The organism is Streptomyces sp. ICBB 8177 (assembly GCF_003144095.1).
Lineage (GTDB): Bacteria > Actinomycetota > Actinomycetes > Streptomycetales > Streptomycetaceae > Streptantibioticus_D.
In genome coordinates, this window is the sequence record NZ_NSKH01000018.1 from 1 (window position 1) to 42,738 (window position 42,738).

General features: G+C 73.5%; 27 protein-coding genes, 5 tRNA genes, 1 pseudogene and 1 riboswitch. Of the genes and pseudogenes, 14 read left to right on the forward strand and 19 right to left on the reverse strand.

What is annotated here, in order from left to right:
* Nucleotides 1-343: 343 nt before the first annotated feature.
* Entirely contained in the window at nt 344-874 is a 531-nt protein-coding gene (locus CK485_RS08360; protein WP_109448655.1) for a MarR family transcriptional regulator, read from the reverse strand.
* Nucleotides 875-1,044: 170 nt separating this feature from the next.
* Here CK485_RS08360 and CK485_RS08365 point away from each other — a divergent pair, with 170 nt between their 5' ends.
* Nucleotides 1,045-2,331, forward strand: a complete 1,287-nt coding sequence (locus tag CK485_RS08365; RefSeq protein WP_109448657.1) for an MFS transporter — start codon at nt 1,045-1,047, stop codon at nt 2,329-2,331.
* A gap of 101 nt (nt 2,332-2,432) precedes the next feature.
* On the opposite strand, the gene CK485_RS08370 is transcribed toward CK485_RS08365, so the two are convergent.
* Together CK485_RS08370 and CK485_RS08375 are read right to left on the reverse strand one after the other, a co-directional pair.
* Nucleotides 2,433-4,190, reverse strand: a complete 1,758-nt coding sequence (locus CK485_RS08370; RefSeq protein WP_109448659.1) for a SpoIIE family protein phosphatase — start codon at nt 4,188-4,190, stop codon at nt 2,433-2,435.
* Nucleotides 4,191-4,449: 259 nt separating this feature from the next.
* Nucleotides 4,450-5,790, reverse strand: coding sequence for an FAD-dependent oxidoreductase (locus CK485_RS08375; RefSeq protein ID WP_275124593.1), 1,341 nt, complete (start codon nt 5,788-5,790; stop codon nt 4,450-4,452).
* A gap of 388 nt (nt 5,791-6,178) precedes the next feature.
* Between CK485_RS08375 and CK485_RS08380 the strand changes: the two genes are divergently transcribed.
* Both CK485_RS08380 and CK485_RS08385 read left to right on the forward strand, forming a co-directional pair.
* A complete protein-coding gene (locus tag CK485_RS08380; RefSeq protein ID WP_241968421.1) occupies nt 6,179-6,919 on the forward strand; it encodes a helix-turn-helix domain-containing protein in 741 nt (246 codons plus the stop codon).
* Nucleotides 6,920-7,134: 215 nt separating this feature from the next.
* On the forward strand, nt 7,135-9,096 hold the full coding sequence (locus CK485_RS08385) for a sigma-70 family RNA polymerase sigma factor (RefSeq protein ID WP_109448665.1): 1,962 nt from the start codon (nt 7,135-7,137) through the stop codon (nt 9,094-9,096).
* A 24-nt stretch (nt 9,097-9,120) separates the two neighbouring features.
* Here the strand turns inward: CK485_RS08385 and CK485_RS08390 are convergent, their stop codons facing one another.
* Together CK485_RS08390 and CK485_RS08395 are read right to left on the reverse strand one after the other, a co-directional pair.
* Nucleotides 9,121-12,339 (reverse strand): BTAD domain-containing putative transcriptional regulator, encoded by a 3,219-nt coding sequence (locus tag CK485_RS08390; protein ID WP_241968225.1) that lies wholly within the window; start codon nt 12,337-12,339, stop codon nt 9,121-9,123.
* Between the two features lie 155 nt (nt 12,340-12,494).
* Complete coding sequence (locus CK485_RS08395; RefSeq protein WP_109448667.1) at nt 12,495-14,645, reverse strand: asparagine synthase-related protein; 2,151 nt, start codon at nt 14,643-14,645, stop codon at nt 12,495-12,497.
* 1,105 nt (nt 14,646-15,750) lie between these two features.
* Between CK485_RS08395 and CK485_RS08400 the strand changes: the two genes are divergently transcribed.
* The 3 genes from CK485_RS08400 to trmB all read left to right on the forward strand — a co-directional run bounded on the left by CK485_RS08400 (nt 15,751) and on the right by trmB (nt 19,720).
* Complete coding sequence (locus CK485_RS08400; RefSeq protein ID WP_109448669.1) at nt 15,751-17,151, forward strand: MFS transporter; 1,401 nt, start codon at nt 15,751-15,753, stop codon at nt 17,149-17,151.
* A 188-nt stretch (nt 17,152-17,339) separates the two neighbouring features.
* Nucleotides 17,340-18,683 (forward strand): L-2-hydroxyglutarate oxidase, encoded by a 1,344-nt coding sequence (lhgO, locus tag CK485_RS08405; RefSeq protein WP_109452632.1) that lies wholly within the window; start codon nt 17,340-17,342, stop codon nt 18,681-18,683.
* Between the two features lie 212 nt (nt 18,684-18,895).
* A complete protein-coding gene (trmB, locus tag CK485_RS08410) occupies nt 18,896-19,720 on the forward strand; it encodes a tRNA (guanosine(46)-N7)-methyltransferase TrmB (protein ID WP_109448671.1) in 825 nt (274 codons plus the stop codon).
* Nucleotides 19,721-19,888: 168 nt separating this feature from the next.
* Here trmB and CK485_RS08415 read toward each other — a convergent pair whose 3' ends face one another.
* Nucleotides 19,889-20,821, reverse strand: a complete 933-nt coding sequence (locus CK485_RS08415) for a trypsin-like serine protease (protein WP_241968226.1) — start codon at nt 20,819-20,821, stop codon at nt 19,889-19,891.
* A 460-nt stretch (nt 20,822-21,281) separates the two neighbouring features.
* Here CK485_RS08415 and CK485_RS08420 point away from each other — a divergent pair, with 460 nt between their 5' ends.
* The gene (locus CK485_RS08420) at nt 21,282-22,733 is read left to right on the forward strand and encodes a PrsW family intramembrane metalloprotease (protein WP_109452636.1); all 1,452 of its coding nucleotides are present in this window, start codon (nt 21,282-21,284) and stop codon (nt 22,731-22,733) included.
* Nucleotides 22,734-22,909: 176 nt separating this feature from the next.
* Complete coding sequence (locus CK485_RS08425; protein WP_109448673.1) at nt 22,910-23,212, forward strand: hypothetical protein; 303 nt, start codon at nt 22,910-22,912, stop codon at nt 23,210-23,212.
* Between the two features lie 257 nt (nt 23,213-23,469).
* Here CK485_RS08425 and CK485_RS08430 read toward each other — a convergent pair whose 3' ends face one another.
* The 3 genes from CK485_RS08430 to CK485_RS08440 form a co-directional block, all read right to left on the reverse strand.
* Complete coding sequence (locus CK485_RS08430; protein WP_241968227.1) at nt 23,470-24,432, reverse strand: M23 family metallopeptidase; 963 nt, start codon at nt 24,430-24,432, stop codon at nt 23,470-23,472.
* 15 nt (nt 24,433-24,447) lie between these two features.
* Nucleotides 24,448-24,598: riboswitch (cyclic di-AMP (ydaO/yuaA leader) on the reverse strand.
* Between the two features lie 210 nt (nt 24,599-24,808).
* Nucleotides 24,809-25,375: a hypothetical protein gene (locus CK485_RS08435; protein WP_109448675.1), complete on the reverse strand. Its 567-nt coding sequence runs from the start codon at nt 25,373-25,375 to the stop codon at nt 24,809-24,811.
* Between the two features lie 133 nt (nt 25,376-25,508).
* Complete coding sequence (locus CK485_RS08440) at nt 25,509-27,041, reverse strand: M6 family metalloprotease domain-containing protein (RefSeq protein WP_109448677.1); 1,533 nt, start codon at nt 27,039-27,041, stop codon at nt 25,509-25,511.
* A 300-nt stretch (nt 27,042-27,341) separates the two neighbouring features.
* On the opposite strand from CK485_RS08440, the gene CK485_RS08445 reads away from it, so the two are divergent.
* Nucleotides 27,342-28,574 carry an alpha/beta hydrolase-fold protein gene (locus CK485_RS08445; protein WP_109448679.1) on the forward strand — a complete coding sequence of 411 codons (1,233 nt, stop codon included), beginning with the start codon at nt 27,342-27,344 and terminating at the stop codon, nt 28,572-28,574.
* A gap of 265 nt (nt 28,575-28,839) precedes the next feature.
* Here CK485_RS08445 and CK485_RS29005 read toward each other — a convergent pair whose 3' ends face one another.
* The 6 genes from CK485_RS29005 to CK485_RS08475 form a co-directional block, all read right to left on the reverse strand.
* On the reverse strand, nt 28,840-29,520 hold the full coding sequence (locus CK485_RS29005; protein ID WP_199239286.1) for a hypothetical protein: 681 nt from the start codon (nt 29,518-29,520) through the stop codon (nt 28,840-28,842).
* A 496-nt stretch (nt 29,521-30,016) separates the two neighbouring features.
* Nucleotides 30,017-30,089: transfer RNA gene (locus CK485_RS08455), tRNA-Lys, on the reverse strand.
* Nucleotides 30,090-30,130: 41 nt separating this feature from the next.
* Complete coding sequence (locus tag CK485_RS08460) at nt 30,131-31,642, reverse strand: amino acid permease (RefSeq protein ID WP_109448681.1); 1,512 nt, start codon at nt 31,640-31,642, stop codon at nt 30,131-30,133.
* 280 nt (nt 31,643-31,922) lie between these two features.
* On the reverse strand, nt 31,923-34,253 hold the full coding sequence (locus tag CK485_RS08465) for a DEAD/DEAH box helicase (protein WP_109448683.1): 2,331 nt from the start codon (nt 34,251-34,253) through the stop codon (nt 31,923-31,925).
* Between the two features lie 224 nt (nt 34,254-34,477).
* Nucleotides 34,478-35,005, reverse strand: a complete 528-nt coding sequence (locus CK485_RS28730) for a hypothetical protein (RefSeq protein WP_158288192.1) — start codon at nt 35,003-35,005, stop codon at nt 34,478-34,480.
* A 155-nt stretch (nt 35,006-35,160) separates the two neighbouring features.
* Complete coding sequence (locus CK485_RS08475; RefSeq protein WP_199239288.1) at nt 35,161-35,511, reverse strand: metallopeptidase family protein; 351 nt, start codon at nt 35,509-35,511, stop codon at nt 35,161-35,163.
* A gap of 140 nt (nt 35,512-35,651) precedes the next feature.
* On the opposite strand from CK485_RS08475, the gene CK485_RS08480 reads away from it, so the two are divergent.
* Nucleotides 35,652-35,727, forward strand: a tRNA-Glu gene (locus CK485_RS08480).
* Between the two features lie 123 nt (nt 35,728-35,850).
* On the opposite strand, the gene CK485_RS08485 is transcribed toward CK485_RS08480, so the two are convergent.
* The 4 genes and pseudogenes from CK485_RS08485 to CK485_RS29495 form a co-directional block, all read right to left on the reverse strand.
* Nucleotides 35,851-36,384, reverse strand: a complete 534-nt coding sequence (locus CK485_RS08485; protein ID WP_109448687.1) for a GNAT family N-acetyltransferase — start codon at nt 36,382-36,384, stop codon at nt 35,851-35,853.
* A 61-nt stretch (nt 36,385-36,445) separates the two neighbouring features.
* Nucleotides 36,446-36,637 carry a hypothetical protein gene (locus tag CK485_RS08490; protein ID WP_109448688.1) on the reverse strand — a complete coding sequence of 64 codons (192 nt, stop codon included), beginning with the start codon at nt 36,635-36,637 and terminating at the stop codon, nt 36,446-36,448.
* A 12-nt stretch (nt 36,638-36,649) separates the two neighbouring features.
* On the reverse strand, nt 36,650-36,895 hold the full coding sequence (locus CK485_RS29490; RefSeq protein WP_241968228.1) for a Scr1 family TA system antitoxin-like transcriptional regulator: 246 nt from the start codon (nt 36,893-36,895) through the stop codon (nt 36,650-36,652).
* A gap of 82 nt (nt 36,896-36,977) precedes the next feature.
* Nucleotides 36,978-37,304: pseudogene (locus CK485_RS29495) on the reverse strand (Scr1 family TA system antitoxin-like transcriptional regulator); the annotation flags it as partial.
* Between the two features lie 510 nt (nt 37,305-37,814).
* Here CK485_RS29495 and CK485_RS08505 point away from each other — a divergent pair.
* The 4 genes from CK485_RS08505 to CK485_RS08520 all read left to right on the forward strand — a co-directional run bounded on the left by CK485_RS08505 (nt 37,815) and on the right by CK485_RS08520 (nt 42,560).
* Nucleotides 37,815-37,889: transfer RNA gene (locus CK485_RS08505), tRNA-Asp, on the forward strand.
* 4 nt (nt 37,890-37,893) lie between these two features.
* A tRNA-Phe gene (locus CK485_RS08510) sits at nt 37,894-37,967 on the forward strand.
* Nucleotides 37,968-38,460: 493 nt separating this feature from the next.
* On the forward strand, nt 38,461-42,387 hold the full coding sequence (hrpA, locus tag CK485_RS08515; protein WP_109448690.1) for an ATP-dependent RNA helicase HrpA: 3,927 nt from the start codon (nt 38,461-38,463) through the stop codon (nt 42,385-42,387).
* Between the two features lie 98 nt (nt 42,388-42,485).
* Nucleotides 42,486-42,560 (forward strand) — tRNA-Asp (locus CK485_RS08520).
* Nucleotides 42,561-42,738 lie beyond the last annotated feature (178 nt).

Sequence of the window (42,738 nt, forward strand, 5' to 3'; positions counted from 1 at the left end):
GCACGCTGTTGAGTTCTCAAGGAACGGAAGCTACCTTCAAGACCCTTTCACAGGCCCCTCCGGGCTTTCCCTTCGGTTTCTCCAGCTTATCAGATCTTCTCGGACCCGATTCCCGCCGGCGGGATTCTGTCTTTCCGGCCTGGCGGCCGTTCCGACGAGTGAGACTTTAGCGGATCCTTGGCCGCTCGGTCTAATCGAGCGAATTCGGCTCCTCATTTCGAATGCGCGCACGACAAAGCCTCGACGGCTGTCGTGTGTACTTCGGAATGGCTGCCCGCGGACCGACTCGGTCGGCGCTCACGCCGGGCAACTCGGAGAACATTACGGATCGCCCCCGACCGTGTCAAGCCGCGTCCGGGTCCACCCTCACCAGCACCCGGGACAGCATGCCGCCCAGCGTGGCCAGCTCCTCCTTGGACAGGTCCTGGAGGAGGTCCGCCTCGAAGCCAGCCGCCATGCGCATCGCGTCCAGCCACTTGCCGCGGCCCTCGTCGGTCAGCTCGACGATGACGCGCACCCGGTTGCTCTCGTCGCGTTCACGGGTGACCAGGCCCTCGGCGACCATGCGGTCGATCCGGTGGGTCATCGCGGCGGGCGTGAGGCCCAGCCGCTTGGCGAGTTCGCCGGGGCCGAGCCGGTAGGGCTTGCCGACCAGGACGAGCGCCTTGAGCACCTCCCACTCGGCGTTGCTTATGCCGAGGTCGGCGACCTGGCGCCCGTACGCCACGTTCATGCGGCGGTTGAGCCGCTGGAGCGCGGAGACGACCTTCTCGATCTGGGGGTCCACCTCGGGGAACTCGCGCTGGTAGATGGCGATCTGTTCGTCGAGGTCAAGCTCCGCGGGGGGTGGCGGCGGCTCGTCGGCTGCGGTCATGTGTCGAGTATCGCACGCAAGCCGTTCGCGTCTAACTCTTCCAGTGTGTATATTTTAGTTTCGAAGTTTAGTTCTGAAGTCTTGAGACTCCAACCACTGGCCGCCGTCCGGCGGTCCTCCCCTGTCCTGGGGGCCCTGGGGCTCGGACTCCCTGACCAAGTGAGGTGAGTGTGACCACGGCGATGGGCGCAGCGCTGCGCCGGATCCAGCTGGGCAACGTGCTGAGCGCGTTCGGCAACGGCTTCACGGTCCCGTTCCTGTTCGTCTACGTGGCGCAGGTACGGGATCTGGGTGCGAGTACCGCGGGCGTGGTGCTGTCGGCGTTCGCCGTCGCCGCGCTCGCCGTGCTGCCGTTCACCGGACGCTGCATCGACCGGCGCGGCCCGCTTCCCGTCGTGGTCGTCGCGTCCGTGGTAGCCGCGATCGGCTCGATCGGGTTCGGGCTGGCGGACACCGCTCCGCTGGCGATCGTCTTCTCCGCGGTGCTCGGCGCCGGGGTGGCGGTCATCCAGCCCGCGCTGGCCACGCTGATCGTGTGGTGCTCGACCCCGGCCACCCGGTCGCGGGCGTTCGCCACCCAGTTCTTCATGCAGAACCTGGGCCTGGGCATCGGCGGTCTGATCGGCGGCCTGCTGGTGGACACCGCGCACCCGTCGTCGTTCACCCGGCTGTTCGCCATCGAGGCGGCGATGTTCCTGGTGCTGGCCGGGATCGTGGCGACCGTGCGGCTGCCGCGTACCGTGCGGATCGAGGACGCGCCGGAGGACGAGCGGGCCCCGGGCGGCTGGCGGGCGCTGCTGGCGCACCGGCAGATGGTGCAGTTGTGCGTGCTGGGCGCGGTCATGTTCTTCGCCTGCTACGGGCAGTTCGAGTCCGGACTCGCCGCCTTCGCCACCGAGGTCACCCACGTCGAGCCCGCCACCTTGGGCATCGCGCTCGCGGCGAACACCGCGGTGATCGTCGTCGCGCAGTTCCTCGTCCTCAAGCCGGTCGAGAAGCGCAGGCGAAGCAGGGTCATCGCCGCGGTGGGCCTGATCTGGACCGTCGCCTGGGTGGTGGCGGGCGTCTCCGGGCTGATCCACGGCCGCCAGGCGTGGGCGACCGGCGCGATCATCTCCACGTACGCGCTGTTCGGCCTCGGGGAGGCGCTGCTGTCGCCGACCGTCGCGCCGCTGGTCGCGGACCTGGCCCCGGAGCGCATGGTCGGGCAGTACAACTCGGCGTTCGCGCTGGTCAAGCAGCTCGCGCTGGCGATCGGCCCGGCGGCGGGCGGCGCGATGGCGGGCGCGGGACTGTACGGCCCGTACATCGTGATGCTCATCGGCTTCTCCGTCGGCATCACGCTGCTGGCGCTGCGGCTCGGGCGCGGGCTGAGCACCGCGCAGGACGACCCGGCGCGGGCGGCCGCCGCGCGGCGCGGGCACCCGGCGGCGCGGGAGCTGTCCACGGCGGCGTAGCCCCTCGGGCACGACGGCTCGCCATGAGCATGAGCACGAGGGCGTACGGATCGCGGCGACGCGGTGCGTGCGCCCTCACGCGTATCCGTACGCGCCCACGCTCACTTCTTCGGCAGGGCGAACTCGCACCAGACCGTCTTGCCGCCGCCGGGCGTCCTGCGTGATCCCCAGATGGAGGCGATCGTGGCGATGATCGAGATGCCGCGGCCCGCCTCGTCGCCGGGTTCGGCCCTGCGGCGCCTGGGCAGGCGGTCGTCGCCGTCGGTCACCTCGACGATCAGGCGGCGGTCGGTGCGCCGCAGTCGCAGGCGCATCGGCGGGGTGCCGTGCTGGAGGGAGTTGGCGACCAGTTCGCTGACCGCCAGCACGCCGAGGTCGCGCAGTTCGACGGGGAAGCGCCAGGAGGCGAGCACGCCGGTGGCGAAGGCGCGGGCGCGGGGCGCCGCCTCGACGCCGCCGAGCAGGTCGAGCGAGGCGTCGCGGAACAGTTCGGCCTGGGCGCCGGTGCGCTTGGGGTGTTGCAGGACGAGGACGGCGACGTCGTCGTCGTGGTCGGAGGTGACGCCGAGCGCGCGCAGCAGCCGGTCGCAGATGACCTGCGGGGTGCCGGTGGCGCCGGCGAGCGCGCGTTCCAGCGCGGCGACGCCCTCGTCGATGTCCTCGGTGCGGCGTTCCACCAGGCCGTCGGTGTAGAGGACGGCGGTCGCGCCGGGCTCCAGCGGCAGAGTGCCCGAGGCGTGCGGGTAGCTTCCGGTGCCCAGCGGCGGCCCGGTCGGGCCCTCGGCGCGGCGCACGGTCCCGTCGGCGCCGCGCACGACGATGGGCAGGTGGCCCGCGGAGGCGTAGGTGAGCACGCCCTCGCCCGCGTCGTGGACGGCGTAGACGCAGGTGGCGATCTGGGTGGCGTCGATCTCGGCCGCCAGGCCGTCCAGCAGCTGGATGACCTCGTGCGGCGGCAGGTCGAGGCGGGCGTAGGCGCGCACCGCGGTGCGCAGCTGGCCCATGACGGCGGCGGCGCGCAGGCCCCGGCCCATCACGTCCCCGATGACCAGGGCGGTGCGGCCGGCGCCGAGGGTGATGACGTCGTACCAGTCGCCGCCGACCGCGGCCTCGGTGCCGCCGGGCTGGTAGGTGGCGGCGACCCGCAGGTCGTCGGGCTGTTCGAGTTCCTGCGGGAGCAGGCTGCGTTGCAGGGTGACGGCGGCCTCGCGCTGGAGGCGTTCGCTGGCCCGCAGGCGTTCGGCGGAGCGGACCTGGTCGGTGACGTCCGCGCCGAAGACGAGCACGCCGCCGACGGCGGAGTCGGCCAGCGGGGTGCAGGTGAAGGTGAAGTAGCCGTCGCGCGGCTCGCCCTCGCCGTCCTGGCGGGCCCAGGTGACCTTGCGGGCCTTGACGGTGCGCGGTTTGCCGCTGCGCAGCACCTGGTCCATCAGCGGCAGCAGGCCGAGTTCCGCCAGCTCCGGCAGCGTCTCGCGGGCCGGGGCGCCGGTGCGGCGCGGGCCGAACACCTCGGTGTACGCGTCGTTGACGTGCCCGGTGCGGTGGTCGGGGCCGTAGGTGACGGCGATCAGGGCCGGGACCTGGCCGAGCAGTTCGCGTACCGACAGCGCTTCCAGCGGGTGCCGCGCGGGGTCCGTCGCCGGGGGCACCGACGGCGACGTCCCGGGCGACACCCCGGATGGTGTCGCGGGCGACGCCTTCGCCGTGTCGGGGGCGGACGGGTCCGGGTCGCCGGGGAGGCCGGCCCGGGCCGGGGGTACCGAGCCGCCGCCGGGACCCGCGGTCGTGGCGGAGCGCGGCTTGGCGGCGGCGCGTCGCTGTGTTCCGGGGAGCCGGGCGCTCCAGCGCGTCAGATTCACAGAATGGTTGCCTCGTGCAGTCGTACCGGGACGGCCGGTACGTGTCGTACCGGATGGCCCGGTGCCCGTCGTACGGGTGCGGGGCGGGCGGATCGCCGCCCCGTGCCCGGCGGTCCGGTGGATCGTCGGTCGATCGATCGACTCTAAGCCGGTCGACCGGTCTTCGGATAAACCTTCAGTCAGGCGTGTTGTGCCACGCGCCCCGCGCTGGAGCGTAGTTGGCGCGGGCCGCGCCCACCGCCCGCCGCCCGCGCGGGCGTCACACGTCGGGGCGTCTGTCGGATCCGGCGGCGAGTTCGAATTCGGCGCGCGGGGTCTCCAGCGAGCCGAGGGCGACGACCTCGCGTTTGACCAGCGCGGCGAGCAGCCAGTCGGCGACCACTCGGGACTTGCGGTTGAGGGTCGGTACCTGGCTGAGGTGGAAGGCGCGGTGCATGAGCCAGGCAGGGTAGCCGGTGAGTCTGCGCCCGTACAGGGAGGCGACGCCCTTGTGCAGCCCGAGCGGGGCGACGGAGCCGACGTGGGCGTGCCGGTACTCGGTGAGCGGCTCGCCTCGCAGCGTCGCGACGACGTTGTCGGCGAGCACGCGGGCCTGGCGCACGGCGTGCTGGGCGCTGGGCGCGCACAACGTGCCGGGCTCGGCGGCCGTCAGGTCGGGCACGGCGGCGGCGTCCCCGGCCGCCCAGGCGTGCGCGGTGCCCTCCAGGCGCAGGGTGGCCTCGCAGCGCAGCGCGCCGTCGCCGGTGCGCGGCAGGTCGCAGGCGGCGACCAGCGGGTGCGGTTTGACGCCCGCCGTCCACACCACGGTGCGGGTGGGCAGGCGGGAGCCGTCGCTGAGCCGGGCGATGCTGTGCTCGCAGGACTCCAGCCGGGTCGACAGCCGGACGTCGACGTTGCGGCGGCGCAGTTCGCGCAACGTGCGGTCGGCCACCTCGGCGCCGACCTCGGGCAGAATGCGGTCGGCCGCCTCGACCAGGACCCAGCGCAGGTCGGCGGCGGTGACGTTGTGGAAGTGGCGGGTGGCGTAGCGGGACATGTCCTCCAGCTCGCCGAGCGCGCCGACGCCCGCGAAGCCGCCGCCGACCACGACGAAGGTGAGCGCGGCGTCGCGGATCTCCACGTCGCGGGTGGAGGAGGCGATGTCGAGCTGGGTGAGCACGTGGTTGCGCAGGCCGATGGCCTCCTCGACGGTCTTGAACCCTATGCCGGTCTCGGCCAGCCCCGGGACCGGCAGCGTGCGGGAGACCGAGCCGCAGGCGATGACCAGTTCGTCGTACGGCAGCTCGATCTCGCCGGTGCCGCCCTCCTGCCGGCTGGCGGGGGTGGCGGCGATCGCGGTGCGGCGGGCGTGCTCGATCCGCAGGACGTCGCCGACGATCACCGTGCAGCCGGCCAGGACGCGGCGCAGCGGAACGACGACGTGGGCGGGCGCGATCGACCCGGCGGCCGTCTCCGCGAGAAAGGGCTGATAGGTCATGTACGGGTCGCAGGACACGACGGTGACCCGCGCGTCGTCGCCCAGCCGGCGGCGCAGGCGCAGGGCCGCGTTCATGCCGACGTAGCCGCCGCCGACCACGAGAATCCGAGCGGGCTCCTTCACCCTTCCATGACGCACCGTCGGACGGAGGTTTGTCCACAGGGCCGCACCGGTCGCGGGCGGACGGCGTCGCGCGTACCCCGATCGGGGTGGTCTGGGTGGAACCACCCCCTTCATTCTTGACCGGGGCTCAACTATGTTCTTACCGCTATGCGTCGCCGGAGCGCACCCGAAGCGGTCCGGTCGTCATGTGGGGCGGGGAGTCTCCGGGGGGAGACGTCACATCCGGGGGATACATATGCACATGCACAACCCTCAGTGGGCGATGGCGATCGGTACGGCCGACGGCGGTGGGTCTGGGTCCAGACCCGCGCAGGGGCAGGTGCCAGGGCAGGCCCAGGTCCCGGGGCAGGGGAAGCCGGCCGGGCAGGCGCACGGCGCCGCGCTCGGGATGTCCGCGACGGGGCGGTCCGCGCCGCTGCGGGTGGACGCCCAGCGCAACCTGGAGCACGTGCTGCGCGCGGCCCGCGAGGTCTTCGGCGAGCTGGGCTACGGCGCGCCGATGGAGGACGTGGCCCGGCGCGCCCGGGTGGGCGTGGGCACCGTCTACCGGCGTTTCCCCAGCAAGGACGTGCTGGTGCGGCGGATCGCCGAGGAGGAGACGGCCCGGCTGACCGAGCAGGCGCGCACGGCCCTCGGGCAGGAGGAGGAGCCGTGGGCGGCGCTCTCGCGCTTCCTGCGCACCTCGGTGGCGTCCGGCGCGGGGCGGCTGCTGCCGCCGCAGGTGCTGCGGGTGCGCCAGACCCAGGCCTCCGCCAACGCCGCGGGCGGCAGCGGCACTTACGGCGACGGTGTCGCGGCGGCCGAGGCGCGGGTGCCGCAGCAGCGGGAGTCGGCGCCCGAGGAGCAGCGCGGCGGTGAGCCGCGGGGCGGCGGGCAGCGTCCGGCGACGCCGCCGGGACCCGACGACGCGGGCGTGGCCGCGCTGCTGGGCGTGGTGGGCCAGTTGGTGGAACGGGCCCGTGCGGCCGGTGAGTTGCGGCAGGACGTCTCGGTCGCCGACGTGCTGCTGGTGATCGCCACGGCGGCGCCCGCGCTGCCGGACCCGGCCCAGCAGGCGGCGGCGTCGGCGCGGTTGCTGGAGATCCTGCTCGAAGGCCTGCGCTCGCGGCCCGCGTTCCGCTCGGCCTGAGTCCGGCGTCGTGTGCGGCCTCCCGTGCGGCGTGCGGCGCCGTGAGCGGCGCGTTCCGTCCCGCGTGACGATCTCCCTTACTACGTAAGGGTGTTGGCGCGGACGTGAATCGCCCCGGACGGGTGGTTCCCGCGGCTGCGGAGGGCGGCGGGCGGGCCGGTTGTGCCACGCTTGGCCGGTGGCTGGCTGCATCGGTGTGTACGGGGGCTTCCGCGATGGGCGTTGACGGCGTGGACGGGACCGCCGGACCGGAACCGCTGGGCGCGGGCGACGCGGGGTCGGGCGAGACGCCGACGGCCGACGCGCCCGGCGCCGTGCCCCCGCAGGCCGCCCAGGGCCGGGTCCCCGAACAGGGCGTGATCGACCGGGGCGGCCCCGGTCCCGCGCCGGCGCCCACCGCCCCGCCGTCACCGGCGCGACCGCAGCACGGGCCGCACGAGCACGTTCCGCAGCAGCGCGAGCACCCGGACGGCGGCGAGGTGGCGTCCGACGCCGAACTGGTGGCCCGGGTGCGGTCGGGGGACGACAGCGCGTACGAGGAGCTGTACCGCAGGCACGCCGACTCGGTACGGCGCTACGCGCGCACCTGCTGCCGGGACGCGCACACCGCCGAGGACCTGACCGGCGAGGTCTTCGCCCGCACCCTCCAGGCGGTACGCGGCGGCAGCGGCCCCGAGGTCGCGGTGCGCGCGTACCTGCTGACGACGGTGCGACGGGTCGCCGCGTCCTGGGGCAACACCGCCAAGCGGGAGCAACTCGTCGAGGACTTCGCGACGTTCGCGGTCACCTCGGCCGGGAGCGGCGCCAACGACGACACCCTCGACCTGGGCGCCGACGTCCGCGCGATGCACGAGGCCGACCAGTCGCTCGCGGTACGGGCGTTCAAGACTCTGCCCGAGCGGTGGCAGGCGGTGCTGTGGCACACGGCCGTCGAGGAGGAGTCGCCCAGCGAGGTCGCGCCGCTGCTGGGTCTGACCGCCAACGCGACGGCGGTGCTGGCGCACCGGGCGCGCGAGGGCCTGCGGCAGGCGTACCTCCAGGCCCACGTCAACTCGGCGCTGACGTCAGAGGGCGAGTGCGCGCGGTACGCCGACCGGCTCGGGGCGCACGCCCGGGGCGCGTTGCGGCTGCGCGCGGACCGGGAGTTGCGCAAGCACCTGGACGAGTGCGGCAGGTGCCGGGCCGCCGCGGCGGACCTCGCCGACGTCAACGCGTGCCTGAAGGGTCTGCTGCCGGTTGCCACGATCGGGTGGTTCGCCGCGGCCTACGTCGCCAAGGCGGCGGGGGTCGCCGCGGTGGGCGCCGCCGGTGCGGCCGGGGCGGGTGCGGCCGCGGGCGCGGCGGCGGCCGGGTCCGGTTCCGGCGGTGCCGCGGGAGGCGCGGGCGGGGCGGCGGTCTCCGAGGGCCTGGGCGCCCCGGCGAAGGTCGCGATCGCCACCGGTGTGGTGGTCGCAGCCGCCGGGGTGGCGCTGGCCGCCGCGCTGATGGGCAACGGCCATCCGGCGCCGAAGCCGGTCGCCAGGCCGCCCGCCCGGCCCGCTCCCGTCGTTCCCGCGCCCACGCCGACGCCGACCCCCACGCCGCCGCCCGCGCCGGTCCCGGTGGCCGCGCCGAAACCGACCCCGACGCCCACGCCGACTCCCCGGCCCGCGCCGCCCAGGCCCGCGCCCGCGCCGAGACCGAAGCCGAAGCCCACGCCTCCGGCGCCCACGCCGACCCCGACGCCCGCGCCTCCTCCTCCCCCGGCCGTCTTCCAGTTGGACTCCCTCGCCTGGAGCGGGCTGGGCGACGACGACGAACCGACGGTGCGGCCCTCGGCGTTCAGCTGGCTGTGGCCCCGCCACGGACTGTCCGTGGACGGCACGACGTACCAGGACGGGGTGACGGTGCGCTCCCCGTCGGCCGTGACGGTGGACCTCAACCGCGAGTGCGTCTCGTACGACGCTGTCGCCGGGATCGACGACATGACGCTGGGCACCGGCGCGGCCCGCTTCCTGGTCTACGGCGACGACACGCTGCTGTTCAGCTCCGGCGTGGTGCGGCCGTCGAGCGGGCCCGTCGCGGTGCACGTGGGGCTGGCCGGGCACAGGACGGTGCGCCTGGTGGTGCGTCCGGCCGAGGGGCCGGGGTTCCTGACGGTCGCGGACTGGGCGGATTCGCGCTTCAGTTGCGAGTGACAGGGACTGAGGGCGGTCGGCTCGTCAGGCGCGGGTGACGCGGGCGGCCAGTTCGTCCAGCAGCTTCAGGGCGTCGCCGCAGGTCAGTCGGCGCCCCTCGGCGTGCGCGGCGTCGGCCGCCGCGTCCCCGAGCGCCGCGCGTACCGCGGTGCAGGCCTGCCGGGCGGTCTCCTCCTCGGGTACGGAACGCGGCAGCCGGTCACCGCCGCGCAGGGTGTCGGCGGCGCCCAACAGCAGTGCGGCGGTGCGGTGCCGGGCCAGGTCGCCGGTGAGCAGCAGGGCGGTCCGTTCCAGGAAGGCGGCGATGATCTGCTCCGCGCACTCGCTCGCGACGCCCGCGCGCAGCGCCTCGCGGGCGGCGTCCAGGGCGCCGTGCGTGTCGCCCTCCGCCGCGCGCACCGCCGCCTCCAGGTCGGCCAGGAAGGCCGCGAACATCGGTGGTGGCGTGCCGAGTTCGGCCTCGGAGCGGGCGGTGTCGCACAACTCGCGGGCGTATGCGGGGTCCCCGGCGCGCAGCGCGATCGTCACCTGGAGGCAGCGTACGTAGGTGCGCGCGTCCCAGATGCCGTAGTGGTCGGCCTCCTCCTCGGCGCGCACCAGCAGCTTGGCGGCCTGCTCGTCGTCGCCCTGGCGGATGGCGAGTTCGGCGATCCGGGCCAGCAGGAACGGCACCTCGCCGCGCGCGCCCAGTTCCTCGCACAGCCGGACGGCCGCCTGCCACTCGGCGCGCGCCTCGTCGTAACGGCCGCGCGCCATCGCCATCTCCGCGCTGGCGCCGCGCACCTGTGCCGTCACCCAGCGGTCGCCGACGCGTTCGGCCAGCCGGGACAGTTCGGGCCAGTCCGCCAGCGCGACGTCCAGGCCGCCGGGCGAGTCGATGGCGACGTGGGTGCGGAACATCAGGGCGCAGGCGAGCGCCCAGTCGTCGCCGTGGGCGCGGCAGGTGCCGACCATGGTCGCGATGAGCGAGCGCATCCGCGAGGGGCCCTCCGCCACCTGGCCGGCGAACGGCCACAGCAGTCCGGGGAAGCGGGCGGCGTGCGGGCCGGGGCGGCCGTAGAAGCCGAGCATCCGGCGGGCCAGCGCCTTGGCCTGCTCACCGTGCAGATCGCTCGCGGCGACCTGGTCGGAGAGGGTGAAGAACATCATCAGCCGCAGGTCCATCCGGGGCCCGAACCGGGGATCGTCCTCGTCGTCGGGCAGCCCGCCGAGCGCGATGGTGCGGCGGATCCAGCCCAGGCCCTCGTCGCGGTAGTTGCGCAGCCACCAGAACCAGCCGAGGCCCAGCACCATGGCGAGCGCCACGTCCTCGTCGCGGGCGTCCAGGGCGCGGCCGAGCGCCACCCTGATGTTGTCCATCTCCCGCTCCAGCCGGCCCAACCACGGCAGTTGGGCCGCCGTGCGCAGGACGGGGGCGGCGGCCTCGATCAGTGCGCGGAAGTACGCGGTGTGGCGCAGGCCGGTGTCGCGCGACTCGCCCGGGTGGTCGGTGGCGTGCTCGGCCGCGTATTCCTGGATGGTCTCCAGCAGGCGGTAGCGCACGCCGTCCGGGTCGGCGTGGCGGTCGGCGACCACCAGCGACTTGTCGACGAGTGAGCCGAGGACGCCCAGCACCTCGTCCTGCCGGATGTCGCGGCCGTCGGCGCAGACCGCCTCGGCGGCAAGCAGGTCGCAGCCGCCGGAGAAGACCGACAGCCTGCGCAGCACGGCCCGTTCGGGCTCGGTCAGCAGTTCCCAGCTCCAGTCGACCACCGCGCGCAGCGTCTGCTGGCGGGGCATGACGGTGCGGCTGCCGCTGGTCAGCAGGCGGAAGCGGTCGTCGAGGCGGTCGGCGATCTGACGCGGGGTGAGCAACCGCAGCCGGGCGGCGGCCAGTTCGATGCCGAGCGGCAGACCGTCCAGGCGGCGGCAGATCTCCGCGATCGCTCCCGCGTCACCTTCGGTGTCCAGGCCGGGCCGGACGGCGGCGGCGCGTTCGGCGAACAGCCGCCGGGCGGTGGACGGCGGCAGCGGCCCGACCGGGCGCACCACCTCGCCGGGCACCCCCAGCGGTTCCCGGCTGGTGGCCAGCACGGTCACGCCCGGGCAGTACGACAGCAGCGCCTCGGCCAGTTCGGCGGCGGCGCCCACCACGTGTTCGCAGTTGTCCAGGACGAGCAGCATGCGGCGGTGCGCGCAGTGCTCGACGAGGCGCTCGGTCGGGTCGCTGGAGGCGGGGATCGAGCCGAAGACGGTGGTGTCGCTGCGGCCGACCGCGTTCAGCACGGCGCGCGGCACACCCGATGCGTGGTCGACGGGGGCGAGTTCGGCGGCCCAGACGCCGTCCGGGTACTGCCCGGCCAGCTCGCCGCCCGCGCGCTCGGCCAGCCGGGTCTTGCCCGCGCCGCCGGGACCGGCCAGGGTGACCAGGCGGTGGCGGGCGACGTCGGCGCGAATCGCCCGCAACTCGTCCTCACGGCCGACGAAACTGGTCAGGCGGGGACGCAGGTTGCCCCGGGGAGCGCCGGACCGGCGCGGCGCGGCGGGCGGCGTGGCCTCGCCGCCGTCGAGCAACCGGGCGTGCAGCGCGCGCAGTTCGGGTCCTGGGTCGGCGCCGAGCCGGTCGGCGAGCAGTCCGCGGCCCTCCTCGTACGCGGCGAGGGCGTCGGCGGAGCGCCCCAGGTCGTGCAGCGCGCGGATCAACTGGGCGCGGAACGGCTCGTTGAGCGGGTGCGCGGCCACCAGCTCCCCGGCCTGCGGCAGCGCCTGGTCGGCCCGGCCGAGCGCGAGGCAGGCGTCGATCCGGCGACGCAACGCGGTCAGCCGCAGCGCCTCGGGGCGCGCGGCGGCGGCGGTGCGGTTGGCCAGGTCGGCGAGCGCGGGGCCGCGCCACAGCGCCAGCGCCTCGTCGAGCGCGGTCAGCGCGGCAGCGGCGTCCCCGGCGTCCAGCGAGGTCCCGGCCTCCTCGACGAGCCGGGCGAAGACGTGCAGGTCGACGTCGTCCGGGCGGGCGCGCAGGGTGTATCCGGCGGGGCCCGAGCCGATGGCGTCGCGGCCGATCGCCCGGCGCAGGCGGGAGACCAGCGCCTGGAGCGCGCCGGGCGCGTCGGCGGGCGGGTCGGAGGCCCACACGCCGTCGATGAGCGTCTCCACCGGCACCGCACGCCCCGGCGTCAGCGCGAGCGCCGCCAGCAGCGACCGCAGCCGGGCGCCGGGCAGGGGCGTGTCCCGGACGGCGGTGGTGCCGAGGATCAAGTAACGCACCCGCCCATTGTCGCCGCCCGACGGCCCCGGGGGGATGGGGCCAGGCCCCGTATGACGGGGGCGCGGCCCCGGGGGGCCGGACGAGGACCGAGGGGGGCGCGGCCCCGGGGGCGCCGGACGGGGACGCGGCCGGCGGCCTTCGTGGGTGACGCGCGCTACCCCCGCAGCGGCAGCCGGGGCGGCACGCCCGTCGCCACCGCCCGCTGGCGGGGGGCCTCCGTGCCCGTCCAGCACGAGCCCCGCCGCGCCAGGAGGCGGCGCAACCACACCTCCGTGCCGACCAGTTCCGCCAGGCCGTCCAGCGGGAGCGGCTCGCCCTGGGCCGCCGCGCGCAGGGCGCCGCGCACCACGCCCGCGTCGACCAGGCCCGCGTCGGCCAGCAGTGGCGCGCTGAACAGGCCGAGCAACTCGTCCGCGAAGGACCGCAGGCCCGCGCGCTGGGCGAGCACCGTCGCGTTCTGCGTCGTCGCGCCCCATCCCGGCGGCAGCTCGCGGACCCCGGAGGCGGCCAGCACCCCGCGCAGCACGGCGGCCCGGGCGCCCGGGCGCACCCGCAGCGTCTCGGGCAGCGCCTGGCAGGCGCGCACGACCTGGTTGTCGAGGAACGGCGCGTGCAACCGCTGGCTGCGGACCTCCACCGCCTGCTCGAAGACCCGCGCGTCCGCCGCCGCCCTCGCCAGAGCCGCCCGCGCACGCCGCTCCCCGGGGCGGCCGGCCGAACCGGGCCGGGCCGCCGCGTCCTGGAGGCGAATCGATACTTCGGCCAACGCCTCACCCGTCAGCCAGCCCGCCGCGGGACCCGGTCTGCACCAGGTCAGCGCGGCGAGCGAGGCTTCAAGGCCGGTCGCCCTGAAGTCGTCGAAACGCCGTTCAAGCAACTGCCCCGCCGTCTGCTCGACGCCCTGCTGGTACGGGGTGCGGGCCAGCCGGCGCGCCGCCCGGTAGACGGTGAGCGGCACGAACGCGGACCGGTACGCGGGCCCCTCCGCCTTCGCCAACGCGGCGGCCGGACGCAGCAGATGACGCCGGTTGCGGTCCAGCAGCAGGTCGGCCAGGCGCGCGGGGTGCGCGTCCAGCACGTGGCGGGCGCCGAGCCCCACCAGGTGGTCCGCGCCGCCCGCCGCCAGCCTTCTCCTGTGCCGCTCCGCGCTGACCAGCGCGGGGCCCGGCTCGTCGGTGAGCGGGCCGCTGTCCAGCAGGTCCGCGTACGGCAGCGCCTCGGGGCCGCCGGGGACCACCACGTGGTGCAGCCGGGGGTCGGCGGCCATCGCGCGGGCCCGGTCGAGTTCGGCGTCGCGGCCCGACTCGCCGGCGGTGGCCAGGTCGTTGAAGGTGACCGCGCGCAGCCGCTGGCCCGCCCGCTCGCCGAGCCCCGGCGGGGTGCCGGGCATGCCGGGCAGGCCCGCCGCCAGGAGGGTCAGCGTGGACGAGGCGCTGCCGCCGGACAGGTCGGCGCCGACGCCGGGCGCGGGCGCCTCGTCGGCGTCGGGCACGTATCGCGGCTGGGTCAGCCGGGCCCGTACCGCCTCCACCAGCGCCTCCCGCACGCCGGACAAGGCCTGTTCGGCGTCGGCCTGCGAACGCGCCTCGCCGACCGCCAGCGAGGCGCGCGGCTCGTAGCCCGCGATCTCCGGGACGCCGTCGCGCAGGATGAGGGCGTGGCCGGGCGGCACCCTGCGCACGTCCTGGTACGGCGTGCCGGCGCCCAGCGCCTCGGGCGAGTCGGGGCAGGCCAGGCGGGCGGCGAGATAGGTGACGTCGAGACCGGCCTCGATCAGGTCGGCCAGCGGCAGCGCGGCGGTCGCGTACGCGGTGCCGCCCGCCCAGCGGGTGTGGAAGACCGGCCGCGCTCCCGCCAGGTCGCCGACCACGGTGATCCTGCGGCCTATCTGGAGCACGGCGGTGTAGCTGCCCGGCCACATGCTCAGGTGGCGCAACGCGCCGCCGCGCGCCGCGAACAGGCCGATGCGCAGTTCCTCGTCGGTGGCGTGGCAACGGCCCAGCACCGCGAGCCGGGCCCGCGCGGCGACACCGCGGGCGGAGGAACGGGCGGCACTCGTGCGGTGGTCGGGGTCGGCGTAGGCGTGGTCCCCGTAGGCGGCGCCGTGCGCGCCGTGGCCGCCGGAGCGGGCCGGGTCGGCCTCGACGACCCGCACCTCGTCCACCCGCCAGTCGCCGACCGCCCACAGCGGATCGGGGTCGTCCCACAACAGCTGCCCGCCGACCGGCAGGACGGTACGGCCCGTCGCTCCGGGGGCGCCCGAGGACCGCGCGACGGCGCTGCTCCATCCCACCAACCACCGCATCGCAGCCTCCACCGGCTGTGGACAACTGACCGGGCGGCGCCGGGACCACCGCCGCGCCCAAGCAACATGCTGCCACGTCAGCGGCGCGCGAGAGGGCGTACGGATGCGTGGGGAAGCACCGGGTCCGGTCACGGGAGGGGCGCGCGGAGGTGAACGGCGGCCCGCACCGAGGCATTTGCGTGGTATGCCGGGCCGATCACGGCCGGTCGTATGCCGGTTGACCTATGCCGGGGGTCACATGCCGTTTGGCGGGCGGGGGCCGCCCATGGCGAGGTCCCACGTAGGGCGGCGTCGGCGACGGGGCACGTGGGGTGCGCGGAGCAGCGTGATACGTGGGGTGCGCGCAGTTCCATGCCACGTAGGGAGTCGTGAAGAGCGTCGCACGCAGGGTGGGCGTTTCCGTGCGGCCTGGCGTTCGGGTGCGGCGCTCCGGCGCCGAGGAGCGGGTGGCGCGCGGTGCCCCGACCGTACGCACGTCGGCCGGCCCGCGCCACGGACCGCGTGCCGCATCAACTCACGTACCGCATCGCGTGGTTGCCCGCCCCGGGCCTCCCCCTCCCGGGTCCGGGACGGGCAACCGGCCCGGGGTTCCCCGGCGGCGGAAAGCGACGCCGTGAAGGCGTCCCGTTCCTGCGCGCGTCACACTTCAAACCGCCCAATTCCGGCCAACTTCACGGCCACGCCGAGGTGGCGCGCGCCGCGTTCACCGGACGGCGGTACCGGCGCAACGCGTCGGTCCGGGAGGCGTGCCGACGCCTCCCGGACCGGTTCCGCCACCCGCGGGGAATGAGGCGGCGGTGTCCCCTGGCCAGCCATCGACGTGTCCGAAGCCGCAGTCGCGACGGCGGGCCGACCCACGCCTCCATGCAACAGCGCGGCCCGGACCCGGCACAGAGCGCACGGCCGGGCGCACGGCCACACGCGCCGGGAGCACGTACAGCCTTGCGGCACGGCTTCGCCGGGTACGTACAACCGTGCGGCACAGCAATCCCGCCATCCGGGACAACACCCCTTAACGGTCGGCATCGGGCGAACTACTCTGGGTGTACCCGAGAGCGGGCGGAAGCCTGCGGTGCCGGGGCGGCGAGCGCGACGAGGAGTGCGCATGACGAGGGAACACCGCGGGCCGAACGAGAAGCTCGGCACCATGCTCGCCCTGGCCGGCATCAGCAACGCGGGCCTCGCCCGCAGGGTCAACGACCTCGGGGCGCAACGAGGGTTGACGTTGCGGTACGACAAGACGTCCGTCGCCCGCTGGGTGTCCAAGGGCATGGTGCCGCAGGGCGCCGCGCCCCATCTGATCGCGGCGGCCATCGGCAGCAAGCTCGGCCGCCCGGTGCCGCTGCACGAGATCGGCCTCGCGGACGCCGACCCGGCCCCCGAGGTCGGGCTCGCCTTCCCGCGCGACGTGGGCGAGGCGGTCAAGTCGGCGACCGACCTGTGGCGCCTCGACCTGGCCGGCCGCCGCGACTTCCTGACCGGCTCGTTCGCGGTGACCGCGTACGCGACCCCGGCGTCCCGCTGGCTGATCACCCCGGCGGACGGCTCGGTGGCCCGGGAGTTGACGGACACCGGCGACCCGACCGCGATCAAGGTCGGCCACGCGGACGTCACGAAGCTGCGCGAGGCGGCCGACGACGCGCGCCGCTGGGACTCCAAGTACGGCGGCGGGGACTGGCGTTCCGGCATGGTGCCCGAGTGCCTGCGGGTCGAGGCGGCGCCGCTGCTGCTCGGTTCCTACAGCGACGACGTGGGCCGGTCCCTGTTCGGCGCGACCGCGGAACTGACGCGGCTGGCCGGGTGGATGGCGTTCGACACCGGTCAGCAGGAGGCCGCCCAGCGCTACTACATCCAGGCGCTGCGCCTCGCCCGCGCCGCCGCCGACGTGCCGCTCGGCGGCTACGTGCTCGCGTCGATGAGCCTCCAGGCGATCTACCGGGGCTTCGCCGACGAGGGCGTCGACCTCGCCCAGGCCGCGCTGGAACGCAACCGTGGCCTGGCGACCGCCCGCACGATGAGCTTCTTCCACCTCGTCGAGGCCCGCGCGCAGGCCAAGGCGGGCGACGGCCCCGCCTGCGGGGCCGCGCTGTCGGCCGCCGAGGGGTGGCTGGAGCGCTCCCGCGACGGCGACCCCGACCCGTCCTGGCTCGGCTTCTACTCCTACGACCGGCTCGCCGCCGACGCCGCCGAGTGCTACAGCGATCTGCGGGTGCCCCGGCAGGTCAAACGGTTCACCGAGACCGCGCTGTCCCACCCCACCGAGGACTTCGTCCGCTCGCACGGGCTGCGGCTGGTGGTCTCCGCGGTCGCGGAGCTCGAGTCCGGCAACCTGGACGCCGCGTGCGCCGCCGGCACCCGGGCCGTCGAGGTCGCGGGCCGCATCTCCTCGGCGCGCACCACGGAGTACGTACGCGACCTGCTGCACCGGCTGGAGCCGTACGGGGACGAGCCCAGGGTCGCCGAGCTGCGCGAGCGCGCCCGCCCGCTGCTGGCCGCCCCGGCGTAGCGAACGGCGCCGCTCAACGGGCGGGCCCGCGTGGCCGGGACGGGTGGTTGGCCGCGCGTCGGGTCAACCGGCGCGAGCCCCGTCACCTCGGGGTTTGCGGGCGTTGTCAGTGGGCCAGTCCATGATGGAGGGACTGGTCGGCGACCCGCGCCGGGCGGGTGCCGGGCGAGGGCCGGGAGGTGTGCGCGATGTCCGGACACGAGACGAGCGGCGGCGTGGACGCGGACGGCGCCGTGCGCGCGGACCGGCCGGGACCGCCCGGCGCGGTGGCCTCCCCCACCGCTCCCGTCACGGGCGGGCGCCCGGGTCCGGGGGGCGTGGGCGCCGCCGTCGAGGTCTGCGACGTGGTGGTGGTCGGCGGCGGCATCGTCGGCCTGTCCACCGCCTACGCGATCACCCGCGCCGCGCCCGGCACCCGGGTCGTGGTGCTGGAGAAGGAGAGCGGCCCGGCCCGCCACCAGACCGGGCGCAACAGCGGGGTCATCCACAGCGGCGTCTACTACCGCCCCGGCTCCCTGAAGGCGCGGTTCGCGGTGACCGGCGCGGCCGAGACGGTGGCGTTCTGCGCCGAGCACGGCATCCGGCACGAGGTCACCGGCAAGCTGATCGTCGCCACCGACCGCGCCGAGCTGCCCCGGCTGCACGCCCTGGTCCAGCGCGGCCGGGAGAACGGCATCCCGGTCCGCGAACTGGTCCCCGCCCAGATCGCGGAGTACGAGCCCGCGGTGCGCGGCATCGCCGCCATCCACGTCGGCACCACGGGCATCTGCGACTACGCGGCGGTCACGCGGCGGCTCGCGGCGCTGGCCTCGGACGCGGGCGCGGTCGTGCGCTACGGGTGCGAGGTGGTCTCGATCGCGCGACGGGCGGACGGCGTGACGGTGAGCGCGTCGGGGGCCGAGGTCCGCGCGAAGGTCCTGGTGAACTGCGCGGGGCTGCACTGCGACCGGGTGGCGCGGCTGGCGGGCGACCGGCCCGGCATGCGGATCGTGCCCTTCAGGGGCGAGTACTACGAGCTGGCCCCGGAGCGCAGGGGGCTGGTGCGGGGGCTGGTCTACCCGGTGCCCGACCCGGCGTTCCCGTTCCTCGGCGTCCATCTGACGCGCGGGGTCGACGGGGGCGTCCACGTCGGACCGAACGCGGTGCCCGCGCTGGCCCGGGAGGGATACGACTGGCGTACGGTCCGGGCGCGCGACCTCGCGGAGACCGCCGCGTTCCCCGGCACCTGGCGGATAGCCCGGCGCCACTGGCGCTACGAGGTGGACGAGATCCGGCGGTCGCTGTCGCGGGAGGTGTTCGCGCGTGCGGTGCGCAGGCTGCTGCCCGAGGTGCGGGCCGAGGACCTGATACCGGCGCCCGCGGGGGTGCGGGCCCAGGCGGTCCTGCGCGACGGCACGCTCGCGGACGACTTCCTCCTCGCGGAGTCAGGGGCCTGCGTCCACGTGCTGAACGCGCCGTCCCCCGCGGCGACGGCGTCCCTGCCGATCGGCCGCGAGGTCGCCCGCCGCGCGCTGGAGCGGCTGAAGGCGTAGGGGGCGGACGGGCCGGCGTGAGTGGGGCCTCCCTGTGAGCGGGCCGGCGGGGGCGGTCTCGCGTGAGCGGGCCGGCGGGGGCGGGCTCGCGTGAGCGGGCCGGCGGGGGCGGGCTCCCCGTGGGCGGGCGGGCTCGCGTGGGCGGGATCACGGGGCCGCAGGTTCGCGTGGGCGGGAAGGCGTGGGGACGGGTCACCGTAGACTTGGATCCCATGGCCTCCTCCCCCGCGACCGACCGCCCCGCGCCTGCCGACGACGTCCGGGACGACGCCGGGCGGCGCCCGATGTTCCCGGACGGGCCCGCCGCGCGGCCGCATCCCGGGGCGCACCACGAGCGCCGGATCCGCACATTCCACCCGCGCCGGGGCCGGGTCACCGACGCCCAGGCGGACGCGATCAACCGGCTCTGGCGGCGCTGGGGCCTGGACATCGACGGCACGCCGCTGGACCTCGCCGCGTTGTTCGCCCCCGGCCGGGGCGGGGACGCCGCGCAGGACTCCCCCGGCACGCCGCCGCCCCCCGTCGTGCTGGAGATCGGCTTCGGCATGGGCGACGCGACCGCCGCGATGGCCGCGGCCGACCCCGCCACCGGCATCCTCGCGGTGGACGTCCACACCCCCGGCCAGGGCAACCTGCTCCACCTCGCCGAGGACGCCGGGCTGGAGAACGTGCGGGTGGGCAACGGCGACGCGGTCGTCCTGCTGCGCGACATGCTCGCCCCCGCCTCGCTCGCGGGCCTGCGCGTCTACTTCCCCGACCCCTGGCCCAAGGCGCGGCACCACAAGCGCCGCCTGATCCAGCCGGAGTTCGTGCGGCTGGCCGTCTCCCGGCTCGCCCCCGGAGCGGTCGTGCACTGCGCCACCGACTGGGAGCCGTACGCGGAGCAGATGCTGGAGGTGCTGAGCGCCGAGCCCGCGCTGCGCAACGAGCACGACGGCTACGCGCCGCGCCCCGCCTTCCGGCCGATGACCAAGTTCGAGCGGCAGGGCCTGGCGAAGGGCCACGTCGTCCACGACCTGCTCTTCACCCGCGTCTGATTCACCCGGTCTGATTCAACCCGGTCTGATTCAACCCGGTCTGATTCAACCCGGTCTGATTCACCCGCGGCTCGACGCACGTCCTCACGCGCCCGTCGTCCCGCGCCCGCCGTCACACGCCCGTCCCCACGCGCGCACGACATCGCGGCGACGGCCGCCGCGCCCAGGTCAGTTGCCGGCGTCCGAGACGGCCTGCTCGTACAGCGACTGCACGGCAGAACCGAACGCGACGCTGTAGGAGACGTCGTCGCTGTCGCCGCCCTGTTCGTAGCCGCCGATGACGCCCATGACCGTGCCGCCCGAGCCGTCCTGCGAGCCGGCTCCGACCAGCCAGGGGCTGCCGCTCGTTCCGCCGCTGTAGCCGGTGCAGTAGATCCGCAGTTGGGTGCTGCTGTACGCGGTCACCGAGTCCGTGCAGGCGATCGCCTCGTCCGAGACCTCCGGATACCCGATGATCGTCACGGGGTCGGACGTCCCCTGGCCGACGCCGAGGGTGTAGGCACCGACGACCGACTCGATGCTCCGGCCGTTCAGCGGCTCGACGACCGCGAACGCCACGTCGTGATCGGGGTCGGAGTCGGAGTTCCACTGCGCGTCGGTGACGATCCGCTGGATGTGCCAGATGCCGTACGGCGCCTGCCCGTCGTGGTAGCCGGGCACGAACAGGTCGGACGTGGTGCCGAGACAGTGCGCGGCGGTGACGATCAGGTCCTTGCCCGGGCTGTCCACCACACTCGCGGTGCAGTGGTGCGTGCCGCTCAGCCCGTCGCTGTCGAACACCGCCCCGATCTTAGGCGGCAGTTGGGAGGCCGGGACGGTGTGCGACACACCGGCGTCGGTCACCGGGGCGGACGGCGAGGGCGAGGAGGAGGCGGGTGCGGAGGACGCGGACGGCGAGGGGGTGCTCGAAGTGGAGTCCGACGCGGCGGCCTTCGGTCTCGCGGAGGCGGAGGCGCCGGACGCGGCGGCCGGCGAGTGCGAGGCGTCGCCCGCCGGAGCGGAGGCCGCGACGGCGCCCTTGGCCGCGGTGTCCGTACGGTGCTGCCGTTCGGCGACCGCCATCCCGCCGAACGCCAGCACCGCGCATCCGGTCAGCGCCACGACCACCCACGACCAGGGACCCCGCGCCGGGCCGACCACCCGGCGACGCCCCCGTCCACCGCCCCTGCGGCTCCGGTGCGACGCGTGCAGACGCCCGCCCGCACTCGTGGCGGGGGATCGTCCGTCCCGCTTCGGACCCCGCATGGGCACCCTCCTCGTCCGTGAGCCTCCGCTCCGAGACCTTCCCGTCCTACACGCTTCCGGAAGCTCGATACCCCGAATCAAGACAATCACCGCGCACGCTGAGACCTCACTGTGAGACGCCTGAGATTCCCGTGATTTCGCCCGGTGCGACCGGGATCCCACCTCACGGACGGCGACCGCGGGCACACCGTCGCGCACCCGTCCCCCTCGGCCTTACTCTCGTCGGGTGTACTCGTACCCGCATGCGTCCGCGTCCGGCTCCTCCGGCCCCGAAGGACCACGGCAGAACGGACAGCAGGCGTACGACCAGCGGGCCCTGGAGGAGAGCGAGCCGCTCACCGGCCCACCGACCGGGCATGCCGCAGCCCAACTCCCGGGCCCCGCCGTCCCCTCCTACGCGCGGCAGCCCGAGTTCGCCCTGCCGTCGCGGTGGCACTACAAGCCGCGGCGCGCGTTCTGGGAGAGCAAGGCGCTGCGCGCGGGCGCGTTGATCACGTTGCTGGCGCTGTGCGGGCTGATCATCATGGCGATCGTGCGCCAACAGACCGGCACCGAGGGGCTGCTGGTCGGACTGGCGCTGGCGGTGCTGCCCGTGCCGCTGCTGCTCGGCGCGTTCCTGTGGGTCGACCGCGTGGAACCGCAGCCGTGGAAGAACCTGGTGTTCGCCTTCGCGTGGGGTGCCTGCGCCGCCACGCTGATCGCGATCCTCGCCAACGGTTTCGCCACCCATCTGCTCGCGACGACCTTCACCGCGACCCCGAAGGAGGCCAACTCCTGGGGCGCGACGTTCGCGGCGCCGTTCATCGAGGAGACCTGCAAGGGCACGGCGGTCCTGCTGCTCTTCCTGTTCCGCAGACGGCACTTCCAGGGCATCGTCGACGGTGTGGTGATCGCGGGCGTGACGGCGACGGGCTTCGCGTTCACCGAGAACATCCTCTATCTGGGCTCGGCGTTCGGCCGCGACCAGCTGCTGGACGCGCACGGCTTCCCGTCCGCGACGCTGGCGACGTTCTTCATGCGGGTGATCATGTCGCCGTTCGCGCACCCGCTGTTCACCGGCATGACCGGCGTGGGCTTCGGGATCTGCGCGGCGAGCCGCAAGGGCCAGGCCCGCCGCTGGCTGGCCCCGCTGGGCGGCTGGCTGCTGGCGATGACGCTGCACGGGATATGGAACGGGTCGTCCTCGCTGGGCACGTTCGACTTCCTGGCGGCCTACGCGATGATCATGCTGCCGCTGCTCGTGCTGCTGGTGTGGCTCGCGGTGCGGTCGCGTTCCAACGAACTGCGCACCATCCGCACGCATCTGCCGGTCTACGCGATGGCCGGCTGGCTCTCCCCGCTGGAACCGCTGGCGCTGTCCTCGATGCGGGCCCGCAGGATGGCCCGCTCCCTGGCCCGCCGGGCCCGCGGCGCGGCCGACGCGAAGGCGGTCCGCGAGTACCAGGGCTTCGCGACGGCTCTGGCGTTCCTGCGCGCGAGGGCGGCCGACGGCCGCCCCGACCCCGACTTCACCCAGCGCGAGCAGGAACTCCTCCACCACATGTGGCACCGCAAGGCCCTGGCCCAGCCCGTCCTGATCCAGTCCGCCCACGCCTTGCGCCCCGCGATCCCGCTGGGCTGGCCGGCCCCTTACGGCACACCGCCCCCGTACTACGGCCAACAACCGGGCTACGGCGCGTCTTCGCCGTATGGCCCGCCCTCCTACTACACCCCGCAGCCGTCCCCCGGCTACGGCAGTCCGGGCCAGGGCCCATACCCGAGCCAGTGAGCGGGTGCCGCCCGAAGCACAGCGCTGCCCACGACACCGAACGGGGCGCACCAACTGACCAACCACCAGCCTTTCGCCCTTTCCGAGGCAGCCCACCTCTCACCCCGCCCCCGCCCAGCCTCCGGGGAGGGTTAGCCTCGGGGCGTACACGAAAGCTTCACGGGTGGAGGTTCGAGATGGCGAGGGTTCCGGGTTCCGTGGTGGCCGCGGGCGGGCTTGTCGGGGGGTACACGGTCGCGCGGTTCACGCGGAAGCGGCAGCTGGGGGGTGTCGCGCTGGCGGCGGCCGGGACGGTCGCGGCGCGGCAGTGGAAGCGGGCCGCCGGCACCGGCACGGCCGCCGCGTTGACCGGCCTCTACACCGCCGCGTTCGCGGGATCGCACCCGCTGGCGAAGAAGGTCGGCGCCTGGCCCGCGGTGTTCGCCGTGGCCGGCGCGGTCGCCGTGACCTCCTGGGTGGCGGCCGACCGCAAGGCGTGACCGCCCGCCGGAAATGGAAAGCCGACGGCCCTGGTGTCGGGGGATGGCACCGGGGCCGTCGGCGGCTCTGAGGCCCCTGCTCAGGGGCGTTTGAAGGCTACATCAGTTGAGCGTTAAACGGAAAGCCCTGATCGTTTGAGCACGTTCCGTGATCGCTCGGCGCACCGTCCGCCTGCGTCCGGGTCGGCGGGGCGCCTGGTTCAGACGGACAGCCCGCCTGGTCCATGCGGCCAGTCCGCCCCGTTCGAGTGGACCGTTCAGACGGACAGCCCGTGCTCGGTCAGCCACGTCCGCGGGTCCACCGGGGCGCCGCCGCCGGGGCGGACCTCCAGGTGCAGGTGCGGGGCCGTGACGTTGCCGGTCGCGCCCACGCGGCCGATGACCTCGCCGGTCGTCACCGGGCCCGACGTCTTCACCATCGACGACAGGTGGCAGTACCACAGCTCCGTGCCGTCATCGAGCCTCAGCACCACGCGGTAGCCGTACGCGCCCGCCCAGCCCGCCGACGTGATCACACCGGAGTGCACCGCCATCGCCGGCGTACCGGTCGGCGCCGCGAAGTCCTGACCGGTGTGCGCTGCCGCCCAGGGCGAACCGGCCTGCCCGTACCCCTCTCCCGGCGTGTACGAGGCGAGCGGTTTGGCGTAGCCGCGGGCCAGTTCGGCCTGCCGCTCGGCGGCGGAACGCGCCGCCTCCCGTTCGGCGGCCTGCTGACGGGCCGTCTCCTCCGCCTTCTTGCGTGCCGCGTCCTCGCGCACCTTCCGGGCCGCCGCCTCCTTGGCGCGCGCCGCCGCCTCCTCGGCCTCGCGGGCCTGGTCGGCGGCCGACGACTGCTGCCTGGCCTGCGCCAGGATGCGGGTGACCAGCGACGCGCCGGGATCCGCGGCGGCCGCCGACGGCGCCGAGGCGGCGGACGCTGACGCGGCGCCGGGCACGGAGTCGGCGACCACGGCCGCGCCGGAGGAGGCCGGAGCCGCGTCCGGCGCCGGGGCCGCGTCGGGCACCGAGACCGGCGCCGGGGGCTTGCCCTGCGCCACCGCCACCCCGCTCGCCCCGGCCGCCGCCATCGCGGCCACGCCCAGGACCGTCGAACCACGGGAGACCGAACGCTGCCTGGGGAGCCGATGCCTGGCCGCCTCGGAGTCGGCGGCCTCCGCGGTCTCCGCGGCCCCCGCGGTCACCGCAGCCTCCGCGACCTCAAAGTGGGGGTCGTTCAGCACCACTTCCGGCCTGCTCCTTTCCTTCCCTGACGCCTACCGGGTTAGCTGACGGGTTCGGAGCGGGAAGGTCTCCTACCGGCGCACCACGAAGGCGGAACGCCCGATTCACCCCAAGAAGCACGGGTCCCCGGCTCCCGCGATCTACGGGACTCGGCATTGCGTTATCGAAAGGTAATATACGCGAAGGTAGGTTTCCAAGCCGTCGAACGCGGGAATCCCGGGCGGGCAGCGGAGGTTGCTCCTCCGCCACCATGGCCCCGCAGACCCCGCAGGACCCGAGAGCGGCGGGGCACCCAGGCCCGCAGACCCCGCAGGCTTCGGAGATCGCAGGGCCCGGAGGCCCGGCAGCCCTCGCGAGAAGAGGCCAACCGGCCACTCACGCCTCGACGATGACCGTGCCTATGGCCGATTCCGGGCCGGGCCCCTGCGGACGGTCGACCTTCCACCAGCCCAGTACGTCCTGGTACTCCGGCTGCGGGACCGAACGTCCTTCGTCGGTCATCAGGCGCCCCTGATATGCCTGGGCGTAACGCGCTCGAACCGAGTAGACGCCGGGTTCGTCGGGGACCACGAGGTCGCACGAGACGTTCACCCACTCCGCCGGACCCGGATTGTCCTCCGCCAGCGCCTCGACGGGGGTGCTGGCGTTGACCACCCTCAAGCCGCCACCGCTGCGCTGCTTGCCGTTCCACACAGACGTCTGGGCCCGCTCCTGGCCCGCCAGTCCGACGATCACCTGGTTGACGGCGTCGCCGCACTCCGAGCAGTCGTGCAGCAGGTCGAAACTTAGCTGGTACGAACCGCCTTGCCGGACTTTCAGCACGTTTCCGTGCCCGCCGATCCGCACGTTGCGGATCGTGAACCGCGACGGCTCCACCATTTCACTGCCGGGCGTGAGAGCCGGGGCCCCGTGGGCATCGCTGTGACTCGTCTTTTCGGTCATGTGCCAACTAGACAAGCGGCCACTGACAATGCCGGGGCCCGGCCTCAACGAGACCTTCGCATACGGCGCCGTGCCGGCCTCAACAAGGCTTGCGCGTACGGCGGCTTGCGCGTACGGCGCGTGCCGGCGCCGATCACGCACCACCCTGCCCCACCGCCACGCTCACCTGATAACTCCCGTCCGTGTCCCGCCCGTTGACCGTGACCGCGATACGGGACGCGCCGTCGCCGGTGCTGTACGTGTCGCCGGGGCGCAACGTCGCGTCCGCCATCGCGGGCTCGCGGGAGCGGGCGCAGCCGGGTGTCGCCGGATGGGCGTCGCGCACGTCGACCGGGCCGCGCAAAGCGTCCACGTCGGTGCGCACGTGGTAGAGCAGCACGCCCGGTGAGCACATCGCGCGGTCGTTCCCGTACCGCCCCCGCGCCTCGACGGCGTACGCCTCGGTGGCCGAGCGGCGGACCACCACGAGCTTGGTGCCGCCGGGCACCTCGGTCGGGGTGAGGGTGTGCCGGCTGGCGCCGGCGCCGGTCACGCAGTCCACCTGACCGGGGGCGAGCCAGCCGAGCTTCCACTTGTGCCAGGCGAGCGGTTCCGGCGCGGTCGCCGACTGGTCGGCCATCACGTCCCAGTCGCCGACCAGTGCGGTGGGGTCCGGGTCGCCGGAGGCACCGGCCGGCGCGGGGTCGAGGTAGAGGTCGGGCAGCCCGAACAGGTGGCCGGTCTCGTGGTCGAGGACGCCGGGGTCGGGGGTGTCGCCCTCCCAGACCAGGGCGACCTGCCGGATGGGGGTGCCGCCACCGGTGTCGATCGCGTCGCGGTCGGTGAGCGTGGTGGCGGCCGTCGCGTCGTGGTCGACGCCCGGGGCGTCGGGGTCGGCGACGAGGTAGAGCGCCTGGTCGCCGTCGAGGTCGAGGCCCGGATCCGCGGACCGTGCCGCCGCGACCGCGTCGTGGACGAAGGCCGCGGTGGCGGCGTAGGGCGCGCCACGGCGCACGCCGTAGTCCGCGGCGGAGTGCGGCACCTCGGCGTACGCGACCTGCGGCCTGACGTCGAGCCGCAGGCGGCCGTAGGAGGCGTCGGCGTAGAAGCGGGTGAGGCCGGGGAGGTACTGCCGGGCCAGGCGGGCCGGGGTGACGGTCGGCCTGTGATCGGGGAAGCGTACGAAGACCATGGCGGCGCGGACGGTGCCGAGCGGTCGTACGTAGGTGTCGTCCCAGGGCGTGACGCCTTCGGACATCCGGGCACCGGTGAGCGGCAGGGCGCAGGGGCCGGAGGGGTCGGTCGGCGCGGCGGTGTCCACGGAGGCGGCCTGAGCCCCGGGCGCCGTGGCGGGCGGCGCGGCGGCCCGCGCGGAGACGCGGCGGGCGGAAGCGCGGTGGGCCGAGTGGTGGACGCCGCCGGGCCGCACCGCGTCCGCCCGAGCGCCGGGCCGCGCCGCGTTCGCCCTGACGCCGGGGTGTGGGGCGGCGCAGGCGGCGAGGAGGACGGGCAGGACGAGGACGGCGAGCAGGAGGAGGCGGCGAACACGGCTGGTAACGCCGCCGGGGCGGGCGGCGCGCAGGTGGAGCGGGCGCGCCGGATCGGCGGACGCGCGGCGGAGCGTGGGCCTGTGGTGACGGTCCGAGGTGGGCGGCGGCGGGTCGCGGTACACGTTCGACCGTGACATGGGTCACGGCGCGGGCGCTCGGCGGTTGCGCCACCTGGCCGAAGCCCACCGACGACCTCGCGCACCGCCGCTCGTAAGAAAATATGCGCAGGTCGGTGCAGCCCCGCTCGCCGGAATCGCGTCCTTCACAGCGAGGAAACAGCACATTGCGGTAAGCGCACCGGCAGCGCCCGAAATCGTTACGTTTCACGGGATTCGTTGCCCGAACGCCGATCCGTACTGAATCCTCGATTCCCGGCCCCCACGAAGTCGTCGGCGCCGCCGAACGGACCGACCGCCCAGCCAGCAGGAGACCCCCGCGTGTCACTGACCGGAACGCCCTTCTTCGCGGCGCTCATCGCCGCGACGGTGCTGATGGTGGTCGGCACGCTCGTCCTGTGGTCGCGCGTCCGCGGCCCTCAGGCGCTGCGCTGGCTGGCCCGGCTGCTGATGATCGTGCTGTGCCAGCTGACCGCGATCGGCGTGGTCGCCGTGTGGATCAACTCCAGCTACGGCCTGTACGCGTCCTGGTCCGACCTGCTGGGCACGAACACCAACAACAACACGATCGCCATGCCGGGCCCGCCGGTGACCAGAGCGAAGTTCAACAAGGCGACGCAGGACGGCGTCCTCGACACCTACTTCCACGGCGCGCACTCCAAGCTGTCCGGCCAGGTCGTGGTGTGGACGCCACCGCAGTACAACCAGGCGAAGTACCGCGACTACCGCTTCCCGGTGGTCATGATGCTGCACGGCGTCCCCGGCTCGCCGATGTCGTGGCTGGAGCAGGGCGGCATCCCCTCGGACTTCCAGCAGTTGATGGCGCGGCGGGCGACGCATCCGTTCATCCTGGTCATGCCGGTGGTCAACCCCGGTGGCGTGGACACCGACTGCAGCAACCTGCCGGACCGCCAGGTCGCCACCTGGCTCGCCGACGACGTGCCGGACCTGATCCAGCACAACTTCCGCACGATCGCGGGGTCCAAGGGCTGGGGGGTGATGGGCTTCTCGACCGGCGGCTTCTGCGCGGCCAAGCTGCCCCTGCAGTACCCGCGCGTCTTCGGCGCCGGGGCCGCGCTGGACCCGGACCCGCTGACCGGCGACCCCTCGGTGATCCGGGACACCGAGGAGCGCAGGGCCAACGCGCCGACCGATCTGGTCAGGTCGTCGCTGGAGGACGTCGGCATCTTCGTGGCGACCTCCGAGCAGGACCGGTTCAGCCCGGCGATCGACATGGAACGCTTCGCGGCCGCGGCGGCGAACACCCCGGTGCGGGTCAAGACGCTGCTGCTGTCGACGGGCGGGCACAACTACGGCACGTGGCGCAGGGAGTACGAGCCCGCGTTCGCGTTCCTGAGCAAGGAACTCGCCGCCCCGCAGCTTCCGCGCAAGCCGAAGCCCGGCGGCTCCGAGCGGCCCGCCGCGCCACCGTTGCACGCGGCGGACGTGGGCGGAGCGGCGGGCGGCCCGACCACGACCACGACCACGAAGCACGCCGGCTCGGCCCCCGGCGCGGGCCCGGAGAACGACGCGGCAGGGACACCGGGCCGGTAGACCCGGGCAGAGGGACGCCCGACCTGCGGACGCGGGACCGTACCGGCCGGCAGCGGGCGCGCCCGTCGTCGCGGGACGGGTCGCGGGCCGATCGTCAGCCTGTCGCGGGCGACGCCCTCGCGTTCATCTCCAGCAAGGTGGTCACGCTCGCCGAGTCGGTCCCCGCGTGGCATGACACCCAGCGGTTGCGCGCGCCGGCGACGTGGTGGCGGCGCTGTCCTGCTCCACGCAGACGGCCCGCAGCACGGCCGTCGCCACCGGTGGCTCAGGCCAACATCAATTCCGTTGCACTCCGCATCACTCCGGCCTGATCCGGGAGACTCGGGCCAGAAGCGGGCCAGCAGAAGGGCCGCGCCACGGCATCGGTGTCCTCGTCGTGAGGGCGGCACGCATGGTCGTGCGCATCCAACGCGGCGACCCGAACGGCTGAACCTGAGAGAGAGCCCCCGTCCGGCCTCACGGCCCGTCGAGCCTCGGGCACCCTAGCCGCGAACTCCCGGGCCCGGTAGATGATCAGTGCGCTGCGGTGCTCGGCGGGCAGGTTCACGATCGTCTCTGTTGCGTGCACGGCTGCCGCGGGCACATCGCCGTCCATGGCGAGGCACATCGCCTGGTCGAGGACGATCAAGGATCGGTCCGTGAAGTCTTCGACCGGATACAGTTCCAGGGCCCGGTCGTGTTCCTCTCGGGCGCGCCCGGTGTGGCCCAGGTGCGTCCAGGCGTTGCCGCTGTGGAACCTCAACTGGCTCTCGGAGTAGGCGAACGCGGAAGCACCGTGCTCGGACTGGTCCAGACGGGCCAGGGCTTGCTCGGCGCTCTCCAGCGCAAGCCTCGTCTCCTGGGTGCGTCCGAGCGTGGCATGGGCGCGGGCTTCTTCACGGGCACGGGCTTGTCGGTGCCCAGGCTTACCGTGGGCAAGTCCCTTTGCTGGCTGCTCGGAGGACACGGAGGGCCTGGTCGTCGCGGACCGGGCCCTCAACCGTAGGGCGATCCCCACGGTTGCCGTGTCCGGTAGCTTCCTGGATCCAGGAAAAGGCCTGGTCGGCGAGGTTACGCGATCGCGTAACCATCTGATCCGGCAAGGGAGTCCACACAATGGAGACCCTCATCAGCGGTGCAGGTCAGCCACCCCGGCTTGAGACTGTCACCTTGGCAGTCTCAAGGCCCTACGGAGTCACAGGCGGGGATGGGCCGAACCTTCGTGGGCTCTGCCCCATGGAGATCCCGTAGGGAGGGACGGCCTGCCCCTCACAGAGGTCCCGCGAGGGCCCCTGTCGGCCAGGTTGCGACTCCATCTGGCGGAGTCGCAAAACTGTTACGGCTACGGGCCAGGACCATGATCACCTACATTCGGACCAGCAGCGGGCCGGCACGCGCCCGTTCTGTCCGTTTCCCGCCTAGCGGCCTGTCCGACTCTCTGGGCCTGACGTGGTGCTTCTCGGTGGGCCATCAGGGGCTCGAACCCTGAACCAACGGATTAAAAGTCCGCTGCTCTGCCAATTGAGCTAATGGCCCGCACCCCGCAGCATAGCCGGGTGCGGGCTCCGGGTTCGATCTCATAGGGGCTGCGGGTCGGCCTCCGCGGCGTCGGCCTTGTCCGCGTCGGGCCTGAGGAACCAGCGGCGGGCCGAGACCAGCCACCAGGTCGCGGCGAAGCCCAGCACCGCCAGCACCGCGATCGGGGCGTAGTTGAAGGTCTTCGCGGTGACCGGGCTGGTCTGCGGGAGCATGAACAGGATGGTGATGACGATCACCCATGCGACCGCGACCAGCCCGATCGGGCGGGACCAGCGGCCCAGGTGCCAGGGCCCGCGTTCGAACCGTTCGCCCTGGCGCAGGCGCAGGAACGTGGGGATGACGTACGCGATGTACAGCCCGATCGTCGCGATGGACGTCACCGCCGCGTACGCGGTCGAGTTGATGAGGTACGGCAGGCCCAGGACGAGCGCGCCGCAGGCGGCCAGCCAGACCGCGTTGGTGGGGGTGCGGGTGCGCGGGTTGATGCGGTGCCAGACGCGGGACAGCGGCAGCGCGCCGTCGCGCGAGAACGCGTAGATCATCCGGCTGTTGGCGGTCACCGACGCCATCCCGCAGAACAGCTGGGCGCCGATCACCACGAGCAGCAGCAGCTTGCCGCCGGTCGCGCCGACCGCGTCCAGCAGGATCTGCGCGGGCGGCACCCCCGTCGCGGAGTTCAGCGTGCCGGCGTACGACTGGATGGCGAAGGTGAAGCCGAGCAGCAGCACCAGGCCGGCGATCCACGAGATCCAGATGGACCGCACGATGCCGCGCGGGCCGGCCGTCGAGGCGTCGTGGGTCTCCTCCGTCATGTGCGCCGACGCGTCGTACCCGGTAAAGGTGTACTGGGCGACCAATAGGCTGAGCAGGCCCACGTAGAGCGAACTGTGCCAGCCGGTGTCGTTGACGAAGTGCGTGAAGACGAAGGACGCCGACTGGTGGTGGTCGGGCGCGAAGGTCAGCGCGCCGACGATCACCGCCACGCCCAGCACGTGCCACCACACGCTCACGTCGTTCAGGAACGCCACGATGCGCACGCCGAACGTGTTGAGCACCGCGTGCACCAGCAGGATCGCCCCGAACAGCGCGATCGTGCGGCCCGGGGTGACACGGAAGCCGAACTGCAGGTTCAGGTACGCGCCCAGGAAGCTCGCCGCGCCGAAGTCCACGCCCGCGGTGACCGCCACCTGCCCCAGCACGTTGAACCAGCCGGTGAACCACGCCCACGCGGCCGCCGACCGCCTCGGCGCCATCCGGTGCGCCCAGAAGTAGAGCCCGGCGGAGGTCGGGTACGCCGAACACACCTCCGCCATCGCCAGCCCCACGACCAGCGTCATCAGGCCGACCGCGACCCAGCCCCAGATCAGCATCGCCGGGCCGCCGGTGCCCATGCCGAAGCCGTAGAGCGTCAGACAGCCGGACAGCACCGAGATGATGGTGAACGAGACCGCGAAGTTGGAGAACGCGGACATCCGGCGCGCGAGCACCTGCGTGTAGCCGAGTTGACGCAGGCGTTCCTCGTCGGTGGAGGGCACGTCAGCGGAGGGCACCTCGGCGGGGGACGCGTCGCCGGAGGTGGCGATTGGGGCGGCATCGCCTGAAACGTCAGGCGGGAGACCATTGGTGTCTGTCATGCCCCGAGCGATTCCCCCGCCACGCTCGTTCCATGCGGCGTTGGACGACTTTAAAGGTCTCGATTCAGACCGTTACTGACAGCATGCGCTCAGCGAACGCCGAAGCGGCCCGTCGCGACGTCATCAGGACGTCGCGACGGGCCGCTTCAGACTCGTGCGTCAGGCGCTGTGCACTGTGCCGCGGGCGCCGGCCGCGTCAGCCGTTGCGCTTCCAACGCGGCTTGTCCGCGCGGCGGTCGAAGGACCGGGCGCCGTGGCCGGTGCCGTTGCCGGTACCGCGGTGGTCGTCACGGCGGCCGTAGGGGCGCCGGTCGGAGTCGCCACGGCCGTACGCGGGACGCTCGTCACGGCGGTCGCGGTTGAACGGGCGGTCGCTGCCGCGGTGTTCACGGCGGTCGCGGTTGAAGCCGCCGCGGTCGTCACGACGCTCGCCACCGCGCTCGTCACGGTTGAACGGACGACGCTCATCGCGGTTGAACGGGCGCCGCTCGTCGCGGTTGAACGGACGGCGGTCGTCACGGCGGTCGCGGTTGAAGCCGCCACGGTCGTCACGACGCTCGCCACCGCGCTCGTCACGGTTGAACGGACGACGCTCATCGCGGTTGAACGGGCGCCGCTCGTCGCGGTTGAACGGACGACGGTCCTCACGGCGGTCGCGGTTGAAGCCGCCACGGTCGTCACGACGCTCGCCACCGCGCTCGTCACGGTTGAACGGACGACGCTCGTCACGGTCCCGGTTGAAGGAACGGCGGTCGTCGCGACGCTCGTACCCGCGGTCGTCACGGCGCTCGTAGCCGCGGCGCTCGAAGTTGCCGCGCTCGTCCCGGCGTTCGGGACGCTCGGACCTCTCGGACCGCTCGGGCCTCTCGGACCGCTCCGGACGCTCCCAGCGCTCGGTACGCTCGCCGCGTTCGCCGCGCTCCTGCGCCGGGACCGACGCCGTCCGCTCGGCCTGCGCCGGCACGGCGGCCTGCGCCTGCTCGGCGGCCTCGGTGGCCGGGGCCTCGGCGCCCTCCGGCGCCGCGGCGGGCTGCGGCACGGTCTCGCCGCGCTCGCGCGCCGCGCGGACCGTCAGCCGCTGCGCCTCCTCGCGCAGCTCGGTCGCACGCCGCTGGGCGCGCTCCAGCTCCCGCGTCAGCTCCACGACGTCGCGCTCGGCCTGCTGGGCGGCGTTGTCCGCCGCGTCGGCCTGGACCTCGGTCAGCGACCGGGCGCCGGTGATCCGGGCGACGTCCTCGTCGAACGCGCCCGCGCCGCCGACGACGTGACGCGAGGCGTCCACGCCCGCGTCCTCCATCAGCCGGAAGATCTGCTTGCGCTGGTGCGGCAGGGCGAGGGAGACGACGGTGCCGGAGCGGCCGGCGCGGGCGGTGCGGCCCGAGCGGTGCAGGTAGTCCTTGTGGTCGCCGGCCGGGTCGACGTTGAGCACCAGGTCGATGCCGTCGACGTGGATGCCGCGCGCGGCGACGTCGGTGGCGACCAGCACGTTGACGTAGCCGTCCTTGAAGTCGGCCAGCGTGCGGGTGCGGGCGCCCTGGGTCATGCCGCCGTGCAGCGCGTCGGCCCGCACGCCCGCGTCACGCAGCTGCTCGGCGACGCGGTCGGCGCCCATCTGGGTGCGCACGAAGATGATGGTGCGGCCCTTGCGGGCGGCGATGGCCGCGGTGACCGGCGCCTTGTCCTTCGGCTTCACCACGAGCACGTGGTGGGTCATCGTGGTGACCGCGCCCTGGGCGGCGTCCACCTCGTGGGTGACCGGGTCGACCAGGTAGCGCTTGACCAGCGTGTCGATCTCGTTCTCCAGCGTGGCGGAGAACAGCAGCCGCTGGCCGCCGGCCGGGATCAGGTCGAGGATCTCGGTGACCTCGGGCAGGAAGCCCATGTCGGCCATCTGGTCGGCCTCGTCCAGCACCGCGACGCGCACCTGGTCCAGCGCGCAGGCGCCGCGGTCGATCAGGTCGCGCAGCCGGCCCGGGGTGGCGACGAGGATGTCGACGCCGCGCTCCAGGGCGTAGATCTGGTTGGACATCGAGGTGCCGCCGCAGACCACCTTGAGCTTCAGGCCGAGCACGTCGCCGTACGGCTGGAGCGCGTCGGAGACCTGCATGGCCAGCTCGCGGGTCGGGGTGAGGATGACGCCGCGCGGGCGCTTCTTGTCGGTCTGGCCGCCCGCGAGCGAGGTCAGCAGGGGCAGGCCGAACGAGAGCGTCTTGCCGGAGCCGGTACGGCCGCGGCCCAGGATGTCCTTGCCCGCCAGCGCGTCCGGGATGGTCGCGGCCTGGATCGGGAACGGGGTGGTGACGCCGTTCTGCGCGAGCTTGCGGACGATCTGGTCGGCCAGGCCGAGGTCGCCGAAGGTGACGGTCGGCTCGGCGGGGGTCTCGCTGTCGGCCCCGGCGGCGGTGTCGTCGGCGCTGTCAGAGCTGTCGGCGCCGACGGCGGCCGTCTCGTCCGTCACGGTGTCGGTGGCGTCCACGCGCTCGTCGTCGGCGGGCAGGGTGGAACGGTCGGCAGTGTCAATGGGCATGCTGAAGCTGAACCTCTCGGAGACAAGGCACGCGCCGGCTCCGCGGGTTCAGTACAACCGCCTCGATGCGGTCGGCCACAGGAGAAAAGGAACGCGCCACGCGGCGCTCTTCGGTGATGGCGCCGGGCAATGGATCAAACGATCTACCAGCATACGCACACCCTCCCCCTACCTCCAAATGCCCAGGCAGACGCGGTGCGGGCGTGGGTTTTGAAGGTGAGCGGTCAGCGGTGCCAGCGGGCGGCGGCGTGCGGCTCGGCGCCGGGGGACGGGGAGGCCGCTCCGGTGGGGGCGGTGTCGGTGGGGGTCGGCGTGGGCGTGGGGCTCGCGGCGGGCGGCGGCGGGGCGGGCTGGCTCGGCCCGGCGGACTGCGGCGGCGGCGCGGGCTGCGCCGGGGCGGCGGGCGCGCGGCCCGGCGCGGAGGCGGGCGGTGCGCCGTGCGCGGCGGCGGAGGCGCGGGCGGACGCGGAGGCGCGGGCCGAGGCGGACGCGGCGGCGGCCGACCCCGCGGGCGGACGGCGGCCCGGCACGCTGTCGCCCACGGCGGCGGTGGGCACGGCGCCTGAGCCGCGCGAGGGGGCGGCGGACGCGCCGTGCGGCCCGGGCGCGGCGGCGGAGAACCGCATGCACCCGGCGGCGCCCCCGGCGAGCACGGCGACGAGCGGCACGGCGACGAGCGCGCTGCGGGCCCGGCGGGCGGCCCCGGCCGGGAGGGGTCCGGTCCGGGCGGACCGGTCGGAGGAGGCTGTCACGCCCTGCCCAACGCGTCCGCCCCCACCCAGGACACGCGCGGGAGGAACGCGGCAGCGGTCCGCACGGCAGGCCGAGGGGGCGAGGCGGTGGCGCGCGGGGGCCTGCGGGGGGGGCGGACGGCGCAGGGCTCAGGGCTCAGGGGCGTGCGGCGGGGTCACCCGTACCCCAGCGCCTCCAGCCGTTCGTCGTCGATGCCGAAGTAGTGGGCGACCTCGTGGACGACGGTGACCTCGACCTCCGCCGCGACCTCGTCCTCGTTGTCACAACGGCGCAGGATCGGGCCCCTGTAGACGGTGATGCGGTCGGGCAGCACGCCCGCGTACCACTCGCCGCGTTCGGTCAGCGGCGTCCCCTCGTACAGCCCGAACACCTCGGGCCGCCCGGGGTCGGGCTCGTCCTCGACGAAGACGGCGACGTTGTCCATCAGGCTCGCCAGCTCGGGCGGGATGCGGTCCAGCGCCCGCCCCACCAGCTCCTCGAACTCCTCGGGAGTCATCTCCAGCACACCGCCATTGTGTGCCGCCGGAACGCCGCGCGGGGACGGCCGACCACGCGGAACGAAACCGTTTTGCCGATCCCCCGGCCCATCCCATATGCTTCCCACGTCCCCGACGTGCGCCGATCGGCGCTGACGGCGGCCAGTTAGCCCTCATCGTCTAGTGGCCCAGGACGCCGCCCTTTCAAGGCGGTAGCACGGGTTCGAATCCCGTTGGGGGCACCACGCAAGAACGTCACGCTCCACCCGGCACGAACGCCGGGTGGAGCGTTTTTCGTACGGCGTGCCGTTCGTGCGCGCCGCACGGTGCTGACGCCGCGGCAGGACGTCGCACCGCGGCCGTCTCGCCTAGCGCGTCGTGCGGTGCTCCATCTCGTACTCGTCGCCCAGCGGGCGGGTACGGGTGAAGCCCGCCTTGCGGTAGAAGGCCTCGGCGCGGGCGTTGTCGCGGTGGACCATCAGGCGCACGCGGGCCAGGTCGCCGCGTTCCCGCGCCCAGTCGAGCGCCGCGCGGAACAGGGCCGGCGCGACGGCCGTGCCGCGGTGCTCCTGCCGCACGAAGACGCCGACCAGGTGGCCCTGGCGCTGCTCGACGCGTTCGCCGGCGAAGTCCACCGTGCCGGGCTCCTCGACCAGGACGGTCACCATGCCCGCCAGCTCGCCGCCCTGCGTCTCGGCGACGAACTGCCGGTTGGGCCCGCCCTCCGCGGCGTCCGCCGTCCGCTCCTTCCAGAACGCGTCCGGCTGCGCGACGGCGTCGTCGTACGTCTCCAGGAAGGCGATGGACGCCAGCGGGTCCCGAAGCGCGGTCAGCCGCAGCTCTTTCACCGCGGCCCACTCGTCCACGCGCACGGGCCTGACCCGGTAGCCGTCGTCGCTCATGGGGCCATCGTTGGACGGACGAGGAGGGCGCGCAATCGATTTGGCCTCAGGATGCGATGGCTCACAGAAGGTGGTCGGCCTTGCCCGCCTTGATGTCGGTGATCAGGGTGCGCAGGGCCTCGACGGAGTCGGCGACGTAGCGCTCCTCCTGGCCGTTGACGGCTATGTACGCGTTCCCGTCGGCGTCCGTGCCGATGCGGAAGCAGTTGTTGCCTTCCGCGCAGAACGGGGCTTCCCAGGTGATGTCAGGCATGAGCGTCTCTCCTCAGAGTTGCTTCGCGATGGAACGAAAGAGATCGCAGGACTTCGACGGGCTCAAGCAATGCTCATCCATCCACGCCAAGTGAGCCTGGTGCTTGGCGAGTTGGGCTTCCGCATGCACGAACTCGGGACCATGAGCCGTGTCCACCTGCGCGGTATCGAGTTGCCGCACCGGTCCTTCGGCGTAGAGCAGGGCGTGGCCCGCCGCCGGAAAGATTCCCGCGCCGAACGGGATGACCCGCAAGGTCACATGGCTGAGTTCCGATGCGGCACACAAGTAGTCGAGCCGGGCCCCGCATGACGCCGCGACCGCCGAACTGCATGTGGAGCGCCGCCTCGTGGATGTAGCCGACGTACGGCCGGGCGATCTCCTCATCGAGGATGCGCCGACGCTCCATGCGATGCTTCACCCGCAACTCGACCTCCAGACGCGGCAGCGGTGGGAGCACGGCATCGAAGATGCTGCGCGCGTAGGGCTCCGTGCAGCAGGCCGGGTACGTGCACGGTCTGGACGGTGAGGATGCGCCGGGCGTGCCACTCGGTTTCCGCGATGTCGAGCAGCCCAGGTGGCAAGAGGCCACGGCACCGCTCCCACCAGCCGCGCTCCTGGCTTTCGCCATCGCCACGAGGGCTTCCCGGTAGGCGTCCTGTCCGCACATGCAGGCACGGCACCCGCGGCACGGACGGCGACCGCGTCGAACTCGTCCTGTGGCCCGCCGACGGGCACTACTGGCTCGCCGTCTCCGACCCGGGCGCCAACGCCCACACCCCCTCCACGGCGCGCCCCGGCCCGGAGTGCGAGAGCGGCCGGGGACTGTTCCTGGTCGACCACCTCGCCGCCGCCTGGACCGTGCGCCGCCGCCCCGTCCGGGGCCGGTCCGTCATCGCCGGCCTCGCGATGCCCGGGGCAAGTGATCCGTTCCGGGCCTCACGCCATCGCGGCGGGCACCCCGGGGGGACGGAACGCGCGACGAGGCGGCCGGCGGCGTCCCTTCTCGGCGCGTTCAGGGTGCCCTCCGGATTCTGCTACGCTGATCCAGCGACGTCAGCCCGTCGAAACGCCCCGAAACGACCTTCCGAGGTCCCGGCGGGGGGTGAGAGAGCTGGGGCCGCGAAGATTCGTGCGGGAGCAGTCCTCGACATGTGTCAGACTTGTACCGCACACGCTTGGTCCTGTGGAGCAGTTTGGAGTGCTCGCCACCCTGTCAAGGTGGAGGCCGCGGGTTCAAATCCCGTCAGGACCGCTGCGGCTGGGTAGCTCAGTTGGTACGAGCGACCGCCTGAAAAGCGGTAGGTCGCCGGTTCGACCCCGGCCCCAGCCACCGCACGACGTAGGCCCCGTCTCCGGACGGGGCCTACGTCGTTCTGGCAGGCGCTCCGCGATCATTCGTCCGGGTGATGTGACTTGTCGCACGCCACGTCGCGCCCCGTAAGCCCCTCCGCATGGCCGACCACGTCTCGGGGAACGAGATCGCCGCGTTGACCCGTCGTTATGAGGACACCCGAAGCGACGTCGAGACGATCAAGCACGACGTGCTGTCCCTCAAGGTGGAGCTGGCGTAGCTCCGACGCGACCTGGACGGCTTCCGCACGGAGGTCCGAGAGCGCTTCGACGCCCACGAGGCCAAGTTCGACGCTCAAGGAGCCAAGATCGACGCCTTCATCACCGAACAACGCTCCGTCAACGCCACCCTCGTCGACCTGCTCACCAACCTCGTGGGCCGCAAGGCCGACGGAGAGTAGGACCGCCCCCCTCCTGCCGCCCCGGAAACCCGTTCGCCGTTCTCGGGCCCCGGGTGAGATCCTGGGGGCCGTATGTCCACTTCGCCTTCCCCCCTTCTCGCCGACCTGCTGGACCGGCTGCCCGAGCTCACCCTGCGCGACCAGCAGCGGATCGGGCGGCGGCTCGACGGTGCCCGGAAGATCCGCAAGCCCGAGGCCCGCGCGGCCGTCCACCGGGAGATCGCGGCCCAGATCGACGAGGCCGCCGCCCGGGTCGAGCTGCGACGGGCCGCCGTGCCCGTGATCAGCTACCCCGAGCAGCTCCCGGTCAGCCAGAAGAAGGACGACATCCTCGCGGCCGTCCGCGACCACCAGGTGGTGATCGTCGCGGGCGAGACCGGCTCCGGCAAGACCACCCAGATCCCCAAGATCTGCCTGGAGCTGGGCCGGGGCGTCAAGGGCCTGATCGGGCACACCCAGCCACGCCGCATCGCCGCCCGCACGGTCGCGGAGCGCGTCGCGGAGGAGCTGAACACGCCGCTGGGCGAGGCGGTCGGCTGGAAGGTGCGCTTCACCGACCAGGTCGGGGAGAACACCCTGGTCAAGCTGATGACCGACGGCATCCTGCTCGCCGAGATCCAGACCGACCGCGAGCTGCGCCAGTACGACACGATCATCGTCGACGAGGCCCACGAACGCAGCCTCAACATCGACTTCATCCTCGGCTACCTCGCCCAGCTCCTCCCCCGCCGCCCCGACCTCAAGGTCGTCATCACCTCCGCGACGATCGACCCGGAGCGCTTCTCCCGCCACTTCGGGGACGCCCCCATCATCGAGGTGAGCGGGCGCACGTACCCGGTGGAGGTGCGCTACCGGCCGCTGCTGGAGGAGGGTTCCGCCGACCCGGACCGCGACCAGGTCACCGCCATCTGCGACGCGGTGGACGAACTCCAGGCCGAGGGCCCCGGCGACATCCTGGTCTTCCTCTCCGGCGAACGTGAGATCCGCGACACCGCCGACGCGCTGAACAAGAAGCAGCTGCGGCACACCGAGATCCTCCCGCTGTACGCGCGGCTGTCCCACGCCGAGCAGCACCGCGTCTTCCAGCGCCACTCCGGCCGCCGCGTCGTGCTCGCCACCAACGTGGCCGAGACCTCGCTGACCGTCCCCGGCATCAAGTACGTCATCGATCCCGGCACCGCCCGCGTCTCGCGCTACAGCCACCGCACCAAGGTCCAGCGACTGCCCATCGAGCCGATCAGCCAGGCCAGCGCCAACCAGCGCAAGGGCCGCTGCGGCCGCACCTCCGACGGCATCTGCGTCCGGCTGTACTCCGAGGACGACTTCCTGTCCCGTCCGGAGTTCACCGACGCCGAGATCCTGCGCACCAACCTCGCCTCCGTCATCCTCCAGATGACCGCGGCCGGCCTCGGCGACATCGCGCGTTTCCCGTTCATCGATCCGCCGGACAGCCGCAACATCAAGGACGGCGTCCAACTGCTGGAAGAACTCGGCGCGCTGAACCCGCAGCAGAAGGACCCCCGCAAGCGGCTGACCGACGTGGGCCGCAAGCTGGCGCAGCTTCCGGTCGACCCGCGGCTGGCCCGCATGGTGCTGGAGGCCGATCGCAACAACTGCGTACGCGAGGTCATGGTGATCGCCGCCGCGCTGTCCATCCAGGACCCGCGCGAACGCCCCGCCGACAAGCAGCAGCAGGCCGACCAGTCGCACGCCCGCTTCCGCGACGAGACCAGCGACTTCCTCGCCTTCCTCAACCTGTGGCGCTACGTGCGCGAGCAGCAAAAGTCGCTGTCGTCCTCCGCGTTCCGCCGCATGTGCCGCAGCGAGTACCTCAACTATCTGCGGATACGCGAATGGCAGGACATCTACAGCCAGTTGCGTACGGTCGCGAAGACCATGGGCATCCACGTCAACGAGGCCGACGCCGACCCGCAGCACGTACACGTGTCGCTGCTCGTCGGGCTGCTGTCGCACATCGGCCTGAAGGACACCGACGCGAAGAACGAGTACCTGGGCGCGCGCAACGCCAAGTTCGCGGTCTTCCCCGGCTCCGCGCTGTTCAAGAAGCCCCCGCGCTGGATCATGTCGGCCGAGCTGGTGGAGACCTCCCGGCTGTGGGCCCGGGTCAACGCCCGCATCGAGCCCGAGTGGGTCGAACCGCTCGCCCAGCACCTGGTCAAGCGCACCTACAGCGAACCGCACTGGGAGCAGAAGCAGGCCGCGGTGATGGCGTACGAGAAGGTCACGCTCTACGGCGTGCCGATCGTCGCGCAGCGCAAGGTCAACTACGGCCGTATCGACCCCGAGGTCTCCCGCGAGCTGTTCATCCGCAACGCGCTCGTGGAGGGCGACTGGCGCACCCACCACCAGTTCTTCCACGACAACCGCAAACTGCTCGGCGAGGTCGAGGAACTGGAGCAGCGCGCGCGGCGCCGCGACATCCTGGTGGACGACGAGGAACTGTTCGACTTCTACGACGAGCGGCTGCCCGAACACGTGGTGTCCGGCGCGCACTTCGACTCGTGGTGGAAGCACAAGCGCCGCGAGGACCCGGACCTGCTCAACTTCGAGCACTCCATGCTGATCCGGGAGTCCGCCGAAGCCGTCACCAAGCACGACTACCCGGACTCCTGGCGGCAGGGCGCGCTGAAGTTCAAGGTGACCTACCAGTTCGAGCCGGGCTCCGACGCGGACGGCGTCACCGTGCACATCCCGCTCCAGGTGCTCAACCAGGTCACCCCGGACGGCTTCGACTGGCAGATCCCGGGTCTGCGCGAGGACGTGGTCACCGAGCTGATCCGCTCGCTGCCCAAGCCGGTGCGCCGCCACTACGTGCCCGCGCCCAACTTCGCCAAGCGGTTCCTGGAGGCGGCGGTGGCCGGCCCCGAGCCGCTGACCGCGGTCCTGGCGCGCGAGCTGCACCGCATGGGCGGGGTGGAGGTGCACCCGGACGACTTCGACTGGTCCAAGGTCCCCGACCACCTGCGCATGACGTTCCGGGTGGTGGACGAACGCCGCCGCAAGGTCGCGGGGGAGGCGGAGGACAAGGACCTGGAGGCGCTCAAGCTCCGGTTCAAGCCGAAGACCCGCGAGGCGATCTCCAAGGCGGCCGGCGGCAGCGGCATCGAGCAGCGCGGCGGCCTGAAGGACTGGACGGTCGGCACGCTGCCGCGCGTCTTCGCCACCCGCCGCGGCGGCCAGCCGCTCAAGGCGTACCCGGCGCTGGTCGACGAGGGCGAGTCGGTCGCGGTACGGCTGTACGACACGGAGGCCGAGCAGGCCGAGGCGATGTGGCGCGGCACCCGCCGCCTGATCCTGCTCAACCTGCCGTCGAATCCCGGCAGGTTCGCCCAGGGCAAGCTGTCCAACCAGGCCAAGCTGGCCCTCTCGCGCAGCCCGCACGGCAGCGTGCAGGCGCTGTTCGACGACTGCGTGACGGCGGCGGCGGACAAGCTCATCGCCGACCACGGCGGTCCGGCCTGGGACGAGGAGGGCTACCGCAAGCTCCTCGACTCCGTGCGCGCGGACATCACCGACGCGACGGTGGACACGGTGGCCCGGGTGCAGCAGGTGCTGGCCGCCTGGCACTCCTGCGAGCGGCGGCTGAAGTCGACCACCAGCCTGGTGCTGGTCCCCAACCTCACCGACGTCAAGGAGCAGCTGGCCGAGCTGATCCACCCCGGCTTCGTCACGGCGGCGGGCGTACGGCGGCTGCCGGACCTGCTGCGCTACCTGGTCGCGGTCGACCGCAGGCTCCAGCAGATGCCCACGGGGGCGCAGCGGGACCGCGGACGGATGGAGAAGGTCCAGGAACTGCGGCGCGAGTACGACGAGCTGCGGGCCGCCCTGCCGGGCGGCCGGCCGGTGCCGCGGGAAGTGCGGGAGATCCGCTGGATGCTGGAGGAACTGCGGGTCAGCTACTTCGCGCACGCGCTCGGCACGGCGTACCCGGTCTCCGACAAGCGCGTCCTGAAGGCGATCGACGCGGCCTGGCCGTAGACCGGGAGGGCCCCGGGTTCGCGAGTTCGACCAGGGGCCCTGACCTGCTGTACAGTCATCCACGCAACGAAGCGCGCACGACGCGCCTACGCACACCAGGTCCTGTGGAGCAGTTTGGAGTGCTCGCCACCCTGTCAAGGTGGAGGCCGCGGGTTCAAATCCCGTCAGGACCGCCTGATTACGAAGCAAGAAGGCCCGCACCCGTGGACGGGGGCGGGCCGTTCTGCTGTCCGCAGGCCGCGCCCGGCGGCGGAGCCGCCCATCGGACACAGCAAATCCCGTCAGGACCGCCTGGTTACGAAGCGAGAAGGCCCGCACCCGCGAAGGGTGGCGGGCCGCTCCGCTGCCCGC

What these genes read in the sequence shown, in the direction of transcription:
- CK485_RS08380 (WP_241968421.1), top strand. Translation starts at nt 6,179, where the DNA reads ATGTCCGCGACGGGGCGGTCCGCGCCGCTGCGGGTGGACGCCCAGCGC.
- CK485_RS08395 (WP_109448667.1), bottom strand. Translation starts at nt 14,645, where the DNA reads ATGCGGTGGTTGGTGGGATGGAGCAGCGCCGTCGCGCGGTCCTCGGGC.
- CK485_RS08465 (WP_109448683.1), bottom strand. Translation starts at nt 34,253, where the DNA reads ATGCCCATTGACACTGCCGACCGTTCCACCCTGCCCGCCGACGACGAG.
- CK485_RS08435 (WP_109448675.1), bottom strand. Translation starts at nt 25,375, where the DNA reads ATGACCGAAAAGACGAGTCACAGCGATGCCCACGGGGCCCCGGCTCTC.
- CK485_RS08485 (WP_109448687.1), bottom strand. Translation starts at nt 36,384, where the DNA reads ATGAGCGACGACGGCTACCGGGTCAGGCCCGTGCGCGTGGACGAGTGG.
- hrpA (WP_109448690.1), top strand. Translation starts at nt 38,461, where the DNA reads ATGTCCACTTCGCCTTCCCCCCTTCTCGCCGACCTGCTGGACCGGCTG.
- CK485_RS08425 (WP_109448673.1), top strand. Translation starts at nt 22,910, where the DNA reads ATGGCGAGGGTTCCGGGTTCCGTGGTGGCCGCGGGCGGGCTTGTCGGG.
- CK485_RS08385 (WP_109448665.1), top strand. Translation starts at nt 7,135, where the DNA reads ATGGGCGTTGACGGCGTGGACGGGACCGCCGGACCGGAACCGCTGGGC.
- lhgO (WP_109452632.1), top strand. Translation starts at nt 17,340, where the DNA reads ATGTCCGGACACGAGACGAGCGGCGGCGTGGACGCGGACGGCGCCGTG.
- CK485_RS08400 (WP_109448669.1), top strand. Translation starts at nt 15,751, where the DNA reads ATGACGAGGGAACACCGCGGGCCGAACGAGAAGCTCGGCACCATGCTC.
- CK485_RS08360 (WP_109448655.1), bottom strand. Translation starts at nt 874, where the DNA reads ATGACCGCAGCCGACGAGCCGCCGCCACCCCCCGCGGAGCTTGACCTC.
- trmB (WP_109448671.1), top strand. Translation starts at nt 18,896, where the DNA reads ATGGCCTCCTCCCCCGCGACCGACCGCCCCGCGCCTGCCGACGACGTC.
- CK485_RS08490 (WP_109448688.1), bottom strand. Translation starts at nt 36,637, where the DNA reads ATGCCTGACATCACCTGGGAAGCCCCGTTCTGCGCGGAAGGCAACAAC.
- CK485_RS08440 (WP_109448677.1), bottom strand. Translation starts at nt 27,041, where the DNA reads ATGTCACGGTCGAACGTGTACCGCGACCCGCCGCCGCCCACCTCGGAC.